General features: G+C 38.9%; 62 protein-coding genes and 1 pseudogene (1 of these 63 running past the window's edge). 5 read left to right on the top strand and 58 right to left on the bottom strand.

Features of this window, described 5'->3' with window-relative positions:
• From ADH51_RS07460 to ADH51_RS07305, 33 genes and pseudogenes are all read right to left on the bottom strand, one after another.
• A protein-coding gene (locus tag ADH51_RS07460; RefSeq protein WP_048675691.1) for an ABC transporter permease/substrate-binding protein crosses the window boundary here: on the bottom strand, positions 1-527 show its 5' end (the start). Its footprint begins 994 nt before the window's first position; 527 of the gene's 1521 nt are visible here — the first part of the coding sequence; it begins with the start codon at positions 525-527; its stop codon lies off the left edge, out of view.
• Positions 520-1248, bottom strand: a complete 729-nt coding sequence (locus ADH51_RS07455) for an ABC transporter ATP-binding protein (RefSeq protein WP_048675688.1) — start codon at positions 1246-1248, stop codon at positions 520-522. The genes ADH51_RS07460 and ADH51_RS07455 overlap by 8 nt, the downstream gene beginning before the upstream one ends.
• Positions 1241-2094: pseudogene (locus tag ADH51_RS07450) on the bottom strand (SDR family oxidoreductase). Before ADH51_RS07450 ends, ADH51_RS07455 begins: the two are co-directional and overlap by 8 nt.
• Before the next feature lie 17 nt (positions 2095-2111).
• The gene (locus tag ADH51_RS07445) at positions 2112-2561 is read right to left on the bottom strand and encodes a MarR family winged helix-turn-helix transcriptional regulator (RefSeq protein WP_048675686.1); all 450 of its coding nucleotides are present in this window, start codon (positions 2559-2561) and stop codon (positions 2112-2114) included.
• Positions 2562-2647: 86 nt separating this feature from the next.
• Entirely contained in the window at positions 2648-3412 is a 765-nt protein-coding gene (locus ADH51_RS07440) for a protein-ADP-ribose hydrolase (RefSeq protein ID WP_048675683.1), read from the bottom strand.
• The gene (locus ADH51_RS07435; RefSeq protein ID WP_048675680.1) at positions 3397-4230 is read right to left on the bottom strand and encodes an SIR2 family NAD-dependent protein deacylase; all 834 of its coding nucleotides are present in this window, start codon (positions 4228-4230) and stop codon (positions 3397-3399) included. The genes ADH51_RS07440 and ADH51_RS07435 overlap by 16 nt, the downstream gene beginning before the upstream one ends.
• Before the next feature lie 4 nt (positions 4231-4234).
• Entirely contained in the window at positions 4235-4666 is a 432-nt protein-coding gene (locus ADH51_RS07430; RefSeq protein WP_004182458.1) for a pyridoxamine 5'-phosphate oxidase family protein, read from the bottom strand.
• A 180-nt stretch (positions 4667-4846) separates the two neighbouring features.
• On the bottom strand, positions 4847-5566 hold the full coding sequence (gene budA / locus ADH51_RS07425; RefSeq protein WP_048675677.1) for an acetolactate decarboxylase: 720 nt from the start codon (positions 5564-5566) through the stop codon (positions 4847-4849).
• 15 nt (positions 5567-5581) lie between these two features.
• The gene (gene alsS, locus ADH51_RS07420) at positions 5582-7258 is read right to left on the bottom strand and encodes an acetolactate synthase AlsS (protein ID WP_048675674.1); all 1677 of its coding nucleotides are present in this window, start codon (positions 7256-7258) and stop codon (positions 5582-5584) included.
• Positions 7259-7471: 213 nt separating this feature from the next.
• A complete protein-coding gene (locus ADH51_RS07415) occupies positions 7472-7813 on the bottom strand; it encodes a hypothetical protein (RefSeq protein WP_013990531.1) in 342 nt (113 codons plus the stop codon).
• A gap of 98 nt (positions 7814-7911) precedes the next feature.
• Positions 7912-9291 (bottom strand): hypothetical protein, encoded by a 1380-nt coding sequence (locus ADH51_RS07410; RefSeq protein ID WP_048675671.1) that lies wholly within the window; start codon positions 9289-9291, stop codon positions 7912-7914.
• 47 nt (positions 9292-9338) lie between these two features.
• Positions 9339-11171 carry a translation elongation factor 4 gene (gene lepA / locus ADH51_RS07405; RefSeq protein WP_003092624.1) on the bottom strand — a complete coding sequence of 611 codons (1833 nt, stop codon included), beginning with the start codon at positions 11169-11171 and terminating at the stop codon, positions 9339-9341.
• A 120-nt stretch (positions 11172-11291) separates the two neighbouring features.
• The gene (locus ADH51_RS10115) at positions 11292-11456 is read right to left on the bottom strand and encodes a hypothetical protein (RefSeq protein WP_162837455.1); all 165 of its coding nucleotides are present in this window, start codon (positions 11454-11456) and stop codon (positions 11292-11294) included.
• Between the two features lie 100 nt (positions 11457-11556).
• Complete coding sequence (locus tag ADH51_RS07400; protein ID WP_002883902.1) at positions 11557-12321, bottom strand: (S)-acetoin forming diacetyl reductase; 765 nt, start codon at positions 12319-12321, stop codon at positions 11557-11559.
• Positions 12322-12533: 212 nt separating this feature from the next.
• Entirely contained in the window at positions 12534-12827 is a 294-nt protein-coding gene (locus tag ADH51_RS07395) for a rhodanese-like domain-containing protein (protein ID WP_048675668.1), read from the bottom strand.
• Position 12828: 1 nt separating this feature from the next.
• Positions 12829-13242 (bottom strand): nucleoside-diphosphate kinase, encoded by a 414-nt coding sequence (ndk, locus tag ADH51_RS07390; RefSeq protein WP_161800843.1) that lies wholly within the window; start codon positions 13240-13242, stop codon positions 12829-12831.
• A 114-nt stretch (positions 13243-13356) separates the two neighbouring features.
• Positions 13357-14700 carry a methylenetetrahydrofolate--tRNA-(uracil(54)-C(5))-methyltransferase (FADH(2)-oxidizing) TrmFO gene (gene trmFO, locus ADH51_RS07385; protein WP_048675661.1) on the bottom strand — a complete coding sequence of 448 codons (1344 nt, stop codon included), beginning with the start codon at positions 14698-14700 and terminating at the stop codon, positions 13357-13359.
• A gap of 117 nt (positions 14701-14817) precedes the next feature.
• Positions 14818-16194 carry a HAMP domain-containing sensor histidine kinase gene (locus ADH51_RS07380; protein ID WP_152904289.1) on the bottom strand — a complete coding sequence of 459 codons (1377 nt, stop codon included), beginning with the start codon at positions 16192-16194 and terminating at the stop codon, positions 14818-14820.
• The gene (locus tag ADH51_RS07375; protein WP_048675659.1) at positions 16185-16844 is read right to left on the bottom strand and encodes a response regulator transcription factor; all 660 of its coding nucleotides are present in this window, start codon (positions 16842-16844) and stop codon (positions 16185-16187) included. The genes ADH51_RS07380 and ADH51_RS07375 overlap by 10 nt, the downstream gene beginning before the upstream one ends.
• A gap of 80 nt (positions 16845-16924) precedes the next feature.
• Positions 16925-17575: a nisG gene (locus ADH51_RS07370; protein WP_048675656.1), complete on the bottom strand. Its 651-nt coding sequence runs from the start codon at positions 17573-17575 to the stop codon at positions 16925-16927.
• Positions 17562-18290 (bottom strand): lantibiotic ABC transporter permease, encoded by a 729-nt coding sequence (locus ADH51_RS07365; protein ID WP_065427695.1) that lies wholly within the window; start codon positions 18288-18290, stop codon positions 17562-17564. Before ADH51_RS07365 ends, ADH51_RS07370 begins: the two co-directional genes overlap by 14 nt.
• A 4-nt stretch (positions 18291-18294) precedes the next feature.
• Positions 18295-18969 (bottom strand): ATP-binding cassette domain-containing protein, encoded by a 675-nt coding sequence (locus ADH51_RS07360; RefSeq protein WP_048675647.1) that lies wholly within the window; start codon positions 18967-18969, stop codon positions 18295-18297.
• A gap of 179 nt (positions 18970-19148) precedes the next feature.
• Positions 19149-21293 (bottom strand): type I DNA topoisomerase, encoded by a 2145-nt coding sequence (topA, locus tag ADH51_RS07355; RefSeq protein WP_014633069.1) that lies wholly within the window; start codon positions 21291-21293, stop codon positions 19149-19151.
• A gap of 167 nt (positions 21294-21460) precedes the next feature.
• Entirely contained in the window at positions 21461-22300 is an 840-nt protein-coding gene (gene dprA, locus ADH51_RS07350) for a DNA-processing protein DprA (protein ID WP_048675643.1), read from the bottom strand.
• Positions 22301-22366: 66 nt separating this feature from the next.
• Positions 22367-23287, bottom strand: a complete 921-nt coding sequence (locus ADH51_RS07345) for an ROK family protein (protein ID WP_048675640.1) — start codon at positions 23285-23287, stop codon at positions 22367-22369.
• A gap of 10 nt (positions 23288-23297) precedes the next feature.
• Positions 23298-24065 carry a ribonuclease HII gene (locus ADH51_RS07340; protein ID WP_048675637.1) on the bottom strand — a complete coding sequence of 256 codons (768 nt, stop codon included), beginning with the start codon at positions 24063-24065 and terminating at the stop codon, positions 23298-23300.
• Positions 24052-24906 (bottom strand): ribosome biogenesis GTPase YlqF, encoded by an 855-nt coding sequence (ylqF, locus tag ADH51_RS07335; protein ID WP_048675634.1) that lies wholly within the window; start codon positions 24904-24906, stop codon positions 24052-24054. The genes ADH51_RS07340 and ylqF overlap by 14 nt, the downstream gene beginning before the upstream one ends.
• A gap of 133 nt (positions 24907-25039) precedes the next feature.
• Complete coding sequence (locus tag ADH51_RS07330; protein ID WP_048675631.1) at positions 25040-25729, bottom strand: XRE family transcriptional regulator; 690 nt, start codon at positions 25727-25729, stop codon at positions 25040-25042.
• 94 nt (positions 25730-25823) lie between these two features.
• Positions 25824-26339, bottom strand: coding sequence for a transcription repressor NadR (locus ADH51_RS07325; RefSeq protein ID WP_048675628.1), 516 nt, complete (start codon positions 26337-26339; stop codon positions 25824-25826).
• A 22-nt stretch (positions 26340-26361) separates the two neighbouring features.
• Positions 26362-26889 carry an ECF transporter S component gene (locus tag ADH51_RS07320; RefSeq protein WP_002883896.1) on the bottom strand — a complete coding sequence of 176 codons (528 nt, stop codon included), beginning with the start codon at positions 26887-26889 and terminating at the stop codon, positions 26362-26364.
• A gap of 112 nt (positions 26890-27001) precedes the next feature.
• Entirely contained in the window at positions 27002-28564 is a 1563-nt protein-coding gene (gene ffh, locus ADH51_RS07315) for a signal recognition particle protein (protein WP_021144071.1), read from the bottom strand.
• Between the two features lie 32 nt (positions 28565-28596).
• Positions 28597-28929: a putative DNA-binding protein gene (locus tag ADH51_RS07310; RefSeq protein ID WP_002883908.1), complete on the bottom strand. Its 333-nt coding sequence runs from the start codon at positions 28927-28929 to the stop codon at positions 28597-28599.
• A 65-nt stretch (positions 28930-28994) separates the two neighbouring features.
• Entirely contained in the window at positions 28995-29693 is a 699-nt protein-coding gene (locus ADH51_RS07305; protein ID WP_048675625.1) for a GntR family transcriptional regulator, read from the bottom strand.
• A 168-nt stretch (positions 29694-29861) separates the two neighbouring features.
• Here ADH51_RS07305 and guaA point away from each other — a divergent pair, with 168 nt between their 5' ends.
• Positions 29862-31424 carry a glutamine-hydrolyzing GMP synthase gene (gene guaA, locus ADH51_RS07300; RefSeq protein ID WP_037599997.1) on the top strand — a complete coding sequence of 521 codons (1563 nt, stop codon included), beginning with the start codon at positions 29862-29864 and terminating at the stop codon, positions 31422-31424.
• 286 nt (positions 31425-31710) lie between these two features.
• Here the strand turns inward: guaA and ADH51_RS07295 are convergent, their stop codons facing one another.
• The 10 genes from ADH51_RS07295 to glmS form a co-directional block, all read right to left on the bottom strand.
• Entirely contained in the window at positions 31711-32295 is a 585-nt protein-coding gene (locus ADH51_RS07295; protein ID WP_048675622.1) for a GNAT family N-acetyltransferase, read from the bottom strand.
• 282 nt (positions 32296-32577) lie between these two features.
• Positions 32578-33597, bottom strand: a complete 1020-nt coding sequence (gene adhP, locus ADH51_RS07290; protein ID WP_048675618.1) for an alcohol dehydrogenase AdhP — start codon at positions 33595-33597, stop codon at positions 32578-32580.
• Between the two features lie 161 nt (positions 33598-33758).
• Positions 33759-34040, bottom strand: coding sequence for a DUF5960 family protein (locus ADH51_RS07285; RefSeq protein WP_037600001.1), 282 nt, complete (start codon positions 34038-34040; stop codon positions 33759-33761).
• Positions 34018-34395 (bottom strand): hypothetical protein, encoded by a 378-nt coding sequence (locus tag ADH51_RS07280; protein ID WP_048675615.1) that lies wholly within the window; start codon positions 34393-34395, stop codon positions 34018-34020. The genes ADH51_RS07285 and ADH51_RS07280 overlap by 23 nt, the downstream gene beginning before the upstream one ends.
• A complete protein-coding gene (locus ADH51_RS07275) occupies positions 34392-35807 on the bottom strand; it encodes a Y-family DNA polymerase (RefSeq protein WP_048675612.1) in 1416 nt (471 codons plus the stop codon). The genes ADH51_RS07280 and ADH51_RS07275 overlap by 4 nt, the downstream gene beginning before the upstream one ends.
• A gap of 113 nt (positions 35808-35920) precedes the next feature.
• Positions 35921-36772 carry an amino acid ABC transporter substrate-binding protein gene (locus tag ADH51_RS07270; protein ID WP_048675609.1) on the bottom strand — a complete coding sequence of 284 codons (852 nt, stop codon included), beginning with the start codon at positions 36770-36772 and terminating at the stop codon, positions 35921-35923.
• 12 nt (positions 36773-36784) lie between these two features.
• On the bottom strand, positions 36785-37414 hold the full coding sequence (locus tag ADH51_RS07265) for an amino acid ABC transporter ATP-binding protein (RefSeq protein ID WP_014634575.1): 630 nt from the start codon (positions 37412-37414) through the stop codon (positions 36785-36787).
• Between the two features lie 8 nt (positions 37415-37422).
• On the bottom strand, positions 37423-38064 hold the full coding sequence (locus ADH51_RS07260; RefSeq protein ID WP_014634576.1) for an amino acid ABC transporter permease: 642 nt from the start codon (positions 38062-38064) through the stop codon (positions 37423-37425).
• Between the two features lie 198 nt (positions 38065-38262).
• Entirely contained in the window at positions 38263-38595 is a 333-nt protein-coding gene (locus tag ADH51_RS07255; protein ID WP_037603162.1) for a zinc ribbon domain-containing protein YjdM, read from the bottom strand.
• 121 nt (positions 38596-38716) lie between these two features.
• A complete protein-coding gene (gene glmS / locus ADH51_RS07250) occupies positions 38717-40525 on the bottom strand; it encodes a glutamine--fructose-6-phosphate transaminase (isomerizing) (RefSeq protein ID WP_048675607.1) in 1809 nt (602 codons plus the stop codon).
• 207 nt (positions 40526-40732) lie between these two features.
• On the opposite strand from glmS, the gene ADH51_RS07245 reads away from it, so the two are divergent.
• Positions 40733-41641: a LysR family transcriptional regulator gene (locus ADH51_RS07245; RefSeq protein ID WP_002891090.1), complete on the top strand. Its 909-nt coding sequence runs from the start codon at positions 40733-40735 to the stop codon at positions 41639-41641.
• Positions 41642-41734: 93 nt separating this feature from the next.
• Here the strand turns inward: ADH51_RS07245 and ADH51_RS07240 are convergent, their stop codons facing one another.
• Positions 41735-42448 (bottom strand): glycoside hydrolase family 73 protein, encoded by a 714-nt coding sequence (locus ADH51_RS07240; RefSeq protein WP_048675605.1) that lies wholly within the window; start codon positions 42446-42448, stop codon positions 41735-41737.
• A 172-nt stretch (positions 42449-42620) separates the two neighbouring features.
• Here ADH51_RS07240 and ADH51_RS07235 point away from each other — a divergent pair, with 172 nt between their 5' ends.
• Positions 42621-43628: a YeiH family protein gene (locus ADH51_RS07235; RefSeq protein ID WP_048675603.1), complete on the top strand. Its 1008-nt coding sequence runs from the start codon at positions 42621-42623 to the stop codon at positions 43626-43628.
• Between the two features lie 54 nt (positions 43629-43682).
• Here ADH51_RS07235 and ADH51_RS07230 read toward each other — a convergent pair whose 3' ends face one another.
• The 3 genes from ADH51_RS07230 to ADH51_RS07220 all read right to left on the bottom strand — a co-directional run bounded on the left by ADH51_RS07230 (position 43683) and on the right by ADH51_RS07220 (position 46301).
• Positions 43683-43994, bottom strand: a complete 312-nt coding sequence (locus ADH51_RS07230; RefSeq protein WP_022496675.1) for a hypothetical protein — start codon at positions 43992-43994, stop codon at positions 43683-43685.
• 145 nt (positions 43995-44139) lie between these two features.
• Positions 44140-44538, bottom strand: coding sequence for a hypothetical protein (locus ADH51_RS07225; protein WP_004182057.1), 399 nt, complete (start codon positions 44536-44538; stop codon positions 44140-44142).
• A gap of 218 nt (positions 44539-44756) precedes the next feature.
• Positions 44757-46301, bottom strand: a complete 1545-nt coding sequence (locus ADH51_RS07220) for a zinc ABC transporter substrate-binding protein AdcA (protein ID WP_048675600.1) — start codon at positions 46299-46301, stop codon at positions 44757-44759.
• 157 nt (positions 46302-46458) lie between these two features.
• Here ADH51_RS07220 and ADH51_RS07215 point away from each other — a divergent pair, with 157 nt between their 5' ends.
• On the top strand, positions 46459-47280 hold the full coding sequence (locus tag ADH51_RS07215; protein WP_048675597.1) for a PrsW family glutamic-type intramembrane protease: 822 nt from the start codon (positions 46459-46461) through the stop codon (positions 47278-47280).
• Positions 47281-47334: 54 nt separating this feature from the next.
• Here ADH51_RS07215 and ADH51_RS07210 read toward each other — a convergent pair whose 3' ends face one another.
• The 6 genes from ADH51_RS07210 to ADH51_RS10330 all read right to left on the bottom strand — a co-directional run bounded on the left by ADH51_RS07210 (position 47335) and on the right by ADH51_RS10330 (position 53287).
• Positions 47335-48732, bottom strand: a complete 1398-nt coding sequence (locus tag ADH51_RS07210; RefSeq protein ID WP_048675595.1) for a C69 family dipeptidase — start codon at positions 48730-48732, stop codon at positions 47335-47337.
• A 17-nt stretch (positions 48733-48749) separates the two neighbouring features.
• The gene (gene whiA / locus ADH51_RS07205; RefSeq protein WP_004182012.1) at positions 48750-49661 is read right to left on the bottom strand and encodes a DNA-binding protein WhiA; all 912 of its coding nucleotides are present in this window, start codon (positions 49659-49661) and stop codon (positions 48750-48752) included.
• A complete protein-coding gene (locus ADH51_RS07200; RefSeq protein WP_002891102.1) occupies positions 49658-50632 on the bottom strand; it encodes a YvcK family protein in 975 nt (324 codons plus the stop codon). The genes whiA and ADH51_RS07200 overlap by 4 nt, the downstream gene beginning before the upstream one ends.
• Entirely contained in the window at positions 50629-51519 is an 891-nt protein-coding gene (gene rapZ, locus ADH51_RS07195) for an RNase adapter RapZ (protein WP_014634584.1), read from the bottom strand. The genes ADH51_RS07200 and rapZ overlap by 4 nt, the downstream gene beginning before the upstream one ends.
• Positions 51500-52270 carry a DUF1003 domain-containing protein gene (locus ADH51_RS07190; RefSeq protein ID WP_048675589.1) on the bottom strand — a complete coding sequence of 257 codons (771 nt, stop codon included), beginning with the start codon at positions 52268-52270 and terminating at the stop codon, positions 51500-51502. Before ADH51_RS07190 ends, rapZ begins: the two co-directional genes overlap by 20 nt.
• 126 nt (positions 52271-52396) lie before the next feature.
• Positions 52397-53287, bottom strand: a complete 891-nt coding sequence (locus tag ADH51_RS10330; RefSeq protein WP_158084690.1) for a CAP domain-containing protein — start codon at positions 53285-53287, stop codon at positions 52397-52399.
• 13 nt (positions 53288-53300) lie between these two features.
• Here ADH51_RS10330 and ADH51_RS10325 point away from each other — a divergent pair, with 13 nt between their 5' ends.
• Positions 53301-53822 (top strand): alanine-zipper protein, encoded by a 522-nt coding sequence (locus ADH51_RS10325; protein ID WP_371106351.1) that lies wholly within the window; start codon positions 53301-53303, stop codon positions 53820-53822.
• 812 nt (positions 53823-54634) lie between these two features.
• Here the strand turns inward: ADH51_RS10325 and queF are convergent.
• The 5 genes from queF to ADH51_RS07160 form a co-directional block, all read right to left on the bottom strand.
• A complete protein-coding gene (gene queF, locus ADH51_RS07180; RefSeq protein ID WP_003097375.1) occupies positions 54635-55126 on the bottom strand; it encodes a preQ(1) synthase in 492 nt (163 codons plus the stop codon).
• Between the two features lie 122 nt (positions 55127-55248).
• A complete protein-coding gene (gene queE / locus ADH51_RS07175; RefSeq protein WP_048675584.1) occupies positions 55249-55965 on the bottom strand; it encodes a 7-carboxy-7-deazaguanine synthase QueE in 717 nt (238 codons plus the stop codon).
• Positions 55958-56401, bottom strand: coding sequence for a 6-carboxytetrahydropterin synthase QueD (gene queD, locus ADH51_RS07170; RefSeq protein WP_045772391.1), 444 nt, complete (start codon positions 56399-56401; stop codon positions 55958-55960). The genes queE and queD overlap by 8 nt, the downstream gene beginning before the upstream one ends.
• A complete protein-coding gene (queC, locus tag ADH51_RS07165; RefSeq protein WP_048675580.1) occupies positions 56401-57054 on the bottom strand; it encodes a 7-cyano-7-deazaguanine synthase QueC in 654 nt (217 codons plus the stop codon). The genes queD and queC overlap by 1 nt, the downstream gene beginning before the upstream one ends.
• Before the next feature lie 174 nt (positions 57055-57228).
• On the bottom strand, positions 57229-57609 hold the full coding sequence (locus tag ADH51_RS07160) for a RidA family protein (protein WP_002891112.1): 381 nt from the start codon (positions 57607-57609) through the stop codon (positions 57229-57231).
• Between the last annotated feature and the right edge of the window lie 62 nt (positions 57610-57671).

Here is a 57671-nt window from a genome sequence, read left to right as displayed (position 1 = left end):
TTTCTTCGATCAATACCTAGAAGGATAAAGGAACCAAGTCCTCCAGCCCCAATCAAGGCTGCCAAGGTCGCAGTCCCTATAATCATTACCGCAGAAGTCCTTACCCCTGACATTACCACAGGCATAGCCAGTGGAATTTCAAACTTCTTGAGTCGCTCCCACTTGGTCATCCCAAAGGCAATCCCAGCTTCTTCCAAACTAGGGTCAATCCCATGCAATCCTGTAATAGTATTTTGCAAAATTGGGAATATCGCATAAATGACTAGAGCTGTTAAAGCAGGAAGCGTTCCAATTCCCATAATAGGGATAAATAGTCCCAGAAGTGCCATGGAAGGGATGGTTTGAAAGACACCAGCGAGTTGCAAGACCCAGTTACTCGCACGTTCGCGCGTGCTAAGATAAATGGCCAAAGGAATTGAGAGGAAAATTGCAATAATTAAGGTCAAAAGAGACAATTGTAAGTGCTGTCCGAGGGCCGTTAACCAGTCCCCAAAACGTTCTTGAAATGTTGAAATCAAATTAGACATGAAGGCTACCTCCAAACAAGTTTGCTACAAAGTCTGTCGCAGGCGCTTCTAAAATTGTTTCAGGTTCTGCGACCTGACGAATTTCTCCATCCTGCAAAACTGCAATTCGATCCCCTAATTTTAAAGCCTCATCCGTATCATGTGTTACGAAGATGGTCGTCATGCCGAATTCTTTATGTAAGGCCTTGGTCAATTCTTGCAACTGCTTGCGAGAGATGGCATCCAAAGCTGAAAAAGGTTCGTCCATCAATAGAATTTTTGGTTCCCCAATGATAGCTCGCACAATGCCAATCCGCTGTTGCTCTCCACCCGATAATTCACTAGGCATGCGCTTTGCATACTCTGCAGCAGGGAGCCCCACCTTATCCAAGAGTTCTTCTGTCTTAGAAGTGATTTGTTCCTTGCTCCAGCCCTTCATCTCAGGAATGAGAGCAATATTTTCCGCAACGGTCAAGTTAGGAAAGAGGGCAATGGCTTGAAGGACATAGCCTGTACTGAGACGTAACTCCCGTTCATCATAGTCCTTGATGCGTTTTCCATCCATATAGATATTGCCATCTGTCGGCTCCAAAAGACGGTTAATCATCTTGATCATGGTAGTCTTTCCAGATCCTGAAGGTCCCACAAGAACCATAAATTCTCCATTTTCAATGCGGAGATTGACATCTTTTAAAATGTTTTTATCCGTGTAGCACAAGGCTACATGTTTATATTCAATCATGTTCTTCCTCAATAAGTTTTCTGTCTCTAAGAATATCCAATAAGCTACTTGCTGGACGTCCTAAGACTTTTTCGACATCTGTTGAAACCCCAGCTTGTTCCCCAACTTTGATAGCTGTATAGGTACTGACCCAAGCATCGTACTCCCAGTTTTGTGCTGGCCATTTTTTCCGTGACTCATAGGCCTCTTCTACCGATTCGTCTACATACGTGATGGCATTACCGGTCTCTTTTGAGAGAAGCTCTACGATTTCTTCCATAGAAAGATCCTCTGGCCCTGTTAGATTCAAGGTTTGATTTTCCCATTCCTTAGGGTTTAAGAGAATCTCTGCTGCGACCCTAGAAGTGTCCTTACGGGCAACAGCTGACACACGGCCCCTGCCAGCCGGACCACGAATTTCTCCATTTTCAAGTGCAATATCAATCAAGAAGTCCAAGTAAAAATTATCTCTCAAAAAAGTATAGGTGAACCCTAACTCCTTGATATAGGCTTCCGTCTGGGCATGATCTCGAGACAAGGTAAAAGTTGCCTTCTCATCTGCCCCATAAAAGGAGGTATAAACGATATGTTGCACCCTGCTAGTCTTGCAGCATCTAAAAACTCCTTGTGCTCCTTGACACGCTCTGGATTTTCCCGAGCAGAGACCATCAATAAGACATCGATTCCCTTTAAGGTCTCAACCACCTCTGGAGTATTGGCATACACCATCTTACGAATTTCCGCTGACGCGTAGACTTTTGCACGCTCTGGGCTTCTTGCCAGATGGATAGAAGAAATTCCTTGCTGATCGACAAGATCTGCCACATAAGAGCCTAATTTCCCTGTTACACCTGTTATTCCAATCATAAGCATTTTCCCCTCTACTACAGTTCATTCTCTTTAGCTTTTAGATTGTCAATAATACGCTCTTGATAAGCTTCAAATTCTCGGATTTCCTGATCAGAAAATCCTTGATAAAAAATCTCACCCAACTCTTTACTGACACGGTCTCCAATTTCTTTTTGCGCCCAACCAAGTTCGGTCAAAACGACAAACTTCTTGCGCTTGTCTTGGTCACTCTGTTTAATCGTAACCAAGCCCTGGTCCACTAATTTCTTAATCATACTAGTCAGTGTATTGTTAGCTAATCCTGAAGCAAGGGCGATATCTGTCGCAGTTGCTCGACCATCTTCTTTTTGCCAAAGCACTGTTAAGATTTTTCCTTGTTCACTACGGTATTTGGCATCTGGTTCCTTGCTCAAGAGTTTTTGAAAGATACGCCCATTCAACAAACGAATCTGTAGAGCTTGGTAGCCCCCTAGCATCTTGTCCATTTTGTCTCCTTTTTGTTCTATATCGAAATAACAAAGTTATTGTATCACTGTCTGTTACATCCGTCAAATGTTTCTATATAGAAACATTAGTTTTTTAATAATGTTTGATAAATCGTATAATCAAAATCTTTAAAAACATTGAATACAACTATCATATCAGGGTGTTTTTTCTGAAACTGTAGAACCGTCTCTATCGCAATCTTGGCTGCCTCTTCATTTGGAAAGCGAAATTCACCTGTTGAGATACAACAAAAGGCCAAGCTTCTAAGACCTTTTTCATAAGCTAAATTCAAACACTCTTCATACGACGAGGCCAACTGTCCTCTTTCCAAATCTGTCACTTCGTCATAGATAATAGGCCCAACCGTGTGAAGGACATAGCGGGAAGGTAGGTTATAGGCCTTGGTCATCTTTGCCTGACCCGTAACTTCATCCCTTCCTTGCTCCTGCATGATCTCATGACAGGCTAAACGTAGTTCAACCCCCGCAGCTGTGTGAATGGCATTGTCAATACAAGAATGATTAGGTACAAAACAGCCTAAAAGCTTGCTGTTGGCCGCATTGACAATGGCATCGACTGCCAGGTGAGTGATATCGCCTTGCCACAGGTAGAGATTAGGCCGAATGGGAGTCAAGTCTTTTAAGTCTACAACTCCTTTTTCTACTAGTTTTTCTTGTAAATAACGGTCTTGTTGGTAGAGAAAGTCGGCTGTCACTGGTGCCGGATAACGGACATTTTGAAGAGCCCGATATAACACTTCTTGCTCCTCTACCTTTTCAGGAATCTCTAGCTCTGTCAATCCTTGCTCGCTTTTTAAAACATCAATCAAATATTCTAGTCTGCTAGCCATTGTCGGAGCACCTCCCTCATATCATCATTTATAGAAATTGTCTTTTCCTTTGTAGCAGCAAAACCTTCAAGATCATCACGATTGAGGCGAATCAAATGAGCCTTTGGAAATAGTGCTGTCATTTTCTCAAAAGGATAGCGAATAATGGTCGGTGTATTGTAACCGACACCCAATTCTAAGAAAACCATCTTTTGATATTCAATCCCTTCAAAAAATCCTTGATAAGCTTCATAAGAAGCCTCCCAGGTCTCATCTTGGACAAAAGATTGATCAACACGTAAATGCATGGTCATTGGTGCCCCACAATTTGGACAATATGGTAGCAAGTCAGTTGGAATTTTTAAATCCTTTGTTTCTTTTAGCATCTCCATGACAGCCGCTTCATTATCAAAGACTTCCTGACGACAAGGAACTGAACACTGCCACTCTCCGTAGTTGCCCTGCACTTCAAAGAAACGCTGCCGAGCAAATCCTGTCTTCATAAACTGCCCATCTACATTGGTCGTAATCACAAAATAATCTTTGTCCTTTACCAAGTCGAAAAGATCTCTATAAAGAGGAAGCCCCTCTGGTTGGTATCGATTATGATGGATATGCTTGGCCCAATAGCCCCAGCGCTCCTCGGCTGTCTCAAAAGGATAAAATGCTGCAGAATACATATCCTGCATGCCATAACGAGCAATATAATCTTTAAAGAAAACCTCAAAACGTGAGCCTGAGTAGGTTAAGCCAGCCGCTGCAGATAAGCCAGCTCCCGCTCCGATCACAATTTTATCTGCTTCTTCAATGATTTTCTTTGCATCTTGAATCTTTGTCATCTTATCATCCCTCAATTTCAAATCTTGCTTGATAGGGAGGCAATTGCGTCAAATCATAAAAATTGCCTACTGAATTTTTAAAACGAAAGACTTGTAGGTGACTACGTCCCTCCTCCGTCGGATATATCTCATACATGTATGGATTGGCTTTTAACAACTCTTCTAAATGCTCTTTTCCAATCCATTCCACCTGACCGGTTAGGGAAATAGATTTACGATCCATAGTTCCGGCACCTTGAGTCATCCCTGTCACTGCTACACGTCCATCTTCCTTAAGCCGTTTGTAGAGGGGTTTAAAATCGGCAGTCAAAAAATAAACTGTTTTCCCGTCCTCCCACATCATGTCCATAACAGCTGTATGCGGATGTCCCGTTTCATCAACCGTTGCCACTACAACTGAATGAATCTCTTCGACTAGCACTTTCAAATAATCCATTATAAAACACCATGTCTTTCTTTGAATTTTAGTTCGATATCGACATTTATACCACGAATTGTAACATCTCCAATTACATCTGTCAACTATTTCGATATAGAAGTACCTTAAAAAACAAAAAAACTTCCCTAATCATCTAGGAAAGTTCTAACTATAATCGATTGATATCTTTAAAATATTTTATTCAGCCTTGGTAATATCTTCACGCATCTCATCGACATTGAATTTAGCAAAGAGATACTGACGGTCTTGAACTGGGAAACGTTGATCGAGTTGGTCAACTGGTCCAACTTCGATAATACCATTTTCAATAACAAAGTCCATAACGTGACCACCGAATGTCAAGTCGTCTGAAATAAAATGAAGGTGATAACCAGCAACACTCACACCGTGAAACATTTCTGGCGTCCAAATACCAACGATGGTACCTGAAATATCATCTACCTCGTACTCAGGTTGGCGAGTGGCAACATCAGCAAACTTAATATCCGCATTTGATTTAGGAATCATGCGCACGTGCATGTGTTTAAAATGACCCTTAATTTTGATAGAACGGAAGAGATTAACCCCATCATAGTAAGATTCAATACGATCCTCAAGTTCTTTATCAGTCATTTCATAACGTTGACGGAAGATAACTTCAGCTTGGTGAGGGACGACTGCCGCATAAGGAACCTTTTCATCAGCAGACACTTCTACAACTTCAACCTTGCCTTCTGATCCCTTAGCCTGGTAAGCTTTACCATCTAGAACAATCAATTCCCCATCAATAGAATCTAATGTTCCAAGACCCAAGTCTCCATGCTCCAACAATTCACCAACTGTTAAAGTACCTCCATAAAGCCCAGCCATCAAGGCTCCCAAAGTATTATATTGAAATAATTTTATGGCTTCAGACATGTCTACACCCTCTTTTTAGTAAAATTCATCTGGCAAAATAGTTTCGCCGAGTTTAATATTATCTTTATAGTCGATTGGAACATCAATAAGGACTGGTCCATCTATAGCTTGAGCCAAAGCTTCTTGAAGCAAGCTAGCAAATTCTTCTTTACTTGTTGCACGATAACCTTTCGCTCCAAAGCTCTCAGCATATTTTACAAAATCTACAGGACCAAAGTCAACCCCAGATGAACGACCGTACTTCATTTCTTCTTGGAATTCCACCATATTGTAATGGCCATCATTCCAGATAATATGAACAATTGGCAATTTCAAACGAACTGCCGTTTCCAATTCTTGTGCTGAGAAGAGGAAACCACCGTCACCAGAAACAGAAATGACTTTTGTCTTAGGACGAACCAAAGCTGCAGAAATGGCCCAAGGAAGAGCAACCCCTAAAGTTTGCATCCCATTTGAGAAAAGCAAATGACGTGGTTCATAAGATTTGAAATAGCGAGCCATCCAAATATAGTGACTACCAACGTCAACGGTGACTGTCATATCATCTTTGGTTTGGTCTTGCAAAACTTCAATCAAATCTAGCGGATGTACCTTTCCTTCTTCGGGGCGGCGATCAAACTTAACATCCTCAACAACGTTATTCTTCAACCCTTTAAGGTATTCAACTGATCCTTCAGGTAATTTATAACCTTGAATAGCTGGCAAGAGCAAATCTAAAGTTGCTTCAACATTACCAATCAACTCACGTTCTGGCTGGAAGTAAGTATCCACCTCAGCAGGTTCAACGTCAATGACAATAATACGGGCTGAAATTTCAGCATTCCAGTTACGTGCTTCATACTCGATTGGGTCATACCCAATGGCAATAATCAAGTCAGACTTCTTAAGCAACATGTCCCCCGGTTGGTTACGGAAAAGACCTACACGACCAAAGAAAGTATCTTCTTCAAGGTCTCGTGACACGATACCAGCACCTTGGAAAGTTTCAACAACTGGTAATTTGACATGCTTCAAAATCTGGCGAATAGAGTAAGTTACGGCTTCTGATGAGGCACCATTCCCCAAAAGAAAGACTGGCAACACTGCATTTTTAATGGCTTGTGCGAGATAGTTAATATCAGAAACAGATGCTGAACCAAGTTTTGGATCTGTCATAGGCTTAATAGCCTTAACACTGACCGGAGCATCGGTCACGTCTTGAGGAATTGAAATAAAGCTTGCACCTGGTTTCCCTGACTTAGCGTGACGATAGGCATTTGCTACCGTTTCAGAAAGGGTGTTAGCATCATGTACTTCAGCAGCATACTTGGTAATTGGTTCAAGCATGGCAACATTATTCATTGATTGGTGGGCACGTTTCAAGAGATCTGCACGCTTAACCTGACCACCAATAGCAAGAACAGGGTCTCCTTCATCTGTCGCTGTTACCAAACCAGTAGCCAAATTAGAGACACCTGGACCAGATGTTACCAATACTACACCAGGTTTCCCTGTAATACGTCCAACACCTTGAGCCATAAAAGCAGCATTTTGCTCATGACGGGCAACTATCAATTCAGGTCCCTTATCTTCCAAGGTATCAAAAACTCTATCGATTTTTGCGCCTGGAATCCCAAAGACATAATCAACATCATGGTTGATTAAACTATCAACCACTAAATCTGCACCAAACAATTGCTTTTCTTCTGACATGAACACAGTCCTTCTGGCCCTAAAATGGTAGAGCCAACTTTCCTTTCAAGTATAAGTCACAAAGTGTCAAAGTCTGCTCGTTTTTTCACAAACTTTCATCACTTCACAATTCTGTTATCATTATAGCACAGTTTTCAGACAATCTTGTGAAAAAAAGATTGTGAAATTTTGAACTTCCAGCACAAAAAGAAACACCTGATTGCTATCAGATGTTTATGTATTTTTTACCTTAGCAAACTCTCGATTGAGATAATTTTGCAGGCCTTCAAAAATCTCTAGTAACTGGAGGTAATTAGACAAACTTGAGCGACCAGGAATGTCAACGACATCCAAAGAAATGCGTTCCAAGTCCTTTTCGTAAAGAATACGGAAGGACACCACTGCTTGATCAGAAAAATAATTCTCCCCTGCCATAATGTAGCACTCATAGATGATGCCAACAGGATTCGCAACCTTCAACTCAATACGAACTGCGCCTAATCCCAAGGCCTCCACTTGCTGAAAACGCTCCAGAATAGCCTGTCGCTGACTAGGAATAAAACTCGTGATATCCATAGTGGCCCTCCCAACATTCCTTTTTGTCTATTATAGCCTAAAGATGAGAAAAATGCTTGTGTAGGGTTTGTAGAAGCCACATAGACATTCAAGAATACTTAGTCGCCACCTTTGTAGTCTCTAAAGTCTGACTTAATACTGGAATCATAATCATGTTTGTCCACCCAATCCTTTATATCAGCAAAAGAATGGATATCTTTCTTAATACCAGCACTGTCCTCCACGGAAACCACAATCGCATTTTCACCATTTGTCCCTAACCAATGTAAAATATCATTTGTTTGTTCTTCAGGAGAAAAATAGATTTGTGATTGTGTTTCGTACTCTCTATCTCTATAAGTCTCATATTGAGCTAATTGCTTTTTATAGGCATTATATTCCCTATCGTAATCCTTTTGAACTTTTTGACGTGCTTTTTCGTAAGCTCGATAGTCTTTCTGATAGTCTTGTTGAGCCTTTTTGTTAAGAATCTCACTGAAACTTAAAGTTTTAACAGGAAAAATCGAATCAGGAAAAACATTTAATTCTGGAACTTTCTTTGGTTCACTTGGTTCATCAGGACCTTTCCTTTTCACTGGCTCAGTTGGACCAGCTGGAAAATCTCCCTCCTTGCCTTGACGGGTCAATACTTTAAATTTCTTTATTGTATTACTATTTGTTGTTGTCTGATTTACAGCTTCTTGGTAAATATGCTTGACTTCAGGATTGTCGTTAAATAGATTAATCTGACTCTCCTCTTTGGCAGTGTCCACATTATCAATTTCTATGATAAGGTTTAGCTGAGCAGATAAATAGCTGTCCTTTGGGGCTGGTGATTTCCTTAAAAGCTCATCCAAGTTTCCTTCTCTCTTTAAATACCCCCACATGGTGCTATCATTCATCTGATTACGAGCAGAGCTTTTATCACCAAAATAAAGCAATTCATCCTCACTATAAGAATAATCTGGTAAATTGCTAGTTAAAAATTGGTTCGTATCCAAATTGTAAGCGAATTGCTTGTCGCTTCGAGTATTCCTCAAGAAAACATAATCATAACCATCAATCGTTCTTAAAGACACAGCCAATTCTTTGATTTCCTTAAAATCTTTGACTTTCTTCAAATATGGAGTCAGATTAATAATTTTCTTTTTAAAATCTTTGTTAATATCATAAACTACCAAATGAGCTTGATGGAGACTACTCATGGTATCGTAATAGCGAACAAAATGGTTTCTACCAATCAACTCAGTAGCTACGTTATCTTCAGAATTATAGTAAGTGGGTTCTTCCTGACTAATAGCAACATACTGATGGCGACTACCAAAAATCTCATTGTCAGTTACCTTATCCGCTTTTAGAGCAATCTGTAATTCTTCTACAGCTTTTTCATGAAATTTATGTTTGACATAAGCATTTCCTAAAAAGAAAAGTGTGAGTAAAGTCGCAGTATAAATCCTTCCACGCTTCGAGAAGGGAAATCTTAAAATCTTCTTTATCATAACTTTTTTACAAAAATAGCCAGAACATCACATTCTGACTATTACTTTTATTTCTCATCTTCGTCCATTGAAAGCACTGACAAGAAGGCTTCTTGTGGGACTTCAACCGAACCGATGGCTTTCATACGTTTCTTACCGGCTTTTTGTTTTTCGAGGAGTTTACGTTTACGTGAAACGTCACCACCGTAACACTTAGCCAAGACGTTTTTACGAAGGGCTTTGATATCTGTACGGGCAACGATTTTTTGACCGATAGCCGCTTGGATTGGCACTTCGAATTGTTGACGTGGAATGATTTTCTTAAGTTTATCAACGATAAGTTTTCCACGCTCGTAGGCAAATTCCTTGTGAACAATGAAGCTAAGGGCATCGACCTTGTCACCATTAAGGAGAATATCCATTTTCACCAATTGTGAACGGCGGTATTCTGACAATTCATAGTCAAAGCTTGCATAACCACGTGTTGATGATTTCAATTTATCAAAGAAATCAAAGACGATTTCGGCAAGTGGAATCTGATAGATAACATTAACACGATTATCATCGATATATTCCATGGTTTCAAAATCACCACGTTTACGTTGTGCCAACTCCATAACCGCACCAACATATTCTTGAGGAACCATGATTTGAGCTTTAACATAAGGCTCTTCGATAGCATCAATGCGTGTAGGATCTGGGAATTCAGATGGGTTAGACACTTCAAGCATCTCACCGTCAGTAGTATTAACATGGTAAACTACCGATGGTGCTGTCATGATGAGGTCAATGTTAAACTCACGTTCCAAGCGCTCTTGGATAACATCCATATGAAGAAGACCCAAGAAACCACAACGGAAACCAAAACCAAGGGCTTGAGACGTTTCAGGCTCAAATTGAAGACTGGCATCGTTCAACTGGAGTTTTTCAAGGGCTTCACGCAAGTCGTTATATTTATTTGACTCAATTGGGTAAAGACCTGCAAACACCATTGGGTTCATTTGCTTATAGCCATGGAGTGGCTCTGCAGCTGGATTATCCGCAAGAGTTACGGTATCACCGACACGAGTATCCGCAACGGTCTTAATTGAGGCTGCGATATAACCAACATCACCTGTCGCAAGGTAGTCACGGCCTACGGCTTTAGGTGTGAAGATACCAACCTCAGTAACATCAAAGGTCTTGCCATTGGACATCATTTGAATCTTATCGCCTGGTTTAACCATTCCGTTAACCACACGCACTTGGAGGATAACCCCACGGTAAGCATCGTAAACAGAGTCAAAGATAAGGGCTTGAAGAGGAGCTTCAACATCCCCTTGAGGTGCAGGCACTTTCTCAACGATTTGTTCGAGAATCTCTTCGATACCAATACCGGCCTTAGCTGATGCAAGCACAGCTTCAGAAGCATCTAGTCCGATAACATCTTCAACCTCTGTACGCACACGTTCAGGATCTGCAGCTGGAAGGTCGATTTTATTGATAACTGGTAAGATTTCCAAGTCATTATCTAGGGCCAAGTAAACATTGGCAAGTGTTTGGGCTTCAATCCCTTGAGCTGCATCCACCACCAAGATGGCACCCTCACAGGCAGCAAGAGAACGTGACACCTCATAAGTAAAGTCCACGTGTCCTGGTGTGTCGATTAGGTGGAAAATATATGTTTCGCCATCTTTAGCTGTATAGTTAAGCTCAATGGCATTTAGTTTAATAGTGATTCCACGTTCACGCTCAAGGTCCATGCTATCAAGGAGTTGCGCCTGCATCTCACGACTTGACACTGTTTCAGTCTTTTCCAAGATGCGGTCAGCAAGCGTTGATTTACCGTGGTCAATATGAGCAATAATAGAGAAGTTACGAATCTTCTCCTGTCGTTGTTTTAATTCTTCAATATTTGGCATTTTTATCTTTCCTAGTTCTTACTTGTGATTATAAAAAAACTAATCGTTACCTTCTATTATACAAAAAAGACAGGCTTTTGCCTATCTCTAATATCTGCTTTCTGACTGCATTAGTCCTTCCTATTTCTTAAAAGTATCATTGTAGTGCTTATTAATAATTGCTGAGCGCTTGTTTTCTGTTGAACTACTTGAAAATGGCGCTAACCCACAGGCTAGTACAACAACTCCTAATAGAATAAGGCAATAAAATGGATGCTCAACAATATAGTGTAAAATATCTGACATAGGAAGACTCCTCTTAAATCATAATCATTACGATTATATTATCAGAAATATTATGTTATATCAAGCAAAAAAAGAGAGCTTCTCGCTCTCCCTTTCAATCTTAATGGAATTGCATACCACCATCAACGATGATTGTTTGACCTGTGATGTAGTTTGAGTCAGGTCCAGCAAGGAAGCTAACTGCTGCTGCTACGTCTTCAGGTTCAGACAAACGTTTGAGGGTAATATCTTTAGCAAAAGTTTGCATACCCCATTCATCATCTTTACCAGCATTTTTACCAACTTCGTGGGCAATGTCAAACATCATTGGAGTCTTAACGATACCTGGTGCATAAGCATTGACAGTGATGCCTGAATCAGCCAAATCACGCGCCAAAGTTTGAGTGATACCACGCACAGCAAATTTAGTACCACCATATACAGTCAAGTTAGGGTTACCAACGACACCAGCTTGAGATGTTGCATTGATAATTTTACCACCATGACCGAGTGCTTTAAATTGTGCTTGTGCAGCTTGAGCACCCCAGATAACACCACCGACATTGATGTTAAATGTACGTTGGAACTGTTCTTCAGTAATTGTATCAAGAGGTGTTGTTGGAGCCACACCAGCATTATTAACAACAACATTCAAATCGCCAAAGTGATCAACAACTTTTTGGAAAGCAGCTGCTACTTCAGCTTGTTTAGATACATCAGCTACAACTGCAAATGCTTTATCTGCTGACAATTCAGCAACCGCTTTTTCTGCAGTTTCAGCGTTGTAGTCCAATACTCCGACTTTAAAACCATCTTCAACCAAACGTTTTGCAATCGCAAAACCAATACCTTGACCTGCACCTGTAACAATAGCAACTTTTGACATACGAAATCCTCCTCTACCAATTGAGTAACAGGCTTAATTACAAGCCCTATCTCAATTGGAATACGCTAAGTTAGTCAAGTTCTGGCAAAGTCATTTTTCATAGGCTTTGTCTTAACTCAATTAAAATTCTACCTCTTTATGAAAACGTTGTCAAGTAATTATCAAACTTTTCTGAAAACAAATAAGACCACCTTGAGGTGACCTTATTTCTATTACTCTTCAAATTCAAAACCTAATGCTTCCATATCGTCCAAGCCACCTAGATTAGTCACCTTAGTATAGCCTCTCTCTTTAAGGACTGATGCAGCAAATTCTGCACGAGGGCCCATTTTACAATAGAGGTAAATGGAAGCATCTTTTTCAGCTGGAATGTCAGCAGAGAAAAACTGGGTGTGAGGTATTAAGAGGGCATCCTTAACATGTCCTTCTGCATACTCTTCTGGACTCCTGACATCAATTAACAGTCCACCCTTGGTTAAATCTGACTGAATTTGTGCTAAATCCATCCTACTCACCAAACCAAATCTTAATTTCTCGAGCCGCAGATTCTTCTGAATCAGAGCCATGAACGATATTTGGAATCATGCCACCATCTGGTGCGGTTGCAAAGTCTCCACGAATCGTTCCAGGAGCAGCATCGCCTGGATTGGTTGCTCCCATCATATCACGCCATGACTTGATAACACCTGGACCAGAAATAATACCAATCACTGATAGACCACTCATCATGAATTCTGTAATGCTAGGGAAAAAAGGTTTATCAACCAATTGAGCATAATGTTCTTTAAGACGGTCTTCGTCAAGTGTCAACATTTCCATTCGTTCAATAATGAAGCCACGACGTTCAATACGATCAATCACTTGTCCCATCAAGTGTCGTTTTACAGCATCTGGTTTAATAATAAAAAATGTTTTTTGCATGTTCCCAACCTTCATTGTTTTCTTTTCATTTTACCATAGGAAGTATCATTTTGCAGACCAAAACCTTATTCTGAAAAATCCCTTACCGAATTCGGTAAGGGATTTTGATATTGTCTAAGCTTGAATAAAAGGTTGTAAATCTTCAAGAGCTCGCTCAGCAATTTTTTCGTAACGCTCTTTCTTGTCACGAATACGTGGCCCTTCCAACTCTTTGATAATACCAAAGTTAACATTCATTGGTTGGAAATGTTTGCTTTCAGCATGCGTCACATAATATGGGAGACTTCCAATAGCTGTTGTATGAGGGAAGATAACTTCATCTTCACCTTTAAAGAGACGGGCTGCATTGATTCCTGCAACTAAACCTGAGGCAGCTGATTCAACATAACCTTCAACACCAGTCATTTGTCCCGCAAAGAACAAATTAGGGTTTGATTTTGATTGGAAAGTCTGCTTAAGCAAGTTTGGCGAATCCATGTACGAGTTGCGGTGCATAACCCCATAACGCACAAATCCAGCATTTTCAAGACCTGGAATCATTTGAAAGACACGCTTTTGCTCGCCCCATTTGAGGTGGGTTTGGAAACCAACAATATTATAGAGACTACCAGCCGCATTATCCTGACGAAGCTGAACAACTGCATAAGGTGTCTTGAAATCGCCGTCACGTGGCCCTTTGTAATCCTCAGGATACTCCAAACCAACAGGTTTCATAGGGCCATAGAGCATTGTCTTGATACCACGTTTAGCCATGACCTCGATAGGCATACACCCTTCGAAATATTTTTCTTTTTCAAAGGAATTCAAAGGAGCTTCTTCAGCTGTTGTCAAGGCCTCGTGGAAGGCCATGAACTCTTCCTTGGTCATTGGACAGTTTAGATAAGCTGCTTCACCCTTGTCATAGCGTGACTTAAGGTAAACCTTGTTCATGTCGATAGTCGCTTTATCAACGATTGGTGCAGCGGCATCATAGAAATAGAAGCCATCTCCACCGTTAAGTTCATGGATTTTTTCAGCTAAAGCATCCGAAGTCAATGGACCTGAAGCAATAACTGTAATGGCATCATCAGGAATTTCTGTGATTTCTTCACGGATAACTTCAATTAATGGATGATTTTCAATTTCAGCTGTCACTGCTTCTGCATAACCTTCACGGTCAACTGCCATGGCACCACCAGCTGGCACACGGTGAGCTTCTCCATTGCGCATAATGATAGAGTCCAAGCGACGCATTTCTTCCTTAAGAAGCCCTACAGCATTGGTCAAGCTATCTCCACGGAAAGAGTTAGAGCAAACCAATTCTGCAAAATTTGTTGTCTTATGCTGTGGTGTTGCTTTAACCCCACGCATTTCATAAAGTTTTACTGGAATACCACGTTTGGCAATCTGATAAGCCGCCTCGGATCCGGCCAAACCAGCTCCAATCACGTTAATATAATCTGCTTTTGATTGAGACATGACACTAATACCTCTTCGAGAACAAGATGAAATCCTGTCCCCACAAATCTTTCTTCATTTTTACTCTTAGTAGTATAGCAAAAAACTCCTCATCTGGCGACTAGGAGTCATCTGTATTTAAAGGGGTAAAATGATAGTCACTTTAGCACCGCCCGTACCATTGTCATTTGAAAGAGAAAGACTAGCATGATGTAAGCGAATAACATCATTAGCAATAGTCAGACCAAGTCCACTGTGATTACGGCTCTGTCTACTTTTATCCTCTTGATAAAAGAGCTGAGTGGCCTTTTCAAGTGATTCAAGGGAAAATCCAGGACCAGAATCAAGGCAGATAAACTTGAATTCATCATCTTCTACCCTAGCAGTTAAGAGCAACTGACTGCCACTTGGCGTATGCTCTACCGCATTCGAAATGATATTCATAAAAGCTCGATTCAACAAGGACCTGTCCCAATTGCCTATGGTTTCTTTCTCAATTTCCTTCTTGTCAAATACCAAATTAATTTGTTTCGTTTGTGCTAATGACAAGGTTTGATCGTAAATGTCTTCAACAAATTCCTTAACTGGAACTTCTTCAAGCGTCAAGGTTTTCTTCAAACTCGCTTTGTTGAGTTCAGACAACTCTTTCACATAAGCATCAACATGTGCAATCCCTTTTTGAAAATGCTCTAACAAATCCGTCTGTTCTGCATCTAAGGACGTCATAGCTAAGAGTTCTGCATTCCCACGAGCAACTGTTAGGGGTGTCTTTAAATCATGTGTCAGAGCAGAAATCTGATTTTGTTTATCTTGCTCTGCCTTCCAATTTTCCATCAAAGACTCACGAAGTGCTACTCGCATATGATCCAAACCACTTAAAACCTGGTTAAACTCAGTAATTTTAGATTTGGACGTTTGAAAATCCAAGTCTTGCTCTGCTATTTTCTTTGTTGCCTTCAATATTGGTCTCAACTCTCGACTCAATTTACTAGCATAGTAAAAAGTTAAAGTAATAAATATGAGTAGGATAGACACCATCATTGAGCCAATCATCAATAGATCAGCATTAGGCAAATGCTGGTTCAACCACTCATTACGATATCTAGGTGATAACTGATAGTTGACAATGACTATGCCATCTGACCGTTCAAAAGACTGAAAATAGCCATAATTGCCACTGTGAGCATTCTTGAATTGGTAATCTAGCAAGGATTCTTCTTGCAAGTTAACTGGCATGTTAGACTTTTTAAGTTTTAAATCTCTAGTCAAGAAGACATAGCTTGTACCATCAGGCAAGACATTTGGATTAAAGACCTTAGAAGTTTCAATTTCATTCCTGACGGCAGACAAATCACTTTCTACCTGATTTGCTGGAAACACAACACCAAAACGATAAGACAAGCTGAACAAAGACAAAATAAGCAGGCTACTGATTGCTGATAGAACTGTAAGACTGACGACATAAGATATCAAGATTGTTCTTAGAGAGTGTTCTCTTTTTTTAATTAGTGCCACTTGTAACCAATCCCCCAGACTGTTTCAATAGGATTTTGCCCAACATCTTTGAGCTTTGCACGGATATTTTTGATATGTTCGGCCACTGCTGTCGGACTCCCTTTATCCTCATAGCCGTACAAATGCGTGTAGATTTGTTCTTTGGAAAAGACTTGGCCTTTATTTTCAGCCAGAAACTGACAAATACCATATTCTGACTTAGTCAAATCTAACAACTGATTCTCAACATAAAGCTCCTGAGCAGACAAATCAAACTGAATATTTCCAATTAATAGCTTATGGTGGCGCTCACGATGTTCACGTCTCAAGTGTGCAGCCACACGCGCTTGAAGTTCTTTAACCCCAAATGGCTTGCAAATATAATCATCAGCACCATAAGTCAAGCCTTGAACAATATCAGCCTCTTGCGTTTTGGCTGTAATAAAGAGTATAGGACAATCCACCTGATCACGAATCTCATGACAAAACTGGAGACCATCAACATCAGGCATCATGATATCCAGTAAAATCAAGTCAAACCGTGGCAACGAGTTCTTATCTAAATCCAAAACACTTGTAAGGCCCGTCACCTTATGATTTTGGAGCTCTAAAGCCTTAACAGCCAATTGAACAATATCTTCCTGATCATTAACAACAAGTATCTGAGCCATAACCTTTCCTTTCGTACAAAGTTACCCTTATCATATCATCTATAGAAGAGAACTGACAAGGCGTAGAGTAGATAAATCTATTAATAAGATTTTGAATTTATTGGCAAAAAACAAATAAATAACAAAGTCACCCCAACAATCCATAAAGGTAGGGAATTGAGTTGGCTCCAATCATTAAGGATAAGGCTATTGATAGGTAAAGCAATAGGAAGCCAGTGAATAGACAAGAAAATTTTATTACTAGCAAAAATAATAAAAATAATTTCAACCATAGAGATAATAATATTACTAACACTGTTCAGACTCACTTGTATAAAGTAGTGAAAATGATTAAGAAAGACTATTAACATCCAACTTGATAGACTTACTACAAATCCATTCACACTATTCATAAGAAGGAGGTTTATGATAAGCCAACTAAATAAAGAAGGTAGGCTAAGGGTTAGGTCTACTATCAAAAGTTTAGCCAACCATAAACGTCTTTGCTTAGGGTAACTCGATATTTCTTGATAATAATTAGCGTATTTTTCTTGTTCAATCCCTAAAATTGACAAAAATGATGTCAATAGCGGATAGCATAAAAAAGATAATATGGCTAAATTAGTTAGAGAAAAACCATTAGGAACGAAGCTCACATACATTGGAATTGTAATAATCTCTAAGACAGCAAAACTGAGAATAAGATAAAGACCGAAAGTATTCTTTAATTTAAGTAACTCACTCCTTAGCATTTAATTGTCTCCTTTGCAGTGAAAAAGATAAAAGCAATGTCACTACTATTGATAGCATCATCGTAAGTAACACCTGAAAAATGCTAGTATGATTCGTATTTACAATAATATCCCCCGATGGTTTAAGATTTAATAAAAATTGAGCTATTTTATAGTGATAAGTATAGGGGAAAACGAACCAAAGTGGACTCTGAGCAATAAAGGGTGCTATTAAAAGACAAACCAATGTATTAAGAGCTAATAGGATGAATTGACTCATGTATTTAGACATTAGGTAAAGTAAAGGAATGTTCCATAAAGTTGTCATCCAAATTAAGATTAAGGAAATAGCTGTTTTAGGAATATTTATTGGAATAAAACCTGTGTAAATAAATGCAACGAGACTGAGGAACGCAAGTAAGAATAAACTAGAAATCAATGTCCTCATTCCTATAAGCACCATTTTCATCAAGCTAATTTTCCAAGTGAAATATCCATTTGTAACATTTTGAAAATGCCCAGCCTGGTCTTCTAAACGTCTATCAACTATAAACAAAAGACCATTTACAAGATATAAAAAGATAGCTTCCCACCAATAAACCGAGAAAGGAACAAAAATCTGTAACCCTCCCATTAAAAAGGCTATAAGAACGGTTAAAAATGGTATGATGATTAAGAATTTAGTCGTTCCTAAATGCCGTAATTTCAGCAATTCCGAATAGAATATCTTTTGCATATCACTAACCCCCATGAACAATTTTAAAGAAGAGTCTCTCAAGACTATCTACATTTTTGTTTTCACCATCATATTGAATTTTACCTTTGTCGAGAATAAGAATATGATCAGCAACCTTACTAATTTCTAAAAGTTGATGACTGGAAACCAGAATTGTCATCCCTTTTGCTTTCAAGGAACGAATAAGGTTTAGCAATTCATTTATACCATCAGGATCAAGGCCATTAGTAGGTTCATCTAGAATTAAAAATTGGGGATCAGTTAAAATAGCCATTCCAATCCCAAGTCGTTGCTTCATACCTAATGAAAATTTACCGGCTTTTTTCTTTCCAGTGTTTGAAAGACCAATTATTTCTAAGGTTTCAAAAATTTTGGAATCAGGAATATCATATAACAACGCTTTTGTTTTTAGATTATCGAAAGCCGAAAGGTTGTGATAAATTGCAGGTGCTTCGATTAATGCACCTAATAAATGTTTGTTTTTGGATGATCCAACAAATCGAATTTCTCCACTACTTTTTTGGACTAAACCAAAAAGAATTTTCATCAGAGTTGACTTACCAGCACCATTTACTCCTAATAGACCAGAAACTGTTCCAGATTCAATTGTAAATGTGATGTTGTCTAAAATAGTCTTATCTTTGTAGGCTTTTGAAAGTTGTTTAACAGTTATTTGCATTGGTACACCTCTTTTAGAATACGTGTGTTTTCAATATAAGCTTATGTCTTACTAATATCAGAAAAACACTTACTCTCCTTTCTTTCATCCTCAGTATAAAAAACAAATTTAAGGAAAGTATCAGTTTTTCTGATAAAATACAAAAAACTATCCCAAGACTTAACTTGAGATAGCTTTCTTTATTTAACAATAGATTCTTTGTAGTCACACTCTTCGTTACTACAGATAACTTGCTTGCCGCCACCACGAACTTTCTTCTCAACGAGATAATCTCCTGATTTAGGACAGTTACGTCCAACAGGAATATCCCACGATGTAAATTCACAGTCAGGATAGCGATCACAGCCATAAAAGACACGATTTCGTTTTGTCTTACGTTCGATGACCTGACCTTTACCACAAGTTGGACAAGTAACGCCAATTTCTTTGGTAATGGCTTTAGTATTGTGACAGTCTGGGAAGTTACTACATGCGTAGAACTTACCGTATCGACCAAGTTTGATGACCATTGGGTGACCACAGAGGTCACAATCAAAACCAGCTGGCTCATCCTTGATTTGGATTTTTTCAATACCTTCTTCAGCTTTTTCCAATTCTTTTTGGAATGGTTTGAAGAATTCATCAATAACCTTCTGCCACTGTTCCTTACCGATTTCGACTTTATCGAGTTTTCCTTCCATCTCGGCAGTGAATTTAACATCCACGATGTCTGGGAAGAATTCGACGATTAAGCTATTAACGATTTCACCAAGTTCTGTTGGTTCAAAACGTTTAGCTACTAATTTGACATAGTAACGACGTTGAATAACATCAAGTGTAGGTGCATAAGTTGACGGACGACCAACACCATTTTCTTCCAGCGTCTTAATCAGAGTCGCTTCAGAATAGCGGGCTGGTGGTTGCGTGAAGTGTTGTTCAGGCGTTGTCACAACCTTCTTAACCGTATCACCTTCTGCCATATCAGGAAGCATTTTATTCTTATCAGAGTCGTTGTAAACGGCCATATAACCATCGAACTTGATTTGGCTACCATTTGCAGTGAAAATGACTCCGTTCTGAGACAAGGTCACTTTCATCGTATCAAATACAGCAGCTGTCATTTGACTCGCCACAAAACGATTCCAGATAAGAGTATAAAGCTTGAGCTGATCCTTATCCAAATACTTAGCAATGCTTTCTGGTGTTTGGAAAACATTTGACGGACGAATAGCCTCATGGGCATCTTGTGCTCCCGAACTATTTTTCACCTTACTGCCGTGTTTTGAATACTTAGAACCAAAGCGTTCCGTAATAAATTCAGCAGCCTGGTTTTGAGCAACTGGACTGATACGTGTTGAGTCCGTACGCATATAGGTAATCAAACCTTGAGCGCCTGAACCAAGATTAATCCCTTCATACAACTGTTGGGCAACCATCATGGTCTTACGTGTACGGAAGTTAATCTTATTGGCAGCATCCTGTTGGAGAGATGATGTAGTATATGGCAATGGCGCATTACGACGGCGTTCTTTTTTCTCTACTTTATCTACGTTAAAGTCATCACTTGTGATACGAGAGAGAACGGCTTGAACATCGTCATTATTGTTGAGCTTAAGCTTTTTACCATCCAAACCATAGAAGCTAGCCTGAAACTTCTTAGCACCCTTCTTAAAAGCACCATCAATAGTCCAGTATTCTTCTGGTTTAAAGGCCTTAATTTCATTTTCACGGTCAATAATAAGCTTAAGCGCTACTGATTGTACACGACCTGCCGAAAGACCTTTCTTAACCTTCTTCCATAGAAGCGGTGAAATAGAGTAACCCACAATACGGTCTAAGACACGACGAGCTTGCTGGGCATCTACCAAGTCCATGTCAATGGCGCGTGGCTCTACAAAGGCATTTTTTACTGCGTCTTTAGTAATTTCGTTAAAAACAACACGATTCTTATCATCTGGCTCTAATCCAAGAATATGTGACAAATGCCATGAAATGGCTTCCCCTTCACGGTCCGGGTCACTTGCGAGAAAGACTTGCTTGGCTTTTTTAGCTTCTTTCTTCAATTCATTGATAAGAGGTCCCTTACCTCGAATATTAATGTACTGAGGTTCGTAGTTGTTTTCAAAATCAATAGACATACTTGATTTTTTCAAATCACGGATATGCCCAACAGAGGCTACAACTTTATAGTTGCGGCCAAGATACTTCTCAATCGTTTTCGCTTTAGCAGGAGACTCCACGATGACCAAATTTTTCTTTGGTGTCGCTCTCTTTTTAGTCGCCTTTTTGGCTGTCGTTTTCTTTGTTGTTTTAGTTTTCGTTTTTGTTGTCGTTGCTGTCGCCATAGACTATTTCCTTATATTGTTATAAACTGGCTGCGCCACTAATTTGTCTAAATTCTAGTCACAAGACATTAAAAAATGAAACATCTTGGACCGAGCAACTAACATGATACCGTCCTTTTCTTTAACTGTCAATAAAAAACTTTATCTCTATAGGAGAACTTTGATTTTCAAGAAAACTCTGAAAGGATGTCAAACCCTGTCGTGATGCACTTTGCACCCTCTTGAATCAAGTGATGGCATCCGTCTGATTTTCCATCTAAAATATTTCCTGGAATAGCAAAAACATCTCTACCTTCTTCCATGGCACGCTCACAAGTAATCAGACTTCCAGACCGAAGCTTAGCTTCTACAACCATAACTCCTTGACACAATCCAGAAATAATCCGGTTGCGTTCAGGAAAGTGGTACTTAAGCGGCTGCTCACCCGGTCCATATTCAGTAAGAACTAAATGATTTTTGGCCATATAGTCCTGCAAGGCTTTATTTTCTTTAGGATAATAAACATCAAGTCCAGTCCCGATAACTGCAATGGTGTTCCCCCTATTTTTCAAGGCCTCCATATGCGCACAAGTATCAATCCCACGCGCCAATCCACTCACAATAGTAAAGTGATTCCCAAGTTCACTAACAATTTTTCGAACAGACTGTTTGCCTGTTTCGGAGCACTTTCTTGCCCCAACAACAGCTAGCTTTGGTTTACTTAGCAAATCAATATTCCCTTGATAAAAGAGGAGGACAGGTGGATTATAGCTATGCTTCAGCTCAATGGGATACTTCTTATCAAAAATTGATAAGGTCGGAAAACGTTGAAAATCTTCCTTAAGCTGCTTAATATCTAAATTCTTGTATTTTTCCATAAAGAGAACTGCATTTTTAGACTTAGATACCACTGCCATATCACGTAAACTTAACTTTCTTTCTTGAGTCTTTTGATAGTCCGAAATATTTAAAATATTCAAATTCGTCAACCCAGCGGCTTTTAGTTTAAAAAGTTCAAAATTATTCATATAGATACCTCCTTTTCATTATTCGTAACAGAAAAGAAAAAAGCTCCATTATGGAACTTTCCGTGATTATAAATCATTTTCAGAGGCAAAATAAGACGCCGCTCCTAGTAGGTTACTGTCGTTATGGAAATGACAAGCTTGAATTGTTATCGGCTCAAAACCTAATTCTGGCTTTTCATTAAATAACTCTTCATAAGCATTAACAATACCTTCTATCAAAGCATTTTGGCTGCTGATGCCTCCACCGATAACAACTCCATCCAACTTGAATAAACTCTGCAAATTAAGAATCAGAACAGCAATTTCATGACAATAGTCCTTAAATAGACGTTTTAGTTGTTCAGAGTGATTTTCATCTAAAGCCGAGAAAACTACTAAACTATCATCCTGTTCTAAACCAAGTATTTGACTAGCTTCATGAACGAAACCTACCGCAGAACCTTTATTATCGACAAGACTAATCAGTGCTTGCTTAAACAAGGTCCACTGGAAAGGGAGAGTCGTTTGACTCTTGCTTTGGGGACTTGGAGAACGCAAATATCGGGTAACCGACAGAGGAGTTAACAAATCTCCCTGTGAGACAATGCCTAAGCCAACTCCGGTACCTAAAACCAAGGCAGCACCACAATCCAAATCCTGTAAGCTACCATATCTTGCTTCAGCCAAAGCAGCCGCATCAGCATCATTGATAACCTTTACAGGCAGTTGAAATGTTTTGGACAAGCGTGTCCCAAGAGGAATGGCTGTCAAATAAGGAATAAGACCACCCTTGAAAACAAAACCTCGTTTACTATTAATTTCGCCCGGGCATGCAATGGCAATACCAGAAATACCATTCTTAAATGATGAAATAATACTCTCTAAAGTTATCCAGAAATTATCTAGGGACGATGGTGTCGGCACTTTAGATTGGTTGCTAATTCTAAAATCATCATCAACTAACCCAAACTTGATAAAGGTCCCTCCAATATCAATAGCTAAAATCACGCCACTTCACCTACTTTTTAATGATTGACTTTATTGGTTCGAAACTTCTTCTATGAATTGGTGTAACACCAAATTTATCTATGCCAGACAGATGATTTTTGGTGCCATAGCCTGCATTTTGGTCAAAGGCGTAGCCAGGGAACTCCTGATCATAATCAGCCATCATCTTATCACGGGTTACCTTTGCTACGATAGAAGCTGCCGCAATTGATAAAGAATTAGCATCCCCTTTTATGATTGATGTTTGTCCTATTGGTAGGTCCAAGCTCATGGCATCAATTAACAAATGTTCTGGTTTGGAACTCAGTTTTTCAATAGCTTCAGCCATAGCAAGCTTGGTTGCTTCATAAATATTGACATCGTCAATCACATGATTGTCCTTTATACCAATTCCAACAGCTACCGCTTCCTTCATCACCTGCTTATAAATAGCTTCATGTTTTGATTTTGGTATTTTTTTACTGTCATTGAGACCTTTTATTTTGCAAAGCTTTGGTAAAATCACCGCTGCAGCTACCACTGGCCCAGCCAAAGGGCCACGTCCAACTTCATCAACACCTGCAATGAGTTCAACTCCCTGAGCATAAAGCGATTTTTCATAACTGAGCATCATCTCTAAGCGTTCTTCCTCAGCAATCTCAGCTTGTATAGCTTTACGGCGTTGCTTAATGGCAGTCTGTACACCAGCTCGACTATCTTCCTCAAAACTTGCCCATCGGTGATCGTCAAGGTCTGTCAAAATGGCCAATTGCTCTTTGACTTCTTTAATTGTCGCCATCAGTATCGACCCCAACAATATCAAGTGTGTAACGTCCTAGTTTTCCATCACGAACTTCTTTGACAAATAGATTATAGAAACGGTCATAATCTTCACGGAAGCCAAGTTTTCGAGTCATTTCCATAATGATTTCTGGTGCCTCTTCTTCAAGGTCAATCCCTTTAAAGCGTTCCTCTAAACGTTCAGGATAGTAAGTTTTAAAATAGTTAAGTCCAAAAATTGTAACTTCATCCATTGGCAAGAGCTGGTCCTTGATGGCACCGGTCAAAGCAAGTTTCAAACCGACCAATTCATCTTCAAACTTAGGCCACAAAATCCCCGGAGTATCCAGAATTTCCAAGTCCTTATTTGACTTCAACCACTGTTGACCTTTTGTCACACCAGGTTTATTTCCTACAACGGCAATTTTTTTACCAGCCAAACGATTCATCAAGGTAGATTTCCCAGCATTTGGAATCCCAATAACCATGGTTCGCAAGGTCTCTTTCTGGATACCGCGTTCACGTAGTCGTTGAATCTTGTCAGCCATAAGACTCTTAGCAGCGTCTGTCACCAATTTAACTGTAGATTGTTCCTTGGAGTTGATGGCCAAGGTTTTAATTCCTTGACTCTCAAAATAGCTACGCCACTCTTTTGTACGATTACTATCAGCAAGGTCAGCCTTATTGAGAATTAAAAGCTTTGGTTTATCGCCAACAATTTTAGTCAGCATGGGATTTTGACTTGACAGTGGCAAACGTGCATCCACTAAAATTGTTACAAAATCCACATGCTTAAGATTTTCCTGAACTTGTCGACGGGCTTTGGACATGTGACCAGGGAACCATTGAATAGTAGCCATGTTTATCTCTCCTCTTTATTTTCTTAGTAAAATATGATTTAAACTCTTTAAAAAAAGCCAAAGACTTGGCTTTACTTTACTTTACTTATATTATATCAGATTTAGTTTAAGATGCCCAATCGATAAAAGTTGACTAAGCCTCAACAGGCATAAAGTTACCAACAATTTTACCAATAATTCGAGGATCTTCGTCATAGGGTGCGAACTTATCACCATAACGTTTATTGAGAGAAACTAAACGTAGCCCATCTTCCTCTCGATAAACTTTTTTAATATAGGTTTGCCCATCCCAGTCTACAGCATAAACAGCTCCATCATAATCAAAACCTGTTTGTTTGATTAGCACTACTTCACCATTTAGGTAGGTAGGTTCCATAGAGTCTCCAAAAACCCATGACGCAAAATCATGATCCAATTCTTCATCATAGAAAACTTCATCATAATTGCCATCACCAAAGTAAGTGTAACCAGTTCCGGCTGATAAACGCTCGAAAACTTTGTATGAGTAAAGGGGAATAACAGGTGCTTTCTGCTTTTCTGCTTCTTGCTCTTCTAGGAGAGCCTTAGTGAGTCGCAAAGCTTCTTGACGATTTTCCTCATTTAATTCCAAGTAGACTTCTACAATCTCATGTTCAGACAAGAAATAGGTCTCAGCCACGCCAAAAAGTTCAGCCAATACCGATAGATTCTTTTGATTTGGTTTCGTCTTACCATTTTCCCAATTAAAATAAGAGGAGCGTGAAATTCCTAGATGCTTAGCTACTGATGCTTGGCTCATTCCTTGTGCTTCTCGAATTTCCTTAAGTTTTTGTCCTGAAAACATGGCTACCTCCGTAAGTTAATAAACTAACATAAGTTTATCAAAAAAAGCAGCTGTTTTCAAGTGAAACTAACTACTTTTACATTTCTCTTCTATATCATTCTTTAACTAAAAAACCTAAATGATTAAGTGCCTCTTCAATGTAATCTATATCTTGCTCACTATCTGCTTCGACAAGATGGTAATGAACTCCGTTTGTTAAATCAGATAAGGGGCGAAAGTCATTTGACGAGGCTTGGTCTAAAAAATGCCTAACATCTCGACGACAAGTCAATTTCAACAAAGTCTGAATTTCTCCATAAACTGGATGATCTATCATAATATTTTGAATACGACCTCCATTATCAACAATAGCCAAAAGCTCATCTTCCATATCGGACACTTTATGATTCACCTTAAACAGTCGACGTACATAAGAATTGTCATCGCTACTTTTATAGATATATCCTCTATTAGTTGAAATAATCTGGGCACCATCTGCACGCAAGAGTGCAATATCTTGAACAATGATTTGACGTGTCACACCAAAATGCTCCGCCAAACTCTGTCCATTCATTGCCTCTTTAGCTCCCTTTAAGAGTGCCAATAATTCTTGTTTTCGATTTGAAGCCATAGACCAACCATACCTCTTTCAATTAGCGTATTTTTCGAATACTTTTGAAAATCGTTAATGCTATAACATAGTCTATCATACTATGGACAATAGTGCCAAAACCAACTAAAACAAAGAGAACATAGAACAGTTTTTGGAAATCCTCTCCTGTTACGGAATAAAAAATCACGCAAGCAAGAACTTCACCTATAGCATGGATAAGCCCTAAAACAAAATTGAAAAGTAATGATGATTTATGGTTTTCTATCGTTTGTGGAAATTTTTTCAAATAGAGTGCGCCTAAAAAGCCAAATATAATATGAGAAAAGGCTCTAAAAACAACCACAATCGGATAGCCAGCCATAAAGTATCCCAAACTAGAAGCTAAGATAACAAAAGCAGTTACCCAGGGGGATATAAACATAGCTAGAAATATTGGAACATGACTACCCAAAGTATACGAAGCCGGTGGGATGATTAGTTTAATTGGCATGATACTTGGGATAAGGATAGCAATTGCAGTTAATAAAGCTGCAAAGGTCATTTCTTGAATTCTCTTTTTCGGTTTCATAATTTACTCCTTTTTACTGTATATACATTAGTATATTACAGTGTATAGTTATATAAGTCAATATTTTTCAGAAAAAAACACTAGAGCAATATGCCCTAGCGTTTTAAGTCTCTTATTTACGTTTTTTCTTAGCTTTTTTCATCTTATTAGCTTGACGCTTCATCGCATGTTTCATGGCAAATGAACCAACCTTACCTTTAAGGCCACCACCAAGCATTTGGCTAAGATCCATATTTCCAAGATCCGGCATACCAGCGCCACCCATCATGCCTTCGAGAGCAGACATATCCATATTACCCATATCAGGCATATTTGGCATGTTTTTTGGCAAATTATTTGGGTTAAGACCCATTTGACGCATCATTTGCTCCATATCACCAGACATAACACCTTGCATCATTTGTTTGGCTTGGTTGAAGTCTTTAATAAACTTGTTTACTTCGATGAAGGTATTCCCTGAACCATTGGCAATACGGCGACGACGACTTGGTGTCAAAAGATCTGGATTTTCACGTTCTTCAGGAGTCATAGATGATACGATGGCACGTTTGCGTGCAATTTGCTTTTCATCTACTTTAACATTAGCCAAGGCTGGATTGTTAGCCATACCTGGCAACATCTTAAGCAAATCTTCCATTGGACCCATATTTTGTACCTGGTCTAATTGGTCAATGAAGTCATTGAAGTCAAAGGTGTTTTCACGCATCTTTTCAGCCAACTCAAGAGATTTTTTCTCATCGTACTCTTGAGAAGCTTTTTCGATAAGGGTAAGAAGGTCACCCATACCCAAAATACGACTTGACATACGGTCTGGGTGGAAAGTCTCGATATCCGTAATTTTCTCACCAGTACCCGTAAATTTGATTGGCTTGCCGGTAATCTCACGAATAGAGAGAGCCGCACCACCACGTGTGTCCCCATCAATTTTAGTAAGAACAACACCAGTGATATCTAGCTGTTCGTTGAACTCCTTGGCAACGTTAGCAGCTTCCTGACCAATCATGCTATCCACAACCAAGAGAATTTCGTTTGGATGAGCAAAGTCCTTGATATCATGCAACTCTTGCATGAGAGTCTCGTCAATCTGCAAACGACCAGCCGTATCAATCAAGACATAGTCATTCTTATTGGCACGCGCTTGTTCCAAACCATTTTTGACAATCTCAACTGCTGGTGTCTCTGTTCCCATATCAAAAACAGGAACATTGATTTGTTGCCCCAAAGTTTTCAATTGATCAATGGCTGCTGGACGATAGATGTCCGCCGCAATCATCATTGGACGGGCTTCTTGTTCCTTGATCAACTTATTAGCCAATTTACCAGCAAAGGTTGTCTTACCAGCCCCTTGGAGACCAACCATCATAATGATTGTTGGAATCTTTGGGGATTTCTCAATTTCAGATGTTTCAGACCCAAGAATATCTGTCAATTCTTCATTAACGATCTTGATGATTTGTTGCGAAGCATCAAGAGTATCAATGATTTCGTGACCTACAGCACGTTCACGAACACGTTTAATGAATGTCTTAACAACTGGTAGGGCTACGTCTGCTTCAAGAAGTGCCAGACGAATCTCTTTAGTGACTTCTTGAACTTCTTTCTCTGAAAGTTTTCCTTTACGTCTTAAATTTTTGAAAACGCCTTGCAAGCGTTCCGTTAAGCTTTCAAAAGCCATATATCATTTCCTCTCTTACTTTCTGCTTGGGTCTAATCTCTATTATCGATACTGCTGAGCACAGCAATTTGTTCCTGAAGATAGCTATCGTCTGGGTATTTTTCCATGATATCATCAAATATTTGGCTACGAACAATGTAATCTGAATACATATGTAGTTTCATCTCGTAAGCTTCTAAAATCTTCTCAGTACGCTTGATGTTATCATATACAGCCTGACGACTCACACCAAATTCCTCGGCAATTTCTGCCAAACTATAATCATCTGCATAATATAGCTCAATATAGTTCATCTGCTTATCTGTTAACAAGGCTGCATAGAACTCAAACAAGGCATTCATGCGATTGGTTTTTTCAATTTCCATAAGCTCCATTTTACCATAAAATCATGGTGTTAGCACTATTCTTGTGCAGAAAAAAGCCGTGACTGTTAATTGTTCTCCAAATAAAATTCAAAACGGTCGCCAACATAGTAACTTCGTACATATTCGAAAGCCTGCCCGTCTTGGAGGAAGGAAATTTGTGTCAGACTCAAGAGAGCATCGCCAGTCTTAACCTTGAGGTGCTTGGCCAAACTACTATTGGCCAAACTTGCTGATATGGTCTGCTGACTTTTCCCTATTTCATAGCCATTATCGGTTAAGGTCTTGAAGAAGTGTTCGGTAATTTCTGATTCCTTAAAACCTCGGATAATTTTCTCAGGGATACTGGCAATCTCATAGGCAACTGGTAGATCGTCTGCAAAACGAACACGTTCCATACGAATGACATAGGACTGCGGTAAAACACCTAAATTCTTGATTTCAAATTCATTGGGATGTACACGTTTATAAGAAATAAGCTCACTAGATGGTTTCTTGCCTTGGGATTTGACAATCTCAGTAAAACTCGTAGTTCCACGCATCTTTTCCTTAACTCGACTGCTAGCCACAAAAGTTCCACTGCCTGGTTTGCGTTCTAAAATCCCCTCATCCACTAAAAGTGTTATCGCCTGGCGCACAGTCATACGACTCACATCAAAAGTCTCGCAAAGATCTCGCTCGCTAGGGAGACGTTGCCCGATTTTCCAAGTACCATCATCAACATCTTCCTTAATCTTATCATGTATGCGAATATACGCTGGTAACATCTAATACCCCCTTCTGTACCCCTATTTTACAAAAAAAGTAACAGAATTGTAAAGATGAGTATGATACTTACAGTTTCTCGTATAAATCTAGGTGCTAAGTCCATAAATTTGTGATACAATGATTGCATAAGAAAGAGTCCATGTGTGACGTAAAAAGAAAGGGTAATAATGACTGACATTTCTACTTTGAATGATGTGCAGAAAATCATTGTTCTAGACTATGGTAGCCAATACAATCAGCTGATTGCACGTCGTATTCGTGAATTTGGTGTTTTCTCTGAATTGAAGAGCCATAAAATTACCGCTGATGAAGTCCGTGCCATCAATCCTATCGGTATCGTACTTTCTGGTGGTCCTAACTCTGTTTATGCCGAAGATGCATTTGGTATTGACGAAGAGATTTTCGAGCTTGGTATCCCAATTCTTGGTATCTGTTACGGAATGCAACTTTTGACCCACAAACTCGGTGGTAAAGTTGTTCCAGCTGGTGAAGCAGGTAACCGTGAGTATGGCCAATCAACACTTCGCCTTCGTACCCAATCAGAACTCTTTGCAGGAACTCCTGAAGAACAAGTTGTTCTGATGAGCCACGGTGATGCAGTTACAGAAATTCCAGAAGGTTTCCATCTTGTTGGTGACTCAGTAGATTGCCCATTCGCCGCGATGGAAGATACCGAGAAAAACTTCTATGGTATCCAATTCCACCCAGAAGTTCGTCACTCTGTATATGGTAATGACATTTTGAAAAACTTCGCTTTTGGTATCTGTGGTGCCAAAGGTGACTGGTCAATGGCTAACTTCGTAGATATGCAAATTGCACAAATCCGTGAAACAGTTGGTGACCGTAAAGTCCTTCTTGGACTCTCAGGTGGGGTTGACTCATCTGTTGTTGGTGTCCTTTTGCAAAAAGCTATTGGTGATCAATTGACATGTATCTTCGTTGACCACGGTCTTCTCCGTAAAGGTGAAGGTGACCAAGTTATGGAGATGCTTGGAGGTAAATTTGGCCTTAACATTATCCGTGTTGATGCTTCTAAACGCTTCCTAGACCTCTTGGCTGGTGTTGATGATCCTGAGAAAAAACGTAAAATCATTGGTAACGAGTTTGTTTACGTCTTTGATGACGAAGCAAGCAAACTTAAAGGTGTAGACTTCCTAGCTCAAGGAACGCTCTATACTGATATTATTGAATCAGGTACTGAGACAGCTCAAACAATCAAATCTCACCACAACGTTGGTGGTCTTCCAGAAGACATGCAATTTGAATTGATTGAACCGCTTAACACCCTCTTTAAAGATGAAGTCCGTGCCCTTGGTACTGAAATGGGAATGCCTGATGAAGTCGTTTGGCGTCAACCTTTCCCAGGACCAGGACTTGCCATCCGTGTTATGGGTGAAATTACTGAAGAGAAACTTGAAACCGTTCGTGAGTCTGATGCTATCCTTCGTGAAGAAATTGCCAAAGCTGGTCTTGATCGTGATGTATGGCAATACTTCACTGTTAACACAGGCGTTCGTTCTGTCGGTGTTATGGGTGATGGCCGTACTTACGACTACACTATCGCTATCCGTGCTATCACTTCAATCGACGGTATGACAGCTGACTTTGCGAAACTTCCATGGGAAGTTCTTCAAAAGATTTCTGTTCGAATCGTTAACGAAGTTGACCACGTTAACCGTATCGTCTACGATATTACAAGTAAACCACCTGCAACAGTAGAGTGGGAATAAAATATAAACCTAATTTAAAGTGACTTGATTGATTTAACAGCATTTTGAATTGTTTTAAAACGCTAAAATCTAATTAATTATATTTGGTTCCCCACCAAATACCCCACCAGAATTTCTTTCTGGTGGGGATTTTTTATATCTTATTTAAAAAATAAACCAATAAGCAATGATATGGGGTCAGAAAAATTTTTCCTTTTCTGATGTTCAGTACTAACTCTTACAACATACTTAGACAATGGGGAAAATCAAAACACTCAGATTGTTATTTATTTGTAAAAATTTCACTTTAACCATTTGCTATATTGCTTTCATTGACATTTAGCCCATAAATTTCAAAATCATGATAGGATCCATTATAGAACTCGAATTGGGAAATTTTGCTTTCCTTTTTAAAACCTAAACTGATTGGTATAAACTTACTTTTAACATTATCAACATCTATATAAATCAAAATCTTATCAATTTTAAATTTGGATGGAATGATTTTTATTAATTCTTTTAATCCCTGCTTTACAAAACCTTGATTTTCATATTTTTCTGATATCCAATATCCAATTTCGGCTTGATGTTTTTGTAAATCAATATTATGTATATCTATCATCCCTACTGGTTTCTGATTGACGCAAATTGTTAACATAAATAACTCATTACGCTCCATTTTTTCACGTGCATACTTTATAAACGCTCTTTCATTTTCAATACTTTTCATATCTTCCACCCAAGGAAGCCACATAGCAAGACGTTCTCGTTCAGTAGAAACAATCTCATATAACCCTTCACTATGGCTATCGGATATATATAAAAGTTGGCATCGTTTCCCATGTGATTTAAACTCTATGAATAGTTCCGAGTCCAAGTTGGTAGAATCCATTTCATACTCCTTGTTATAAATGATAATATTCTTTAACTCTTTATTTACGAAATCATTATATAACTTTTTTACTACTTTTCATATGAATAAAATTTTGTCTATCTTTTTAAGGTCAGAGCCTATTACAACAACAAACGAATTAAGGTAAAACTAAAGGACCTAGTCCTATATAGCAGAAAACTAAATCCTTCACTTAAATTATTTGTGTAACTTTCTGGTATCAGTGCAAGTCTACACCACTCGACTCTTCACATAGTCAGGATAGCATAGATAGATGTTTGCTTACTTAGTGAAATCCAATACTTTACGTCCTTGAATTTCACCTTTTTCCATTTGATCAAAGACTTCCACCGCTGTATCAACAGGAACGGTTTCAACAACTGGTACTACCAAGCCTTGTGCACCAAAGTCGAAGGCTTCTTCTAAGTCTTTACGTGTACCTACAAGAGATCCAACAACACGGATACCATCTAGAACTGTTTTGACAATTGAGAGCTCCATATATTCAGATGGGAGACCAACCGCAACGACTGTTCCACCAGCACGTACACTATCGATAGCCTGATTGAAAGCAACCTTAGAAACAGCTGTTACAACAGCACTGTGTGTACCGCCAGTTTTTTCTTGGATATAGCCTGCTACATCTTCAACTTCTTTACCGTTCACCACTAAATCAGCACCAGATTCTTTAGCCAAATCAAGTTTATCTTGGTTGATATCAACAGCCACTACTCGTGCATTGAAAACTTTCTTAGCATATTGAATAGCCAAGTTACCTAGTCCTCCAGCGCCATAAATAGCTACCCATTGACCAGGTTCAACTTTAGCTTCTTTAATAGCTTTATATGTTGTAACTCCCGCACAGGTAATAGATGAAGCTTGAGCAGGATTAAGTCCTTCTGGAACTTTCACAGCATAGTCGGCGGTAACCAAAGCATAGTCACTCATACCACCATCAACACTATAACCAGCATTTTTTACAGAACGACAGAGTGTTTCACGACCAGTTGTACAGTATTCACAATAACCACATCCTTCGAAGAACCAAGCGATTGATACACGGTCACCTTTTTTAAGTGTTTCAACCCCTTCGCCAACTTCTTCGACAATACCAATACCTTCGTGGCCCAGTATACGACCTGGTACTTGACCAAAGTCTCCATGAGATACGTGAAGGTCAGTATGACAAACGCCACAGTACTCAACTTTAACCAAAGCTTGGCCATGACCTACTACTGCTGGTTTTTCATGATCAACAACTTCAACACCTGTGCTTGCTTGATTAACAACAACTGCTCTCATCTTAATTACCTCCATATGATAACTTTTAACACCTTCATTATAGCACTTACAGAGGTAATATCAACGCTTACATAAATTTTTTCTTAGCTTGCGAAAACTTTCTTGAAAAGTCTCTATACAAATTCGATAAGTACTATTTTTTCTGCTGATATAGCTATATTTCAATCATTCCCAAGATATCTATACTGTCTCACAAGTGTCTTGGAATCCGGTAGGCTGACTTCAAAATGGAAATAATGATTGCGTCCATCTCTGGCATTCTCTTTATTTAATAAAAAATAATTCTTTTGACTGATGGCCATCTCCCTCATAATATCATCCGTCAAAAAGGTTAAGGGAATATCCATGGCAGAATAGCGATAAAAGTCCTCTTCAAATTTTAAATAGCTAGCAGAAAAATAATCAATTTGAAGTTTATCATCATAAATTTTTCTCTTCCTCATCTATGTTTTCAACCCCCAAACTAATTTCTAATATATCCTTTGTTAGAATACATTTATGTCGCTTGCAAGATTTTATAGTAACTTGATTAAAATCCAAGTCAACCACATAGCCACTACATCTACAGCACCTACCTTGATCCTTTATCTGGAAATTTCCCAATAATTGACCTGAATAAAGCTGGTTTAATAAAGTAAACTTCTCTAAATCATCCAAATGACTCGTAAGATTTTCTTTAGTCTTATCTTCATGTAGGGAACTTGTGTGTTCCGACAAGAAAAAGCCCATCCACTTCATCATTCCCCTATCTTTATGTTCCCTAGCTGATTGAAAGGGAAGGTAACTACGGTCTATCATTTTAAGCCATCTAATCCCCCAGCCGAGTGTCCACCAATAAGCTTACTTCGAGCAAGACTCCTAGATGCCCCCTGTAAAGAAGTCGCTTTTTGAATGGTCGTAAAGCCAAATTCCTGACGAATACTATCTATAGCTGACTGAAGCCTTTCTTCTTTATCAATGTCATCTGGATTATCAAATAAAGAAAGAATTTGAAACCCTTCATCTACAAAATTTGCATAAGAGACACTCACACTTCGAACAGCCCCTCCTTGATATTTCTTCCTAAAGAGTGCAATGACATGTCCTATTAATATCCTTGTGTTATTAGCAGGTTCAATCTTCATCTGTGCTTGTAGCGAACGCTTGCCCTCTAACTTTGAAAATCCAATGCTAATGGTAACTTGACAAGCTTTCTTATGAGCTCGTCTTAACCTAATGGCTACCTGCTCCGCCATCTCTCTTAGAATCAATTCAATATCAGCTTGACGCTCATAGTCTCGTGGTAAGATTTGAGAATTTCCTAAGCCATGTGACTTTGGTTTATAAGGTTTATGAACATTACTCTCATCAATACCGTTAGCATGAAAAAAGAGGTCTAAACCTACAATACCTAACTCCTTTTTAAGAGTATCAGGATTGCTATTAGCAAGTTCTCGAATGGAGCAAATTCCCAACTTGTTTAGCCGCTTCTCCATCCGCTTACCAATCCCCCAGAAATCAGTCATATGGGGAATATTCCAAACCTTAGTCTCGACATCTTCATAGGACCAGTTGGCTCTCATAGTAGCCGTATGTTTAGCCTCATTATCAAGAGCTAACTTAGCCAATAGGGGATTGCTGTTAGACATCCCAACTGTCGAGTAAATACCTGTCTCCCTCCAAATATCTCTTTGAATACGCCCTGAAATCATATCTAACTTATCTTTTCTTGTAACTGTTCTATCGGGAATAAAGTAATTCAGTGACGACGTGAGATCAATGAAACCCTCATCAATGGAATAAGGAAGAATGTCTTCAACACTGGCATAATTCTGGAAAATGTGTTGAATTTGGATATTCTTTTTTATATAGAGGTCCATTCTAGGAGGAACGATAAAGGTAACCTTGGCCCAAGATTCGATGTAATTTACAAAATCTCTATCCGTTGGAAGTCCCTGCTTTTTGGCATTATAATAATGAAACTTACGAGAATGAATGTCAAAAGGTAAGTCATAAGAACGACTAACATTTGACTTGCCAAAAACCTGCTTAAATATGGGGGAGGAGGCTAATATCAAACCATTAGCATTTTCAGCCCTGCTCATCACACATAGAGAAGTCTTAAGAGGGTGCAGCCCACGTTCAACACACTCTACACTCGCATAGAAAGATTTCATATCTACAAAAGCAATATCACTTTGCGGTTCTCTTGAATAATCAAAATATCCCATGCTCACCCTTTCGTTAGTTTATAAACTAACATTAGTATAAAATATAACTTGTTTTATTTCAAGTATTTTCCACAAAAAAATAACAACATCCCTTCTAGAATGTTGTTATCCTTCTATTTTTTCCCTTTAACTTGGTCGGTGGCAACATCTTCACCAAACCATTTGTCAGAAATCTTTTGGAATTCTCCATTTTTATAAAGGGTTCTAAATCCTTGATTGATTTTTTTGATCAGTGTCTTATCTGCCTTACGAGCACCTACAGCAAAGCTTTCACCCTCGTAACCAGCAGGCATAACGTTATACTGATCCAGAACTCCTGATTTTTCTAAGTAGTAATTAGCATACACACGGTCAATCAATAGGCCGTCAATACGTCCACTATCAAGGTCAATCAAGGCCTGAGTAAAGGTCGAATATTGGACTGCTTTTTGGTTGGCCACGATATCCTTCAAAATCTTCGGAGAAGCATTGAAAGCATCATAACCGGAAGAGCCTGCTTGGGCACCTAAGGTCTTACCTGCCATTCCTGCAACAGAATCAATTCCCGAAGACTTTTTGGTTACCAGTACTTGTTCATTGACCATATAAGGCACTGTAAAGTCTGCAGACTGCTTACGCTCATCCGTGACCGAGTAACCATTCCAAATGAGGTCAATTGTCCCATTCTTCAGTTCTGTTTCTTTCATATCCCAGTCAATAGCCTGCCATTCGACATCGATACCATACAATTTAAAAACTGCAGTAGCAAGATCAATATCAAAACCAACATAGCTACCATCCTTTTCCTCATACCCCATAGGAACAAAGGTCGCATCAAAACCAATTTTGATTTTCTTTTCTTTGGTATAGGTCTGCCACTGATTTTTCTGAGTTGCAAAATGTGAGCGCGAGCTACAAGCCGATAGCGCAAACAAAGGCAAAATGACAAGACAGCCTAGCAAAATCGTTTTTACTATTTTTTTCATGGAAAATCCTCACTATTTTGGATTGATAGTGACAATCTCATCGGCGATGTGCTGTGCAAACTGCATATCGTGAGTGATAACGATTTGCGTAATCCCAGTCTCACGATTCTGCAAAATCAATTTCTCAACTTCTTGACGCAACTCAGGGTCAAGAGCTGATGTTGGTTCATCATAACCGACAATTTTCGGATCAATCATCATAGCACGCGCAAATGCAACACGTTGTTTTTGTCCCCCAGAAAGAGAGTAAGGATAAGCATTTCCGTGAGCTCCAAGGCCTAAACGGTCAAGCAGAGCTTGAGCTTTTTTCTGAGCATCCTCCTTAGACATTCCCATCGTCTTAATTGGCGAAAGCGTTAGATTGTCTAAGACTGTTAAATGTGGAAACAGTTGGAAATCTTGGAAGACAAAACCGAGCAAATTACGGCTTTCCATCTGATCCAAAGGAATCTCTTCATTTTCATAAATAATTTGTCCTGAATCAATGGTTTCAAGTCCTGCTAGCATACGCAAGAGAGTCGTTTTACCACCACCAGATGGTCCGACAATAGCCAAGATTTTTCCTTCTTCTACTGTCAGATTATACTTATCAAAAATTTTGTGTTGACCAAATTGCTTGGAAATATTTTTTAATTCTAACATAAGGTCTCCTATTTATAATAGTTGAATTTCTTTTCGATGTTTTTCGAAGCCACAGTCACAACACCCACAAGGATAAGATAGATAGCTCCAGCCACAAACATCGGTGCTAAGGTCGCATCACGGTTCGCAGCGGTACGACTTTCCAAAAGAAGGTCTCCAACCCCAAGCACATAAACCAATGATGAATCCTTAACCAAGTTAATAATCTCGTTAAAGATACTTGGCAAGACAATCTTGACTACCTGAGGAAGGATAATGTAGCGGATGGTTTGGAAAGGACTAAGTTTAAGCATTTTTGCTGCTTCGTATTGTCCTTTCGGAATAGCCAAGATTCCTCCACGGAAAATCTCTGCGAAATAAGCTGCATAGTTAAGCGTAAAAGCAAGAATAGCAGCTGGTAGACGATCGAAGACAATTCCTACACTCGGAAGAACATAATAAACGAAGATCAATTGTAAAAGGAGGGGCGTTCCACGCATAATCCAAACGTAAAGGGTGAGTAACCAATTTAAAGGTTTGAATTTAATCTGCATTAAGAAAGCAAGTACAATCCCTAATGGAATCGACAGTACGATAACAATGAAGAATACTTGAAGTGTGACTACCGCACCGTTCAAAAGGGCTGGTAATACTTCCAAAACGTATGACATATAAACTCCTATAATTATTTAGTATTGCTGAATATTATACCAAATTTTTAAAAAAAATGATATAAGATTTTGAAAATAGTAAAAAGGAGTGCGACTAGACCCACTTTTTAAATGAGTTCATAGTCACACTCCTGAGAGACTTAAATAATCTGTCCTGAGAAACAAACAATACTTAAGTCTAGCATCTCTAAAGCTTATTTAGATTTTCTTAACAAATTCAGATTTAAGTTTCATAGCACCAAAACCATCAATCTTACAATCAATGTTGTGGTCACCTTCAACCAAACGAATATTTTTAACACGTGTGCCTTGTTTAATATCTTTTGGCGCACCTTTAACTTTCAAATCTTTGATAACCGTAACAGTGTCACCGTCAGTAAGACGTGTGCCATTGCTATCAAGAACCACAAGTCCTTCTTCTTCTGCAACTTCGTTTGGATCCCACTCATAGGCACATTCAGGACATACAAGCAAGATTCCATCTTCATAAACATACTCTGAGTTACATTTTGGACAATTTGGTAATGACATAATTCTCTCCTAAGATTGTGATATAGATACTATTCTACTTTAGATTTCTCAATTAAGCAAGGGTGAAAACGATAAAAACAAACAAACAACATCCCTTACACTGTAAGAGATGTTGGTATTTTTATTCAACAGTAACTGATTTAGCCAAGTTACGTGGTTTATCGACGTCGAGTCCACGATGGAGTGTTGCAAAATAAGCAATCAATTGTGTCGGTACAACCATTGAAATTGGTGACAAGTAAGGGTGAACGTTATTAAGAACGATGTCATCGCCTTCTTTAGCAACATTTTCCTCAGCAATAGTCAACACTTTAGCACCACGTGCTGCTACCTCTTGGATATTACCACGAGTGTGGCTAGCAAGAACAGCGTCAGACAAGAGGGCAATAACAGGTGTACCATCTTCGATCAAAGCAATCGTTCCGTGTTTCAACTCACCTGCTGCAAAACCTTCACATTGTATATATGAGATTTCTTTCAATTTAAGACTAGCTTCCATAGCAACGTAGTAATCTTGACCACGACCAATATAGAAAGCATTACGTGTTTCTGCAAGAAGAGCTGCCACTTTCTCGTCAATGACTTCTTTTTCAGAGAGTGTTGATTCGATAGATTGTGCTACAAGTGACAATTCATGTACCAAGTCGAAAGCTTTAGCTTTTTCATTACCATTAGCCTCACCGACTGCTTTAGCCAAGAAGGCAAGAGCCGCAATCTGAGCAGTGTAAGCTTTAGTAGAAGCTACGGCAATTTCTGGGCCAGCATGAAGAAGCATTGTATGATCAGCTTCACGAGAAAGAGTAGATCCCGGAACGTTTGTCACTGTCAAACTTGGAATACCCAACTCGTTAGCTTTAACAAGAACCTGACGGCTGTCTGCTGTTTCACCTGATTGGCTAATAAAGACAAAGAGAGGTTTCTTGCTAAGGAGTGGCATACCATAACCCCACTCAGAAGAAATACCAAGCTCAACTGGTGTATCTGTCAACTCTTCGAGCATCTTCTTAGAAGCAAAACCAGCATGATATGATGTTCCTGCCGCAAGAATATAGATACGATCAGCCTCTTGAACAGCCTTGATAATATCAGCATCTACAGTCACTTGCCCCTTGTCATCTGTGTAGGCTTGGATAAGCTTACGCATCACTGTTGGTTGCTCATCGATTTCTTTGAGCATGTAGTAAGGGTAAGTGCCTTTACCAATATCAGATAGGTCAAGTTCAGCTGTATAGCTATCACGTTCTTTTACATTGCCATCATAATCTTGAACTTCAACACTATCAGCTTTCACGATAACTAACTCTTGATCGTGAATTTCCATGTATTGATTAGTTTCGCGAATCATAGCCATGGCATCTGAGCAGACCATGTTATAGCCATCACCAAGACCAATCAAAAGTGGTGATTTGTTTTTTGCAACGTAAATTGTTGAGGCATCTTCAGAATCCATGAGGGCAAAGGCATATGATCCACGGATAATGTGAAGAGCTTTCTTGAATGCTTCAAGAGTTGACAAACCATCTTCTTCAACGAATTTTCCGATCAAGTGAACTGCAATTTCAGTATCAGTTTGACCTTTGAAATGGTGACCAGAAAGGTATTCTTCCTTAATTTCAAGATAGTTTTCAATAACACCATTGTGAACCAAAACGAAACGTTCTGTTTCTGAGCGGTGTGGGTGAGCATTGTCCTCTGTTGGTTTACCGTGAGTTGCCCAACGAGTATGTCCAATACCGGCTGTACCTTCTACTCCTTCAGTTTTAGCAGCAAGCTCCGCAATACGGCCAACAGCCTTAACCAATTGACTAGATGCATCGCCAGCTACAAAGATACCAGCTGAATCATAACCACGGTATTCTAGCTTTTCAAGTCCTTGAATCAAGATATCAGTTGCATTTGTGTTACCTACAACACCAACAATTCCACACATATTTTTAATAATAACCTCAAATCAAAGAGGTCATGTCTCCTTCATTTAAAATTGGTATAGTCAATAAGCTCTTTAAAAAGCTTAACGAGGACAGTATATTGCATATATTTGACAATGTCAAGTATAAAAATTGGTATAGTCCTAAAAAGACCTTTTACTCGCCTCTTATCCTAAGGAATAATCCTTAAAATATGCTATAATAAGGCTATGCGAATTCAACAATTACATTATATTATCAAAATCGTCGAAACCGGCTCAATGAATGAAGCTGCAAAACAACTTTTCATCACACAACCAAGTCTTTCAAATGCTGTTCGTGACTTGGAAAGAGAAATGGGAATTGATATCTTTATCCGTAACCCTAAGGGAATCACCTTAACCAAGGATGGCGTTGAATTTCTCTCTTATGCCCGTCAGGTAGTGGAACAAACGAATCTCTTGGAAGAACGCTACAAGAGTCACACAGAGACACGTGAATTGTTTAGTGTTTCCTCTCAACACTACGCTTTTGTTGTCAATGCTTTCGTCTCACTTCTCAAAAGAGCTGATATGACACGTTACGAGCTCTTCTTACGTGAAACACGTACTTACGAAATTATTGAGGACGTTAAGAACTTCCGTTCAGAAATTGGTGTTCTCTTCCTTAACAGCTATAACCGAGATGTCTTGACTAAGATGTTTGACGACAACCGCCTCACATATACCAGTCTTTTCAAAGCTAGACCGCATATCTTTGTCAGCAAGTCAAATCCCTTGGCTAAGCATGAAGTTGTCTCTTTGGAAGATTTAGAAGACTTCCCATACCTTAGTTACGACCAAGGGATTCATAATTCCTTCTACTATTCTGAAGAAATCCTCTCTCAGATTCCCCATAAAAAATCTATCGTGGTTTCAGACCGTGCAACACTCTTCAACCTATTAATCGGTTTGGATGGTTATACCATTGCTACAGGTATTTTAAATAGTAATTTGAATGGAGATAACATTGTCTCTATCCCGCTTGATATTGATGATGAGATTGATATTGTTTACTTAAAGCATGAAAAGGCAACCCTCTCTAAAATGGGAGAAAAATTCCTAGATAACCTCGTTAAAGAAGTCACTTTTGACAACTAATAGATGTTAGTCCCCAGCACAGAATGTTGGGGACTTTTTATCACCCAAACTATCCAATTTAGTGCACAAAAAAGAGCCTTTCGACTCTCATTGTTATTTATAATTTTTATAGCTTGCCCAAGCCTCATCTATAGATAAGGTCTCAGCATCTGTGTATGAGCCTCTATAGCTGTTCCAAACAAGACCACTTGTTGAAGCAGTTGCTTGAGTAACTGGAGCTTGATCGTAGGCAGTCAAACCATAGTATGCAATAATGCTATTTAATTTAGAAGCGTAAAGACTGTCAGTTGCATAAGTTCCTGTCAATGCTTGAGTGGCATCTGCATAACTACTTGTATTTGATTTCCAAGTGCCAGCATAAGTTGATGACGTCATCAAAGCAGCATAATCGGCTAAAGAATCACTCAGACTTCCATAAGAACGGAAAGGTTCATCAATCTCATAAGTCTTCCCTGTACCATCGTCTTCCCAAGTACGCATGGTCACAGAATTCCCATTATAAGAGCCCTTAATCCCGAAGAAGTTGTAATAAGGAGCCTGACTCAAACCTGACTGACCTGAATTTGATTCCAGAATGGCTTGAGCAATTAGAACAGAAGCATAGATATTGTAATCTTGACCAATCTGTCTCGCAGTCTCTCCGATACTATCAATAAAAGCCGTCGTAGTTTGATTGTAGGCAGCTTCAGCTTTAGCATTAACACTGTTATCATTTTTTCTATCTGTTGTAAAAGCTAGAACCAAAAAGAGCGAACAAACAAAAGCTCCCACAATAAAAATCATATACTTCTTTAAATGACGATACATACAACCCTTCCTTCATAAGATTTTTAATTATAATATTTCAATACTATTCTATCAGAAAAACTGACAAGTCGCAACTTTCAGACCCATTTTCCTTGATAAATAAAGCAAATGTCACCTTTACATCATATTTATAATAAGCTATAATATAGTCAAATTTTAAGGAGATAAATGAATGAAAATAAAAGAATTCTTACCAGGATTAAGTATTGCAATACTTATATCTCTCCTAGCATGGTTCCTTGGAAACTTGTTCCCTATTATTGGTGGGCCTGTCCTTGGTTTATTTATAGGACTTCTGCTAGGAATTATTCTAAGAGATTCTCAGAAACTTAAAGCAGGAATGCAATTCACTTCTAAAAAAGTATTACAATACGCTGTTATTCTTCTTGGATTTGGACTAAATCTTTCCCAAGTCTTTAAGGTTGGCGTAACATCACTTCCCATTATTCTAGTGACTATTACTACGGCACTGCTTACTGCTTATGTCGTCCATCGCGTGTTCAAGCTAGATAGTGAAATTGCTACTTTAGTAGGTGTTGGTTCTTCTATTTGTGGGGGATCTGCTATCGCTGCAACTGCTCCTGTAATCAAGGCTAAAGATGAATCTATTGCAACAGCAATCTCTGTAATTTTCTTTTTCAATATCTTAGCAGCTCTACTCTTCCCTCACTTGGGATCCTGGTTGGGACTTAGTAATCAAGGCTTTGCCATATTTGCTGGAACAGCTGTCAACGATACTTCTTCTGTAACTGCTACAGCCAGCTCTTGGGGTAGCTTACATGGAACATCCATTCTAGAGCAGGCAACAATTGTTAAGTTGACTCGAACGCTTGCTATCATCCCTATAACTCTTGGGCTTTCTGTATGGCAGTCGCGAAAGGACAATACAAAGGAAGCATTCTCGCTAGCCAAAGCAGTGCCTAACTTTATCCTTTGGTTCCTTTTGGCCTCACTGATTACAACTGTTTCAATGTCACTCGGTGTAACACCTGCCGTCTTTTCACCTTTAAAAGACCTTTCGAAATTTATGATTGTTATGGCCATGGCAGCTATTGGTTTCCAAACAAATCTCAAACAACTAATCACTAAAGGAGGCTCAGCACTTCTAGTGGGAGGAGTTTGTTGGTTATTAATCAGTCTTGCTTCTCTTCTCATGCAAAAGCTATTAGGACTTTGGTAAAAGACATCTAAAAAACTCACAATCTTGCTAAGTTTGTGAGTTTTTATTATAGAATCATTTTTTATACTCAAAGACATAGGTTTGAATAACCTTGTCCCCATCGTTTGTTACTTTCAAATCAACATTGTAACTCTTAGTTTCACCACTAATATCCTGAACCTTATAATCACCATCTTTTTTTACAGAAGAGGTGGTCTGCCCTGAATAATGCTTTACTTCAAGACTTGAAGTTCTGTCTAGAGAAAAAGGAATGAGCCCATTTAAAGAATATAGCCCATACAAAATAAGACATAAAAAGCTCAGTGACGCAAGGCTCACCAAATAATATTTAACAAAAGCCCCCAATTTCAACCCCTGTTTACTCACTTAGTTGTTATCTTCCTTTAACTTAACATTATTTTTATTAGAGTATTTTCAAATTTTATTTTACACACATTTGCGTATTTTGTCAAATTATTTGATATTTAAAACAGAACCTATATTTTTTTATATACTAAAAGCCGTTAGATGACTAACGGCTATTTTTTATTTCTGAAATAACGTATTCAAGACGGCTATAGAGACCAAGTAATAAGTCGTAACTTCGATTTTCATTTTCTTTCAAAACAGTGAAAACTGTTGTACTATAGGTAAATTCAAAGAAGTCATCTAATTCCTTGAGCCAGTCATCAATAACCCCTAAATTTTGATCAATAATTGCAAACAAACTTGGTTGATACCAGATTGTACCTTCGATATAAAGGTTTTTGTCAGATAATTTAGATAGGGATACTTTCAAGTCAGCAAGCTCTCGTTTAGCAAGATTTGGTTCAATCTTTAAATCAAAAAGCAAGCGTGCATCATGATTTAGAATATCGAGTTCTGCTTGAAGCAGTTGAATATAATGTATCGCTACTAAATACTGGTTCATGGGTCTCTCCTGGTCATCTGAAAATCGTACTATTATTGTACCACTAAAGAATGAAAAAATGTAGTAATTATTTAATTTTTTACAGGATTTTTTTAGAAAAAATACCATGCTTTAAATTTCTATTTAAAAATAATGACACTAGCGATTTTCTAAGAGTTTAAGAAATGAAAGATTTTTTTAAAAAAGAAAAACACTCACGAATGAGTGCAATTCTAGTATTAATGACTAACCATTTCTTGGGCAATTTCAAAGCCACTAAGTTTTCCAGGATAGTAAGTTGGCCAATTATCCATCTCTTTTAGAATCTCATCTTGGCTACTATTTCCGAAGAAAATATGGAAATGTGCTGAAGTTGTTGGATCTATTTGATGATCTGAAAATTGGACATACTGGTAAGGGTTATCTGCTGCTTGACTGTCAGTTGCTGTGAAGAGATAACGGACACCTTTTTTACCAGAAGCATAAGTTAAAATCTTATAACCATCATAACGATAAGTGTGTGTCACGCTACTTCCATCATTTTTTGTGAAAGTCATGGTCATCTTTTTACCATCAATAGCAATTTTAGAAACATCTGTTTGATAGCCCTTAGTGTAGTACTCTTTATACTCTTGTGCGGTTTTATCCTTATTCGATAGAGCTTTGTATTCAAATACTTGATCTAAAGTACCATCTTGGAGGTAAGGATAGACCGATTGCCATTCACCAGACCAATCAGAAAGTTCCCTATCTTTGACATCTTTGTCATCAAAGTAACCATTTTGGACTGTTTTCTTATCATCGCTTCCTGTTTCAGGTTGGATAGCTTTACCTTCAACATCTGTTGTTAAACGAAGGTTTTTGAGATTCTCAGTCATAACACTGACATAATCTTCACCTTTTTTCAACTGTTCCTTAGTTAGTGATTCAATTGGATTTAAAACTGCTGTCTTAACTCCTACTTCGTTAGCTAAGGTTTTGGCAACGCTACTTGAAGCATTTTCCTCAAAGTAGATATAGTTAATATCATATTCTTTGACATACTTAGAAAGGCTAGCGATACGTTTTGCAGATGGATCAGATTCAGCTGAAACACCTGAAATTGGTACTTGTGTCAAACCGTAATCTAAAGCAAGGTAGGCAAAAGCTGAGTGCTGGGTAACAAAACTTTTCTGTTTCGCTTGACTTAAGGCTTCAGTATACTCCTTATCCAAAGTCTTTAATTTTTTAAGGTATTTCTCGGCATTGGTTGTAAAGACTGCTTTTTTATCTGGGTGTTGAGCAATCAAACCGTCCCTAATAGTTTCAACTAATTTTTGAGAACGTTTAGGTGAGAGCCAAACATGAGGATCATATTCGTGGTGTTGCTCTTCTCCACCGTGATCATGATCTTCTTCCTCTATTCCAGGTAAGAGAACCATGCCTTGACTTGCCTTAATGATTTTTGTATTTTTAGTGTTGATAGACTTTTCAACTTTTGGAACCCAGGTTTCCATATTTTCATTTAGGTAGACAAAAGTGTCTGCTTTTTCAATGTCAGCGACATTCTTAGTAGATGGTTGAAAATCGTGGGCTTCACTACCAGCGGGAATAAGATAAGACACCTCTCCCTCATCGCCAACAACCTGCTTTGTAAATTCATAAACAGGGTAAAAGCTGGTCACAACCTTCAAGTCGCTATTTCCTTTTGAACCGTGGTGACTAGTCGTATAATAAATACCTGCACCAGCAGCTAAAACAACTGCTGCTATTCCTGCTAGGCCAAAAATGCGTTTCTTTTTCATGATATTCCTTTCAAAATACTTAACCAGTTAATAGTTTACTGGTTAAGTATATCACACTTCATTTATTTTGCAAGTACTAAAATAAAAAAATTGAAATATTTCGATGAAAAAGAATTATTTGATATACTGGAAATATCATTTGGAAAGTAGGTTATACATGTTTCGTAAATTAACCCTATATCTTTTTTTATTGCTTGCATCCATTGGCCTGACTTATGATACACAATCATACACCTCAGGTGCCTTGTCTGGTTCAGCATACGGTATTATTGGACTATCAACACTAATTGCCTTATGTTATATCCTACCAGGAATATTTCTGGTTCGATACTTAGGCAAGAGATGGCAGGTGAAACCACTTGTTCTCATATTTGCTCTAATTGGTGGAGTCTTTATCACAGGATGGATAGCTGGTTATGCCAATACCATTTCTCACGACTGGGTGACTGCTCATCTTTCTTCAAAGAGTTTCTTCTACCGCTTTGAGGATGCTCTTATGGCTCCCCTAGTTGAAGAACCCCTCAAACTAGCTGCTTTTCTCTTTGCTATCTATATGGTGCCAACAAAAAGTTACAAGGAGCTCTTGCTTGTCGCTATTACGGCAGGTCTTGGCTTCCAGATTAGTGAAGACTTCTCCTATATTCTTTCAGATTTGCCTGATGGTTTTTCTTATACGATTTCGGGAATCCTTGGTCGAACTATTGGTGCTGTATCGTCTCACTGGCTTTACACGTCCTTCCTTGCTATGGGGCTAGTCCTTATATGGCGTTCACGTCAAAAACTCATTAATTCCAAGTACAGTCTTATTGGTATTCTTTATGCTTGTGGTGCTTTTGCGACACACTTTGCTTGGAATTCACCTCTTAGAAATTTAGAAAGCGATTTGCCATGGGCATCAGGCCTTCTCATTTCACTCAATCTTTTCTTTTTCATTACACTTTACCAACTCCTCTCGAAACTGGATGAAGAAAACAAGTAAGGTTAGACTACGAAAAAACCTTTCCATAAAATTGGAAAGGTTTTTTTGATGACTTTAATCACTCATAGAAAAACGATTAGTCATCAAGTTACTTGCATCATCTAAGACTTTTGCCAATAGTTTATCTGTTTCTGACTGAATCTTATCACTAATTTTTTGATTTTCAGATTCAAAATCAATACTCTCACCATTTGCTAAAGCATTGTCGACATGATTAATCATAGCATGGCCAAGAGCCATCGTTGTTTCTACATAAGCATCCAAATCAGCCTCATGCTGTTGGAAATGAGGATCACAGATAGCAGCAATCAAACGATTACTCCAGTAGAAATTGCCTGTATCTACTTTATCAGTTGTTTGACGGAAATAAGCAGGTGTTGTTCCGACCTGAGTCCAGAATGGCACCATTGTACCAAATGGCATTGATCCATAGGCTAACCACTGAATACCAGTTGTTTCTGATGGTTTGTTAGGACGCATTTGCAAGAGAGCTGTTTGACTAGTACGGTTAATACCGATTGGACGGAATTGGCGTTGACTCACTGCATCTCCTTGAGGTCCATAAGGATCATAAGGCGTATCTTGGTAATGAAGACTCAAAACGTATTTAACATCTTCAACTGTAATTTTGCGGTATGGTTTTTGGCACCATGGAATAAAGAATGATTTTGGATCATAGTCTTTTTCTGGGTTCAAAAATTTCTGCATAGCCCAAGCGCGTGGTGTATTATAATGACGATCCTTATCTCGTTGGCTACCAAAAGCATAACGTGGATTAAAGTGTTCATTAGAATAAGTCAAATCCAAGTGATGTTTATTAATAAAATTTCGAATGTCTGGTGAGGCAAGATAGTCGTCTGGATTTTCAAACTCATAGTGATCGATACCAAGTTGGTTTGGGTTAGTAACATAGGCATCGTCTGGAACACGTCTTGCAATCCAATGGTGACCACCAATTGTTTCTAACCACCAAATTTCTTCAGTGTCTGAAAAAGCAATACCGTTTGACTCGTAAGTTCCGTAAGTTTCAAGGAGTTGTCCCAAACGAAGAACACCTTCACGCGCCGTCTTGATATATGGCAAGACCAAAGTCAACATATCCTCTTCTCCAAAACCATCTTTAACAAGAGGATCAGCGCCGAGAACACGCGCATTAGTCGTGATTGTTTCTGTTGCACTCATGGCAACATTAGCTGAGTTAATACCAGCTTCACCCCAAATACCGTCTTTCCCAAGCGCATCTGGGACAGAGGTATATCGTAGAGGATTATCTGGCAAATCAATTGAAAAATTGCTAAGCACAGACTGGTAATGACGCGGTTGGTCTTCAGGGGTCACGACGAGAAATTCTTTGGGCGTAAAAACGCCTGATTGAGAATCCTCAGTACGTGCAATCATGGTAGAGCCGTCATATGAGGCTTTCTTACCTACTAAAATCGTTGTACAAGCCATAAAAGCTTCCTTTCTACTTACAAATCGTCCGCAATCTTATTGATTTTTCTGAGACGATGGTTAACACCACTCTTGGTCAGAGGAGGTTCTATACTATCTGCGATCTGCTGGATAGAGTAATCTGGGTTGGCAATACGAAGTTGGGCAATTTGGCGCAGCTCCACCGGTAAAATCTCCAAGCCAACCGTATCCATAATCTTGATAATATTATTAATTGTTTTCATACTAGCACTAATCGTTCTAGCAATATTGGCTGTTTCCGCATTATTGGCACGATTCAGATCATTTCTGGTTTCTCGCATAATTTTGACTTCTTCGAAGGTATCCTTAGAGTTCATTGCGCCAATAACAAGGAGAAAATCCATAATGTCCTCAGCTTTTTGAAGATAGGTCACAAAACCATTTTTATGACTCAAAACCTTGGCATCGAGCATAAATTTTTTCATGAGAGAAGCTAAATCCTCTGCGTGGTCTTGGTAAACGGAAAAAATTTCTAATTGATAACGGCCTTTTTCAGGATCACGTACTGTTCCAGTCGCCAAAAAAGCGCCTCGTAAATAGGATCTTCCAGCTTCGTCATCTTCCATTACTGATGTTTCAATACCTGTTTCAAAGCCAAAGAAAGAATCCGCCAATTGTAAATCGGACAAAATATCATTGACATGGTCAGCGACAAAAACCGTGTAAACACGATTTTTCTTGAGATTGGTCTTGTTGTGATGTCTCAATTCAGGATTACTCTGATAACGACTTTCCATTAATTGGTAGATATGTCGTGCAATCTTTGCATTTTCTGTTGAGATGGAAAGAGTCAATCCTTGGTTGGTCAATCCAACAGAACCAGACATCTTAATCAATGCTGACAATTCAGCCTTGTCTTTGCTTGAAGCAGCAATTATCTCTTCTTTAACCTTAATTGTGAAACTCATGACTTGTTCCTCACTAGATGCATGAGCTCATCCACTACCAAGTCACCATGGTGGAAGGCACCACCATTTTCAAGTCGCAAAAAATTAGAAGACACAACTGTTTTAGCTTCACGACGTAAGCCCTCAAAATCATGCTCAACCTGAACAAGGTATTCATCAAATTTATTACTAGCCATGTATTCCTTAGGCACTTTCTTGATGTTAACTAAGACATTGTCAATCACATCAGAGCCAAGATGACGATTAAGAACAGCCACATGGTCGGCATCTGAGAATTGTTCAGTTTCTCCGTACTGAGTCATAATATTACAAATGTACGTGACATCAGCCTTGGTCTCGATAAGAGCCTGACGAATCTCTGGTATCACAAGGTTGGGCAAAATCGATGTATAAAGAGATCCAGGACCTAAAACAATCATATCACTATTCATAATAGCATCAACAACCTTACGACTGGCCTTAGGCTCTTCGTCATTATAGGTATTTGTCACATAAACGCGCTCAATCATGCCATCGTACTGGGCAATACTACTCTCCCCTGCTACTTCATGACCATCTTGAAAAACGGCATGAAGCGTCAAAGCTGTCTCACTAGCTGGATAAATCTTTCCTGTAACATGGAAGAACTTCGTCAGAAGCTGCATAGCATTATAGGTAGATCCCTGCATTTCTGAAATTCCAGCGATGATTAGGTTTCCGAGTGGATGACCAGCCAAAGCACCATCGGTTTTATCAAAACGATATTGGAAAACTCTTTCATAAAGTTTAGGCATATCACTCATAGCTACCAAAACATTACGCAAATCCCCTGGAGGTGTCAGTTGCATGATATCACGCAAATCTCCCGAAGAACCGCCATCATCAGCTACAGTTACCACAGCAGTGATATCAACATCCTTATGACGCAAACTACGAAGAATGACTGGGATACCAGTTCCCCCACCTATTACTGTAATTCTTGGTTTTTTCATGAACGATTCACTGTCTCCTTACGTCGATCCTTATCACGATGTGTTTCATTGACTGTCCAATCATTTTTCAAATCTTGAGCCAGACGATGTGCAAAGGCTACACTACGGTGTTGACCACCTGTGCAGCCAACAGCAATGGTAAGAACAGACTTACCTTCTTTTTTGTAGCCAGGCAAGATTGGTTTAATAAGCTGTGTCAAATGATTGTAAAAGTCTTCTGATTCCTTATGTTTCATGACATAATCAAAAACTTCTTTATCCAAACCTGTGAGGTTACGAAGTGCAGGATCATAATAAGGATTTGGCAAGAAACGGACATCAAAAACCAGATCTGCATCCAATGGCAATCCATATTTAAAACCAAAACTCAAAACTTCAATACGGAAAGAAGATTGGTCTTGTTCAGATGAGAACTGTTCAGAAATAGCCTTACGCAACTGGCGTGGGGTTAATTCTGTCGTGTCAACCACGTTTTGACTCAAACTCTTAAGCGGTGACAAAAGCTCACGCTCAAGCTTGATGCCATCCAAAACACGGCCATCTGCCGCAAGTGGGTGACTACGACGTGTCTCTTTATAACGAGAAACCAATTCACCATCCGTGGCATCCAAGAATAGAATCTTGAAATTAAGTTCCTCATTGCTTTCCAATTTATCCAGAATATCGTTAATCTCATCGAAGAACAAGCGACTACGCATATCAACAACAAGAGCAATCTTATCTGTCTCTTCACTATGTTTTACCAATTCGATAACCTTAGGTACCAAAGAGGGTGGCATATTATCAATGGTGAAGTATCCAATATCCTCAAAGGATTGAATTGCTACAGTCTTACCTGCACCACTCATCCCTGTTACAACAACTAAATTAATTTTTTTCGTTCCCATGAGACTCCCTTTCTAGTCTTTCTTCTTTCAAGACACGAATATCGTCTGACATCTTCTCAACTTGTTGGCTAACCCCCATAATCATTTCTGTCTGCAATTTTTGAATTGTCAAAAGATCTGATTGGTCTTGTTGGACCAAGTGGTCAATTTTTTCATGCAAAAGTCGGATTTCTTCCTTAGACTGGGTATTGACCTGATAGTCGTTACGCGCTTGTAAACGGTCGTAATCCGATGCTCGATTCTGACTCATCATAATCAATGGTGCCTGAACGGCTGCTAGAGTAGACAAGGCCAGATTCAACAGAATAAATGGATATTTATCAAAGGCAATCCCAAAAGGTTGAACAACATTAAGCCCCATCCAAATAGCCATAAAAGCAACGAATGACAAGATAAAAGTCCAAGATCCACCAAATCGGGCCACTTCATCCGCTACTTTTTGACCAAAAGTGATCCTACTATCCAATTGTTCCTGGATGTCTTGATCCTCGTACAATAAACTCTTGGTCACATCGTGAACGGTTTCCCGAACATGTTCGTTTTTCTCATTAGCATTTGCAATAACTTCATCAAGAAAAACCAACCTATAATCCAAAAGACTGATATTACTAATAAAATCATGTCCTTGTAAATCAGGGTAATCTTTTTTCAAAAGCACCTGCAAACGACTATTTAGACGTTCGAAATAGGAACCATCGGTTTCATCGAACCACTCTTTAGAGATATAATCCTGAACTCTCTTAACCTGCATATTTTCGCCTTCTTTCTAGGCTCTATTATACCATATTGAAAGCTTAAACGTTCAATAGATAAAGGAAAAGAGTCCAAGACTAACCTCAGACTCCTCCATTATTGGGACAATTAATTTAAACTCTTCTTATTGGTAATTTAAAGTCCAGTAGTAAGTACCGTCACCAGCGACAACACAAGCTACTGCTGCTTGAGTAGCATCTGGACTCATGAGAAGTTCACGAATACCACTACTCAACCATTTATTGGCTACAACTGAACCATCAGATTCACGACGGTAAACAATACCATCACTGTTGTAAGTGTGTGAAATATCTTTGGCATGTGGAAGGGTTGTGCTATTGTAAAGATCATCAGACCATGTAAGTGCTGGCAAACCAGCAGCTGTACGTTGAGCATTGATTTCATTAAATGCAGCCTTAGCTGAGTCAACTTCAACATAATCAGAGTTTTCAGTTGGTTCTACATGATAAACAAATTTAACATAACCAAATTCAACATCACTATATTTTTTGTCGTCAACACCGCTCTTGAGATTAGCTGTAATAACATAGTCACGTGCCCAAGCACTGCCCTTAGAAGCGTTGAAGTTGTCAACATCTTCAATTTCCCAAGTTACATTACAATCCCAGCCAGCATTATCTAAGAATTTTGGAGCAAAATTCTTAATAACATAATCTTTGAATTCATCCACATTTTGGAATGGAAGAGCTTCACCAGCTTTACCAGTACCAACTACATTTTCAGAATACAACTTAACACTTGATGCATTGTCATCGTACATGTATTCGTCGTTTCCTGCTGGTTTATGGAAATCTGGATCAAGCTCAGGGTCATCATTGGCAGTACCATTGTAGAGTTTCCATTTACCATCAACCCATTTGTAGTAACCATCGATACCACGCGCATTATCTTCATCTGTCAATGCCACACGGTAGTAATAGGTACCGTTGTCATCTACAAATCGTGGATCTGAATACATGCGATAATCTGTTGGTGGCAATGTTGGTTTTGGCAACTTATCATAGTCAATGTTTGTTTCAGGCGCATATGGTGGTTTTTCAAGTTCAGGAGCTTCAGAACTTGTTTCTGATGTTGAACCTGTCTCTGAAGTTGCTGCTGAAGAAGATTCAGACGTTACAGCAGAACTTGAGTTACCATTCGATACTACTTCTGAAGTTGAATTACCTGTTGAAGCAGCATCTGAAATTGTAGAAGAAGTTGAATCTACGGTTGATGGTGCTTCTGAGCTTGCTGATGACGTTGAATCTACGGTTGATGGTGCTTCTGAAGTTGCAGACGATGTTGAATCTACGGTTGATGATGCTTCTGAAGTTGCAGATGATGTTGAATCTACAGTTGATGGTGCTTCTGAAGTTGCAGATGAGCTTGAATCTACGGTTGATGGTGCTTCTGAGCTTGCTGATGAAGTTGAATCAACGGTTGATGGCGCTTCTGAGCTTGCTGATGACGTTGAATCTACAGTTGAAGTTGTTGGAGCTTCAGAATCTGTGCTTGAAGCCTTAACAAGCACCCACTTACCATTTGAATAATAGTAATAATCACCATTATCTTTCAAATAATAGTGAGTACCATTTTCATAACGGTAGTGAGGGTCATTTCTCAAAACCTCATAACCTGTCGTTGGTGTATTGTTAGAACCACCATTGTTGTTATTATAGTCACCACCACGAACCCAACGACCGTTATAGTTAACATAGTAGCTACCATCACTCAAGATGTAGTACAAATAGCCATTGCTATAGCGGTAAGTACCTGATTCGTTGTAGTTGTTGTAACCAGGATTATAGTTGTTATAGCCATAATTATAGTTATAATTATAGCCATAGTTATAGTTTGGATAGTAATTATTGTAACCGTAGTTATAGCCATAATTGTAAGTATAGCCTGGATAATAGCCATTGTAGCCGTAGTTATAACCATAGTTTGGATAATAGTTGTTATACCATGAGTTATAACTATAGTTATTAGAATAACCACGTCCATAATAACTATCGGCTTGTGCATGATTGTTGCCAACTACTGTTGGTGCTAAAATAGCTGCCCCTAGGACAGCACATGAAAATAATCGTAAACTCTTTCTCATTGTCTTTTCCCCTTTTAAAAAAAATATACCTTTTATAAGCAATCGCTTACATTTCCATTTACACTTTAATTGTAAGAAATAAAACTTCTATTGTCAAATTATTTCAATAATAGAAGTTTCTCAGACTAAACCAATAGAAGACTAACAAAGACCTAACTTTCTTTGTGAAAAACGGTTAGGCAAACCTCTTTTAGGGCTTAAAGGCAAGTGTTTAAACAAAAAAAGCCCTCTATTTGTATAAGGACTTTTAGCGTAACATTAACGATTATCAATATTTTCTGGGTAAAGATCGTGATTAAAGAGACGTTGCTCAGCCATCTTCTCATACTTTGTTTCAGGACGACCATAATTATAATAAGGGTCAATCGAGATACCACCACGAGGTGTAAATTTACCCCAAACTTCCAAGTAACGAGGGTTCAAAAGCTCCACCAAATCTTTACCAATGGTATTAATACAGTTTTCATGGAAGTCTCCATGATTACGGTAACTAAAGAGATAAAGCTTTAGAGATTTAGACTCAACGCAGAGCTGGTCTGGAATATAAGAAATATAAATACTTGCAAAATCAGGTTGCCCAGTAATAGGACAAAGTGATGTAAATTCTGGACAGTTGAATTTGATAAAGTAATCATTATCAGTATGACGATTATCAAAAGACTCCAAGACTTGTGGAGAGTATTCAAAAATATAAGGTGTCTCCTTATTACCAAGGAGAGTGAGGTTTTTCATTTCTTCTTGTTGTGACATTTTTCTTCCTTTGTTGTTAATTTTTCTAGACCTTTATGTGTTCATTTTTTAATCTAAATTTCTAATGTTAATCATTAAAAAAGTAAAAATACTATCAATTCTAAGCTTATAGAATGTGAAGATTAGACTCCGCGCTCATTATCATAGAGTAGAGTATGAAGCTGAGGGAGAACACGCACATTTCCCCACGAGTCGTCAGCGGCTACTGTCTCCCAAAGCTCTTTGAGGCGATCTAATTGATGTTGGACAATATTACCTTCTGCTTTCGGTTCAGGATTACCCGCTGAAAGAAACATGACATCTAGCTGATAACGTTCTTGAATCATTTTAGCAAAGGCTAAATCATCATCGTCGAAAACAGGAACCTTAAAGGTAACTTTATCAGGATCAAGTTGTGAAACAATAAAGTCAAGGGTTTCCATATTGACTTCCATCTTGGATGATGGTGGTTTAGGACTTAAGGTTACTTGATCAATATCCTTTAACCACTCCTGCCAGCGAGAACCCTGTGTCTCAACGGCCAAAGTTACTCCTCTAGCCTTGAGTTTTGAAACGAGTTCTGCCATATTTGCTGCTAAAAGAGCTGGGTTCCCTCCAGACAGAGTAACATAGTCGTAAGTTCCTAGCGCATCCAAAGCTTCAATAACTTCATCAGCTGTCATACGCGTTGGCTTCTCTGACCCATCCCAAGTAAAGGCAGAATCACACCAATCACAATGGTAATCACATCCTGCTGTCCTTACAAACATGGTCTTTTGACCGATAGCTCGGCCTTCCCCTTGAAAAGTCGGTCCGAAAATTTCAAGCACTGGCAGTTTGAGTACACGTTCTCTAGTCATCCAACCACTCCCGTCTAAACTCTGCAAAAGCTGTTGGTGTTTCATAAAGACGCACATATTCCAAACGAAGTCCTCTCTCCTCAGGCAGATGTTGACTCGTCGTCTGGAAAATCCAGAAAACCATATTTTCCGCAGTTGTGTTCATATAAGGCAAAGTCTCATTGAGATAACGGTGATCTAACTGTGGTTCCAAATGATCCTTATAAATGCTCTTTAAATCACCAAAATCGAAGGTCATGCCACGCTCATCCAAGTAGCCACTTACTGCAATCTGAAGATGGTAGGTATGACCATGAAGTGATTTACATTTACCTTCATAATTAAAGAGATGGTGGGCAGCATCAAAAGTAAACTCTTTAGAAACCATTGTACGGTGAGGATTGTAAACCAAAGACTCACCTGTTTCTTTTTTGATTTCTTTCGGTGCAAAGAACATTAAGCTTCTCCTCTTTCTGCTAGATATTTTTCAAGGCCTTTTTGACGCAAGTGACAGGCAGGGCATTCCCCACAACCAGTTCCAATAATACCGTTATAGCAAGTTAGCGTTTTTTCACGAACATAGTCAAAAGCTCCTAGTTGGTCAGCCAAAGCCCAAGTCTCAGCCTTATCTAACCACATGAGTGGGGTTTGGATAACAAAATCATAGGCCATGGCAAGATTAAGTGTGACATTAAGCGATTTGACAAAAACATCACGACAGTCTGGATAACCAGAAAAGTCTGTCTCACAAACACCTGTAATAATGTCAGTGATACCACGTTGCTTGGCTAGAACAGCTGCAAAAGAAAGGAAAAGATGATTACGCCCGTCCACAAAGGTATTAGGAACTTCACCTTCTTCTGCCTCAATCTCAATATCAGATGTTAAGGCATTTTCAGTGATTTGACCAAGCAAAGACATGTCTAAAACATGGTGTTTAAGCCCTTGTTCTTGCGCAATCTCTTTAGCTACTTCAATTTCCAGGCTATGACGTTGGCCATAAGCAAAAGTAACTAATTCAACTGTTTCATAATGTTTTAGAGCCCAAAATAGGCAAGTAGTAGAATCTTGACCGCCACTAAAGACGACCAAAGCTGATTGACGTTTCATAATATTCCTCTTTATTCGTGATGTCTGAGACACATAAAAAGGCCCCTTGGGGGAGCCAAAAAAACGCCAGTAATGGTTTTTTTTAGCGATGGTGTCTCCCAAACATCGAAAATGATTTATCTTTAATAGTCTATCACAGTTAAGAAAAAAAGAAAAGAGCCAAGGCTCTCTTCATTAATCAATCTCAGCGATAACTTCGATTTCAATTTTAACATCTTTTGGCAAACGTGCCACTTCTACCGCAGAACGTGCTGGGAAATCAGATGTAAAGGCAGTTGCATACACTTCGTTAAATGGAACGAAATCGTTAATGTCACTTAGGAAGCAAGTTGTTTTAACAACGTGATCAAAGTCTGTACCTGCTTCTGCCAAAATAGCACCAACATTTTTAAGAACTTGTTCTGTTTGTTCTTGAATTGTTTCACCAATGATTTCACCTGTTTCTGGTGACAATGGTACTTGACCAGAAGCGAACAAAAGGTTGCCTACAATTTTACCTTGGACATAAGGTCCGATTGCTGCTGGTGCTTTATCAGTATGAATAGTTTTTGCCATGATAGTTCTCCTTTGACTAATATGTTGCTATTATAACAAAATATTCTGAAAATTGAAACATA

Source organism: Streptococcus sp. 449_SSPC (assembly GCF_001073005.1).
In the GTDB taxonomy this organism is placed as follows: Bacteria; Bacillota; Bacilli; order Lactobacillales; family Streptococcaceae; genus Streptococcus; species Streptococcus salivarius_F.
The sequence above is the reverse complement of the archived record's forward strand: the minus strand, read 5'-3'. Positions and strand labels throughout refer to the sequence as shown.

Bases quoted from the DNA above. Each gene is read 5' to 3' on its own strand.
- ADH51_RS07310 (WP_002883908.1), bottom strand. From the start codon at position 28,929: ATGGAAATTGAAAAAACCAATCGCATGAATGCCTTGTTTGAGTTCTAT.
- rapZ (WP_014634584.1), bottom strand. From the start codon at position 51,519: ATGGGAACGAAAAAAATTAATTTAGTTGTTGTAACAGGGATGAGTGGT.
- ADH51_RS07430 (WP_004182458.1), bottom strand. From the start codon at position 4,666: ATGGATTATTTGAAAGTGCTAGTCGAAGAGATTCATTCAGTTGTAGTG.
- ADH51_RS10325 (WP_371106351.1), top strand. From the start codon at position 53,301: ATGTTTGTTTCAGGCGCATATGGTGGTTTTTCAAGTTCAGGAGCTTCA.
- topA (WP_014633069.1), bottom strand. From the start codon at position 21,293: ATGGCGACAGCAACGACAACAAAAACGAAAACTAAAACAACAAAGAAA.
- ADH51_RS07370 (WP_048675656.1), bottom strand. From the start codon at position 17,575: ATGCTAAGGAGTGAGTTACTTAAATTAAAGAATACTTTCGGTCTTTAT.
- ADH51_RS07275 (WP_048675612.1), bottom strand. From the start codon at position 35,807: ATGGGATATTTTGATTATTCAAGAGAACCGCAAAGTGATATTGCTTTT.
- ADH51_RS07325 (WP_048675628.1), bottom strand. From the start codon at position 26,339: ATGGCTTCAAATCGAAAACAAGAATTATTGGCACTCTTAAAGGGAGCT.
- glmS (WP_048675607.1), bottom strand. From the start codon at position 40,525: ATGTGTGGAATTGTTGGTGTTGTAGGTAACACAAATGCAACTGATATC.
- guaA (WP_037599997.1), top strand. From the start codon at position 29,862: ATGACTGACATTTCTACTTTGAATGATGTGCAGAAAATCATTGTTCTA.
- alsS (WP_048675674.1), bottom strand. From the start codon at position 7,258: ATGTCAGAAGAAAAGCAATTGTTTGGTGCAGATTTAGTGGTTGATAGT.
- budA (WP_048675677.1), bottom strand. From the start codon at position 5,566: ATGTCTGAAGCCATAAAATTATTTCAATATAATACTTTGGGAGCCTTG.
- ADH51_RS10115 (WP_162837455.1), bottom strand. From the start codon at position 11,456: ATGTCAGATATTTTACACTATATTGTTGAGCATCCATTTTATTGCCTT.
- ADH51_RS07280 (WP_048675615.1), bottom strand. From the start codon at position 34,395: ATGATAGACCGTAGTTACCTTCCCTTTCAATCAGCTAGGGAACATAAA.
- queD (WP_045772391.1), bottom strand. From the start codon at position 56,401: ATGTTCTTTGCACCGAAAGAAATCAAAAAAGAAACAGGTGAGTCTTTG.
- ADH51_RS07360 (WP_048675647.1), bottom strand. From the start codon at position 18,969: ATGCAAATAACTGTTAAACAACTTTCAAAAGCCTACAAAGATAAGACT.
- ADH51_RS07245 (WP_002891090.1), top strand. From the start codon at position 40,733: ATGCGAATTCAACAATTACATTATATTATCAAAATCGTCGAAACCGGC.
- ADH51_RS07415 (WP_013990531.1), bottom strand. From the start codon at position 7,813: ATGGATATCACGAGTTTTATTCCTAGTCAGCGACAGGCTATTCTGGAG.
- ADH51_RS07240 (WP_048675605.1), bottom strand. From the start codon at position 42,448: ATGTATCGTCATTTAAAGAAGTATATGATTTTTATTGTGGGAGCTTTT.
- ADH51_RS07295 (WP_048675622.1), bottom strand. From the start codon at position 32,295: ATGGATTCTACCAACTTGGACTCGGAACTATTCATAGAGTTTAAATCA.
- ADH51_RS07255 (WP_037603162.1), bottom strand. From the start codon at position 38,595: ATGTCATTACCAAATTGTCCAAAATGTAACTCAGAGTATGTTTATGAA.
- queC (WP_048675580.1), bottom strand. From the start codon at position 57,054: ATGAAACGTCAATCAGCTTTGGTCGTCTTTAGTGGCGGTCAAGATTCT.
- ndk (WP_161800843.1), bottom strand. From the start codon at position 13,242: ATGCAAAAAACATTTTTTATTATTAAACCAGATGCTGTAAAACGACAC.
- ADH51_RS07270 (WP_048675609.1), bottom strand. From the start codon at position 36,772: ATGAAAAAAATAGTAAAAACGATTTTGCTAGGCTGTCTTGTCATTTTG.
- ADH51_RS07365 (WP_065427695.1), bottom strand. From the start codon at position 18,290: ATGCAAAAGATATTCTATTCGGAATTGCTGAAATTACGGCATTTAGGA.
- ADH51_RS07375 (WP_048675659.1), bottom strand. From the start codon at position 16,844: ATGGCTCAGATACTTGTTGTTAATGATCAGGAAGATATTGTTCAATTG.
- ADH51_RS07305 (WP_048675625.1), bottom strand. From the start codon at position 29,693: ATGTTACCAGCGTATATTCGCATACATGATAAGATTAAGGAAGATGTT.
- ADH51_RS07190 (WP_048675589.1), bottom strand. From the start codon at position 52,270: ATGCAGGTTAAGAGAGTTCAGGATTATATCTCTAAAGAGTGGTTCGAT.
- trmFO (WP_048675661.1), bottom strand. From the start codon at position 14,700: ATGTCTCAATCAAAAGCAGATTATATTAACGTGATTGGAGCTGGTTTG.
- ADH51_RS07435 (WP_048675680.1), bottom strand. From the start codon at position 4,230: ATGACAAAGATTCAAGATGCAAAGAAAATCATTGAAGAAGCAGATAAA.
- ADH51_RS07455 (WP_048675688.1), bottom strand. From the start codon at position 1,248: ATGATTGAATATAAACATGTAGCCTTGTGCTACACGGATAAAAACATT.
- ADH51_RS07260 (WP_014634576.1), bottom strand. From the start codon at position 38,064: ATGTCATACGTTTTGGAAGTATTACCAGCCCTTTTGAACGGTGCGGTA.
- ADH51_RS07320 (WP_002883896.1), bottom strand. From the start codon at position 26,889: ATGAAACCGAAAAAGAGAATTCAAGAAATGACCTTTGCAGCTTTATTA.
- ADH51_RS07330 (WP_048675631.1), bottom strand. From the start codon at position 25,729: ATGTTTTCAGGACAAAAACTTAAGGAAATTCGAGAAGCACAAGGAATG.
- queE (WP_048675584.1), bottom strand. From the start codon at position 55,965: ATGACTAGAGAACGTGTACTCAAACTGCCAGTGCTTGAAATTTTCGGA.
- dprA (WP_048675643.1), bottom strand. From the start codon at position 22,300: ATGAATAATTTTGAACTTTTTAAACTAAAAGCCGCTGGGTTGACGAAT.
- ADH51_RS07225 (WP_004182057.1), bottom strand. From the start codon at position 44,538: ATGAACCAGTATTTAGTAGCGATACATTATATTCAACTGCTTCAAGCA.
- adhP (WP_048675618.1), bottom strand. From the start codon at position 33,597: ATGAGAGCAGTTGTTGTTAATCAAGCAAGCACAGGTGTTGAAGTTGTT.
- ffh (WP_021144071.1), bottom strand. From the start codon at position 28,564: ATGGCTTTTGAAAGCTTAACGGAACGCTTGCAAGGCGTTTTCAAAAAT.
- lepA (WP_003092624.1), bottom strand. From the start codon at position 11,171: ATGCCAAATATTGAAGAATTAAAACAACGACAGGAGAAGATTCGTAAC.
- ADH51_RS07400 (WP_002883902.1), bottom strand. From the start codon at position 12,321: ATGTCAAAAGTTGCTATTGTTACAGGTGCAGGTCAAGGTATTGGTTTT.
- ADH51_RS07410 (WP_048675671.1), bottom strand. From the start codon at position 9,291: ATGATAAAGAAGATTTTAAGATTTCCCTTCTCGAAGCGTGGAAGGATT.
- ADH51_RS07340 (WP_048675637.1), bottom strand. From the start codon at position 24,065: ATGGCGACAATTAAAGAAGTCAAAGAGCAATTGGCCATTTTGACAGAC.
- ADH51_RS07210 (WP_048675595.1), bottom strand. From the start codon at position 48,732: ATGGCTTGTACAACGATTTTAGTAGGTAAGAAAGCCTCATATGACGGC.
- ADH51_RS07200 (WP_002891102.1), bottom strand. From the start codon at position 50,632: ATGAAAAAACCAAGAATTACAGTAATAGGTGGGGGAACTGGTATCCCA.
- ADH51_RS07265 (WP_014634575.1), bottom strand. From the start codon at position 37,414: ATGTTAGAATTAAAAAATATTTCCAAGCAATTTGGTCAACACAAAATT.
- ADH51_RS07440 (WP_048675683.1), bottom strand. From the start codon at position 3,412: ATGGCTAGCAGACTAGAATATTTGATTGATGTTTTAAAAAGCGAGCAA.
- whiA (WP_004182012.1), bottom strand. From the start codon at position 49,661: ATGAGTTTCACAATTAAGGTTAAAGAAGAGATAATTGCTGCTTCAAGC.
- ADH51_RS07220 (WP_048675600.1), bottom strand. From the start codon at position 46,301: ATGAAAAAGAAACGCATTTTTGGCCTAGCAGGAATAGCAGCAGTTGTT.
- ADH51_RS07445 (WP_048675686.1), bottom strand. From the start codon at position 2,561: ATGGACAAGATGCTAGGGGGCTACCAAGCTCTACAGATTCGTTTGTTG.
- ADH51_RS07215 (WP_048675597.1), top strand. From the start codon at position 46,459: ATGTTTCGTAAATTAACCCTATATCTTTTTTTATTGCTTGCATCCATT.
- ADH51_RS07285 (WP_037600001.1), bottom strand. From the start codon at position 34,040: ATGAGGAAGAGAAAAATTTATGATGATAAACTTCAAATTGATTATTTT.
- ADH51_RS07395 (WP_048675668.1), bottom strand. From the start codon at position 12,827: ATGGATTTAGCACAAATTCAGTCAGATTTAACCAAGGGTGGACTGTTA.
- queF (WP_003097375.1), bottom strand. From the start codon at position 55,126: ATGTCACAACAAGAAGAAATGAAAAACCTCACTCTCCTTGGTAATAAG.
- ylqF (WP_048675634.1), bottom strand. From the start codon at position 24,906: ATGGCTACTATTCAATGGTTCCCTGGTCACATGTCCAAAGCCCGTCGA.
- ADH51_RS07235 (WP_048675603.1), top strand. From the start codon at position 42,621: ATGAAAATAAAAGAATTCTTACCAGGATTAAGTATTGCAATACTTATA.
- ADH51_RS07160 (WP_002891112.1), bottom strand. From the start codon at position 57,609: ATGGCAAAAACTATTCATACTGATAAAGCACCAGCAGCAATCGGACCT.